Origin of the sequence: Pigmentiphaga sp. YJ18 (assembly GCF_038066655.1) — a bacterium.
In the GTDB taxonomy this organism is placed as follows: Bacteria; Pseudomonadota; Gammaproteobacteria; order Burkholderiales; family Burkholderiaceae_B; genus Pigmentiphaga.
Genome location: NZ_JBBUKU010000002.1, coordinates 1,117,970 through 1,173,992, shown reverse-complemented (window position 1 = coordinate 1,173,992; position 56,023 = coordinate 1,117,970). Strand labels below are relative to the sequence as shown.

At 68.5% G+C, this 56,023-nt stretch carries 51 protein-coding genes (2 of these 51 cut by a window edge); 28 read left to right on the top strand and 23 right to left on the bottom strand.

The window, feature by feature from the left end; all coding sequences use genetic code 11:
* The 7 genes in view from WKR98_RS19295 to WKR98_RS19265 are tightly spaced (at most 37 nt apart) and all read left to right on the top strand, a layout consistent with a single transcriptional unit that may run on beyond the window.
* On the top strand, positions 1-1,647 hold the 3' portion of the coding sequence (locus WKR98_RS19295; protein ID WP_341434423.1) for a xanthine dehydrogenase family protein molybdopterin-binding subunit. The gene continues 726 nt to the left of window position 1, outside the view; only the last 1,647 of its 2,373 coding nucleotides appear in the window; its start codon lies beyond the left edge, outside the window; the stop codon is at positions 1,645-1,647.
* The gene (locus WKR98_RS19290) at positions 1,644-2,492 is read left to right on the top strand and encodes an FAD binding domain-containing protein (protein WP_341434422.1); all 849 of its coding nucleotides are present in this window, start codon (positions 1,644-1,646) and stop codon (positions 2,490-2,492) included. Before WKR98_RS19295 ends, WKR98_RS19290 begins: the two co-directional genes overlap by 4 nt.
* On the top strand, positions 2,489-2,968 hold the full coding sequence (locus WKR98_RS19285) for a (2Fe-2S)-binding protein (RefSeq protein ID WP_161567790.1): 480 nt from the start codon (positions 2,489-2,491) through the stop codon (positions 2,966-2,968). Before WKR98_RS19290 ends, WKR98_RS19285 begins: the two co-directional genes overlap by 4 nt.
* Positions 2,965-4,059, top strand: coding sequence for a DODA-type extradiol aromatic ring-opening family dioxygenase (locus WKR98_RS19280; protein WP_341434421.1), 1,095 nt, complete (start codon positions 2,965-2,967; stop codon positions 4,057-4,059). Before WKR98_RS19285 ends, WKR98_RS19280 begins: the two co-directional genes overlap by 4 nt.
* 37 nt (positions 4,060-4,096) lie before the next feature.
* Entirely contained in the window at positions 4,097-5,248 is a 1,152-nt protein-coding gene (locus WKR98_RS19275; protein WP_124689122.1) for an FAD-dependent oxidoreductase, read from the top strand.
* A complete protein-coding gene (locus WKR98_RS19270) occupies positions 5,245-5,850 on the top strand; it encodes a CoxG family protein (RefSeq protein WP_124689123.1) in 606 nt (201 codons plus the stop codon). Before WKR98_RS19275 ends, WKR98_RS19270 begins: the two co-directional genes overlap by 4 nt.
* Before the next feature lie 5 nt (positions 5,851-5,855).
* Positions 5,856-7,400, top strand: coding sequence for a gamma-glutamyltransferase family protein (locus WKR98_RS19265; protein ID WP_341434420.1), 1,545 nt, complete (start codon positions 5,856-5,858; stop codon positions 7,398-7,400).
* 6 nt (positions 7,401-7,406) lie between these two features.
* On the opposite strand, the gene xth is transcribed toward WKR98_RS19265, so the two are convergent.
* The 4 genes from xth to WKR98_RS19245 form a co-directional block, all read right to left on the bottom strand.
* Positions 7,407-8,186 (bottom strand): exodeoxyribonuclease III, encoded by a 780-nt coding sequence (gene xth / locus WKR98_RS19260; RefSeq protein ID WP_124689125.1) that lies wholly within the window; start codon positions 8,184-8,186, stop codon positions 7,407-7,409.
* Positions 8,187-8,253: 67 nt separating this feature from the next.
* Positions 8,254-8,709 (bottom strand): azurin, encoded by a 456-nt coding sequence (gene azu / locus WKR98_RS19255; RefSeq protein ID WP_341434419.1) that lies wholly within the window; start codon positions 8,707-8,709, stop codon positions 8,254-8,256.
* An 11-nt stretch (positions 8,710-8,720) separates the two neighbouring features.
* Positions 8,721-9,917 (bottom strand): NnrS family protein, encoded by a 1,197-nt coding sequence (locus tag WKR98_RS19250; protein ID WP_341434418.1) that lies wholly within the window; start codon positions 9,915-9,917, stop codon positions 8,721-8,723.
* A 97-nt stretch (positions 9,918-10,014) separates the two neighbouring features.
* Positions 10,015-11,049, bottom strand: coding sequence for a helix-turn-helix transcriptional regulator (locus tag WKR98_RS19245; protein ID WP_124689128.1), 1,035 nt, complete (start codon positions 11,047-11,049; stop codon positions 10,015-10,017).
* A gap of 209 nt (positions 11,050-11,258) precedes the next feature.
* Between WKR98_RS19245 and WKR98_RS19240 the strand changes: the two genes are divergently transcribed.
* The 4 genes from WKR98_RS19240 (at position 11,259) to WKR98_RS19225 (ending at position 15,177) form a co-directional block, all read left to right on the top strand.
* On the top strand, positions 11,259-13,280 hold the full coding sequence (locus WKR98_RS19240) for a hypothetical protein (protein ID WP_341434417.1): 2,022 nt from the start codon (positions 11,259-11,261) through the stop codon (positions 13,278-13,280).
* 144 nt (positions 13,281-13,424) lie between these two features.
* A complete protein-coding gene (locus WKR98_RS19235) occupies positions 13,425-14,018 on the top strand; it encodes a hypothetical protein (protein WP_341434416.1) in 594 nt (197 codons plus the stop codon).
* Positions 14,015-14,599, top strand: coding sequence for a hypothetical protein (locus WKR98_RS19230; protein ID WP_341434415.1), 585 nt, complete (start codon positions 14,015-14,017; stop codon positions 14,597-14,599). The genes WKR98_RS19235 and WKR98_RS19230 overlap by 4 nt, the downstream gene beginning before the upstream one ends.
* A complete protein-coding gene (locus tag WKR98_RS19225) occupies positions 14,596-15,177 on the top strand; it encodes a hypothetical protein (protein ID WP_341434414.1) in 582 nt (193 codons plus the stop codon). The genes WKR98_RS19230 and WKR98_RS19225 overlap by 4 nt, the downstream gene beginning before the upstream one ends.
* 10 nt (positions 15,178-15,187) lie before the next feature.
* Here the strand turns inward: WKR98_RS19225 and WKR98_RS19220 are convergent, their stop codons facing one another.
* A complete protein-coding gene (locus WKR98_RS19220; RefSeq protein WP_341434413.1) occupies positions 15,188-16,480 on the bottom strand; it encodes a hypothetical protein in 1,293 nt (430 codons plus the stop codon).
* Between the two features lie 172 nt (positions 16,481-16,652).
* On the opposite strand from WKR98_RS19220, the gene WKR98_RS19215 reads away from it, so the two are divergent.
* On the top strand, positions 16,653-17,006 hold the full coding sequence (locus tag WKR98_RS19215) for a cupin domain-containing protein (protein WP_124689133.1): 354 nt from the start codon (positions 16,653-16,655) through the stop codon (positions 17,004-17,006).
* Between the two features lie 20 nt (positions 17,007-17,026).
* Positions 17,027-17,521 carry a DUF6306 domain-containing protein gene (locus WKR98_RS19210; RefSeq protein ID WP_341434412.1) on the top strand — a complete coding sequence of 165 codons (495 nt, stop codon included), beginning with the start codon at positions 17,027-17,029 and terminating at the stop codon, positions 17,519-17,521.
* Between the two features lie 1,071 nt (positions 17,522-18,592).
* Here the strand turns inward: WKR98_RS19210 and WKR98_RS19205 are convergent.
* Genes WKR98_RS19205 through WKR98_RS19190 form a run of 4 tightly spaced genes read right to left on the bottom strand, consistent with a single transcriptional unit; the run spans position 18,593 to position 22,523 of the window.
* A complete protein-coding gene (locus WKR98_RS19205) occupies positions 18,593-19,414 on the bottom strand; it encodes an amidohydrolase family protein (protein ID WP_341434411.1) in 822 nt (273 codons plus the stop codon).
* Between the two features lie 2 nt (positions 19,415-19,416).
* Complete coding sequence (locus WKR98_RS19200) at positions 19,417-20,478, bottom strand: isocitrate/isopropylmalate dehydrogenase family protein (protein WP_124689135.1); 1,062 nt, start codon at positions 20,476-20,478, stop codon at positions 19,417-19,419.
* Positions 20,479-20,515: 37 nt separating this feature from the next.
* Positions 20,516-21,508, bottom strand: a complete 993-nt coding sequence (locus tag WKR98_RS19195; RefSeq protein WP_341434410.1) for a Bug family tripartite tricarboxylate transporter substrate binding protein — start codon at positions 21,506-21,508, stop codon at positions 20,516-20,518.
* Positions 21,509-21,545: 37 nt separating this feature from the next.
* Positions 21,546-22,523 carry a tripartite tricarboxylate transporter substrate binding protein gene (locus tag WKR98_RS19190; RefSeq protein WP_124689137.1) on the bottom strand — a complete coding sequence of 326 codons (978 nt, stop codon included), beginning with the start codon at positions 22,521-22,523 and terminating at the stop codon, positions 21,546-21,548.
* Between the two features lie 114 nt (positions 22,524-22,637).
* On the opposite strand from WKR98_RS19190, the gene WKR98_RS19185 reads away from it, so the two are divergent.
* Positions 22,638-23,594: a LysR family transcriptional regulator gene (locus tag WKR98_RS19185; RefSeq protein ID WP_124689138.1), complete on the top strand. Its 957-nt coding sequence runs from the start codon at positions 22,638-22,640 to the stop codon at positions 23,592-23,594.
* Positions 23,591-25,630 carry an ATP-dependent zinc metalloprotease FtsH gene (gene ftsH, locus WKR98_RS19180; protein WP_124689139.1) on the top strand — a complete coding sequence of 680 codons (2,040 nt, stop codon included), beginning with the start codon at positions 23,591-23,593 and terminating at the stop codon, positions 25,628-25,630. Before WKR98_RS19185 ends, ftsH begins: the two co-directional genes overlap by 4 nt.
* Positions 25,631-25,661: 31 nt before the next feature.
* Here ftsH and WKR98_RS19175 read toward each other — a convergent pair whose 3' ends face one another.
* The 4 genes from WKR98_RS19175 to WKR98_RS19160 form a co-directional block, all read right to left on the bottom strand.
* Complete coding sequence (locus WKR98_RS19175) at positions 25,662-26,630, bottom strand: Bug family tripartite tricarboxylate transporter substrate binding protein (protein ID WP_124689140.1); 969 nt, start codon at positions 26,628-26,630, stop codon at positions 25,662-25,664.
* Positions 26,627-26,980, bottom strand: a complete 354-nt coding sequence (locus tag WKR98_RS19170) for an AtuA-related protein (protein ID WP_341434409.1) — start codon at positions 26,978-26,980, stop codon at positions 26,627-26,629. Before WKR98_RS19170 ends, WKR98_RS19175 begins: the two co-directional genes overlap by 4 nt.
* Positions 26,977-28,362: an acyclic terpene utilization AtuA family protein gene (locus WKR98_RS19165; RefSeq protein ID WP_341434408.1), complete on the bottom strand. Its 1,386-nt coding sequence runs from the start codon at positions 28,360-28,362 to the stop codon at positions 26,977-26,979. Before WKR98_RS19165 ends, WKR98_RS19170 begins: the two co-directional genes overlap by 4 nt.
* Positions 28,363-28,484: 122 nt before the next feature.
* Positions 28,485-29,441 carry a LysR family transcriptional regulator gene (locus WKR98_RS19160; protein WP_238160376.1) on the bottom strand — a complete coding sequence of 319 codons (957 nt, stop codon included), beginning with the start codon at positions 29,439-29,441 and terminating at the stop codon, positions 28,485-28,487.
* A gap of 107 nt (positions 29,442-29,548) precedes the next feature.
* Here WKR98_RS19160 and WKR98_RS19155 point away from each other — a divergent pair, with 107 nt between their 5' ends.
* The 9 genes from WKR98_RS19155 to WKR98_RS19115 all read left to right on the top strand — a co-directional run bounded on the left by WKR98_RS19155 (position 29,549) and on the right by WKR98_RS19115 (position 41,019).
* Positions 29,549-31,822 carry a DUF6351 family protein gene (locus WKR98_RS19155; RefSeq protein WP_341434407.1) on the top strand — a complete coding sequence of 758 codons (2,274 nt, stop codon included), beginning with the start codon at positions 29,549-29,551 and terminating at the stop codon, positions 31,820-31,822.
* A gap of 96 nt (positions 31,823-31,918) precedes the next feature.
* Positions 31,919-34,339, top strand: coding sequence for a heavy metal translocating P-type ATPase (locus tag WKR98_RS19150; protein ID WP_341434406.1), 2,421 nt, complete (start codon positions 31,919-31,921; stop codon positions 34,337-34,339).
* 92 nt (positions 34,340-34,431) lie between these two features.
* On the top strand, positions 34,432-36,141 hold the full coding sequence (locus tag WKR98_RS19145) for a copper resistance system multicopper oxidase (protein ID WP_341434405.1): 1,710 nt from the start codon (positions 34,432-34,434) through the stop codon (positions 36,139-36,141).
* 10 nt (positions 36,142-36,151) lie between these two features.
* Positions 36,152-37,093, top strand: coding sequence for a copper resistance protein B (locus tag WKR98_RS19140; protein ID WP_341434404.1), 942 nt, complete (start codon positions 36,152-36,154; stop codon positions 37,091-37,093).
* A 41-nt stretch (positions 37,094-37,134) separates the two neighbouring features.
* The gene (copC, locus tag WKR98_RS19135) at positions 37,135-37,518 is read left to right on the top strand and encodes a copper homeostasis periplasmic binding protein CopC (protein WP_124689146.1); all 384 of its coding nucleotides are present in this window, start codon (positions 37,135-37,137) and stop codon (positions 37,516-37,518) included.
* Positions 37,519-37,521: 3 nt separating this feature from the next.
* Positions 37,522-38,451 (top strand): copper homeostasis membrane protein CopD, encoded by a 930-nt coding sequence (gene copD, locus WKR98_RS19130; RefSeq protein ID WP_341434403.1) that lies wholly within the window; start codon positions 37,522-37,524, stop codon positions 38,449-38,451.
* Between the two features lie 15 nt (positions 38,452-38,466).
* Positions 38,467-38,931, top strand: coding sequence for a DUF411 domain-containing protein (locus WKR98_RS19125; RefSeq protein ID WP_341434489.1), 465 nt, complete (start codon positions 38,467-38,469; stop codon positions 38,929-38,931).
* A gap of 19 nt (positions 38,932-38,950) precedes the next feature.
* Positions 38,951-39,637 carry a heavy metal response regulator transcription factor gene (locus tag WKR98_RS19120; RefSeq protein ID WP_341434402.1) on the top strand — a complete coding sequence of 229 codons (687 nt, stop codon included), beginning with the start codon at positions 38,951-38,953 and terminating at the stop codon, positions 39,635-39,637.
* On the top strand, positions 39,637-41,019 hold the full coding sequence (locus WKR98_RS19115; protein ID WP_341434401.1) for a heavy metal sensor histidine kinase: 1,383 nt from the start codon (positions 39,637-39,639) through the stop codon (positions 41,017-41,019). The genes WKR98_RS19120 and WKR98_RS19115 overlap by 1 nt, the downstream gene beginning before the upstream one ends.
* Positions 41,020-41,073: 54 nt before the next feature.
* Here the strand turns inward: WKR98_RS19115 and WKR98_RS19110 are convergent, their stop codons facing one another.
* The 4 genes from WKR98_RS19110 to WKR98_RS19095 form a co-directional block, all read right to left on the bottom strand.
* Positions 41,074-41,439, bottom strand: coding sequence for a hypothetical protein (locus WKR98_RS19110; RefSeq protein ID WP_124689150.1), 366 nt, complete (start codon positions 41,437-41,439; stop codon positions 41,074-41,076).
* Between the two features lie 124 nt (positions 41,440-41,563).
* Positions 41,564-42,541, bottom strand: coding sequence for a Gfo/Idh/MocA family oxidoreductase (locus tag WKR98_RS19105; RefSeq protein ID WP_341434400.1), 978 nt, complete (start codon positions 42,539-42,541; stop codon positions 41,564-41,566).
* Positions 42,542-42,634: 93 nt separating this feature from the next.
* Positions 42,635-43,531, bottom strand: coding sequence for a ChaN family lipoprotein (locus WKR98_RS19100; RefSeq protein WP_341434399.1), 897 nt, complete (start codon positions 43,529-43,531; stop codon positions 42,635-42,637).
* Entirely contained in the window at positions 43,528-44,559 is a 1,032-nt protein-coding gene (locus WKR98_RS19095; RefSeq protein ID WP_124689152.1) for a hemin-degrading factor, read from the bottom strand. The genes WKR98_RS19100 and WKR98_RS19095 overlap by 4 nt, the downstream gene beginning before the upstream one ends.
* A gap of 157 nt (positions 44,560-44,716) precedes the next feature.
* Between WKR98_RS19095 and ilvD the strand changes: the two genes are divergently transcribed.
* Positions 44,717-46,606: a dihydroxy-acid dehydratase gene (gene ilvD, locus WKR98_RS19090; RefSeq protein WP_341434398.1), complete on the top strand. Its 1,890-nt coding sequence runs from the start codon at positions 44,717-44,719 to the stop codon at positions 46,604-46,606.
* A 90-nt stretch (positions 46,607-46,696) separates the two neighbouring features.
* Here the strand turns inward: ilvD and WKR98_RS19085 are convergent, their stop codons facing one another.
* On the bottom strand, positions 46,697-47,101 hold the full coding sequence (locus WKR98_RS19085; protein ID WP_341434397.1) for a helix-turn-helix domain-containing protein: 405 nt from the start codon (positions 47,099-47,101) through the stop codon (positions 46,697-46,699).
* Between the two features lie 150 nt (positions 47,102-47,251).
* On the opposite strand from WKR98_RS19085, the gene WKR98_RS19080 reads away from it, so the two are divergent.
* Positions 47,252-47,578, top strand: coding sequence for a hypothetical protein (locus tag WKR98_RS19080; protein WP_341434396.1), 327 nt, complete (start codon positions 47,252-47,254; stop codon positions 47,576-47,578).
* Here WKR98_RS19080 and WKR98_RS19075 read toward each other — a convergent pair.
* Together WKR98_RS19075 and folD are read right to left on the bottom strand one after the other, a co-directional pair.
* On the bottom strand, positions 47,548-49,692 hold the full coding sequence (locus WKR98_RS19075; protein WP_341434395.1) for a M3 family metallopeptidase: 2,145 nt from the start codon (positions 49,690-49,692) through the stop codon (positions 47,548-47,550). The two genes, WKR98_RS19080 and WKR98_RS19075, sit on opposite strands and share 31 nt — an antisense overlap.
* Before the next feature lie 206 nt (positions 49,693-49,898).
* Positions 49,899-50,744: a bifunctional methylenetetrahydrofolate dehydrogenase/methenyltetrahydrofolate cyclohydrolase FolD gene (folD, locus tag WKR98_RS19070; RefSeq protein ID WP_341434394.1), complete on the bottom strand. Its 846-nt coding sequence runs from the start codon at positions 50,742-50,744 to the stop codon at positions 49,899-49,901.
* A 116-nt stretch (positions 50,745-50,860) separates the two neighbouring features.
* Here folD and WKR98_RS19065 point away from each other — a divergent pair, with 116 nt between their 5' ends.
* Positions 50,861-51,151: an addiction module antidote protein gene (locus tag WKR98_RS19065; protein WP_341434393.1), complete on the top strand. Its 291-nt coding sequence runs from the start codon at positions 50,861-50,863 to the stop codon at positions 51,149-51,151.
* Between the two features lie 9 nt (positions 51,152-51,160).
* Here the strand turns inward: WKR98_RS19065 and WKR98_RS19060 are convergent, their stop codons facing one another.
* From WKR98_RS19060 to WKR98_RS19050, 3 genes are read right to left on the bottom strand one after another with little or no spacing between them, the layout of a single operon-like run.
* Positions 51,161-51,814 (bottom strand): FMN-binding negative transcriptional regulator, encoded by a 654-nt coding sequence (locus WKR98_RS19060; protein ID WP_341434392.1) that lies wholly within the window; start codon positions 51,812-51,814, stop codon positions 51,161-51,163.
* Positions 51,815-51,839: 25 nt separating this feature from the next.
* Complete coding sequence (locus WKR98_RS19055; protein ID WP_124689160.1) at positions 51,840-52,463, bottom strand: response regulator transcription factor; 624 nt, start codon at positions 52,461-52,463, stop codon at positions 51,840-51,842.
* Positions 52,463-54,841, bottom strand: a complete 2,379-nt coding sequence (locus WKR98_RS19050; RefSeq protein WP_124689161.1) for a PAS domain S-box protein — start codon at positions 54,839-54,841, stop codon at positions 52,463-52,465. Before WKR98_RS19050 ends, WKR98_RS19055 begins: the two co-directional genes overlap by 1 nt.
* 270 nt (positions 54,842-55,111) lie before the next feature.
* On the opposite strand from WKR98_RS19050, the gene aceE reads away from it, so the two are divergent.
* A protein-coding gene (aceE, locus tag WKR98_RS19045) for a pyruvate dehydrogenase (acetyl-transferring), homodimeric type (protein ID WP_341434391.1) crosses the window boundary here: on the top strand, positions 55,112-56,023 show its 5' portion. It continues 1,803 nt past the right edge of the window; 912 of the gene's 2,715 nt are visible here — the first part of the coding sequence; it begins with the start codon at positions 55,112-55,114; the stop codon falls past the right edge of the window.

Here is a 56,023-nt window from a genome sequence, read left to right as displayed (position 1 = left end):
GCCGACATCCGCGTGGTGGTGCCGGACGTGGGCGGCGGCTTCGGCTCCAAGAGCAATCTTTATCCCGAGGAAGTGCTGGTGACCGCGCTGGCCTGGAAGCTGCGGCGACCGGTGCGCTGGATCGAGGACCGCTACGAGCATTTCGTCGCCAGCAACCATAGCCGCCAGCACGAGCAGCGCATCACCGCCTATTTCGACGACACGGGCAGGATCCACGCGCTGGACGCGCTGGTGGTGGTGGATGCCGGCGCCTATTCGGCCAAGACCTCCACCGGGGCGATCGAGGCCAACATGGCCACCAACGTCATGCTCGGGCCCTACGACATCCGCAACTATCGCTTCGAGGCCGTCAGCATCCACACCAACAAGAGCCCCCTGGGGCCTTACCGTGGCGTGGGCCGGCCGGGCGGCTGCTTCGCGATGGAGCGCATCATCGAGGAGGTCGCCCGCGAACTGGGCGCCGACCCGCTGGACGTGCGCCGGGCCAACCTGATCTCGCCGGCGCAGATGCCCTACGTGTCGGCCACCGGACTGGCCTACGACTCGGGCAACTACCGTGAGGTCGTCGATGCCGCCGGGCGCTTCGTGGCCGAGAACTGGCCCGCCGCGCGGCAGGCCGATGACGGCGGCCGGGTGGGCGTGGGCTATGCGATGCTGGTCGAGCAGGCCGCGCACGGCGCCGAGGAATGGCGCCGCCGGGGCTCGCCGCTGATCTACGGCCACGAGTCGGCGCGCGCCACGCTGAACATGGACGGCACGCTGGTCATCGAGGTCGGCACGCTGTCGCACGGGCAGGGGCATTTCACCAGCCTGGCGCAGATCGCGGCCGAGATCACCACGCTGCCGGTCTCGGCGATACGGATACGCCAGGGCGATACGTCGGCGGCGCCGTACGGCCTGGGCTCGGTCGCCTCGCGGTCCATCGTGATGGCGGGCGGGGCGGTGGCCATGGCCTGCCGGGACATCGTCGGCAAGGCGCGCGCCATCCACGCCGTGCTGCACGAGACGGACGACGCGCAGATCGAGGTGCGCGACGGCGCCTGCATCTCGCCGCAGGGCACCATGTCCTTCGGCGACCTGGCCCGGGTCGCCTACGTGGGCGTGAGCAAGCTGCCGCGCTCCATTTCCCCCGGCTTCTCGTTCCAGGCCGACTACCGGCCCGGCGTCGAGACCGGAACGTTTTCCTACACGCTGCATGCCGCGCGCGTCAGCGTCGACCCGGACACCGGCTTTGTCAGGATCCTGGACTACCTGGTCGTGGAGGATTGCGGCACCGTGGTCAACCCCCTGATCCTGGACGGCCAGATACGCGGCGGCGTCGCGCAAGGCATCGGCCAGGCCCTGTATGAAGAAATGATCTACGACAGCAATGGCCAGCCGCAGACCGTGACCTTCGGCGACTACGCCGTGCCCAGCGCGGTCGAGGTTCCGCCGATTTCCATCCTGCACTTCAGCACCCCGTCGCCCCATTCCGAGTTCGGCATGAAAGGCATGGGGGAAGGAGGCGCCGTGGCGCCGCCCGCGGCCATCGCCAATGCCGTGCGCGACGCGCTGGCGGAGCTGGGCGTGGACGTGTGCCGTACGCCCATCACGCCCGACTACCTGCTGCGCCAGCTGCACGAAGCCGGGCAGGGAGGTGCGCGATGAAGCTGCCGCCTTTCGCGCTGCACGTGCCGCGCACGCTGGACGAGGCGCTGGCGCTGCGCGCCGCCCTGGGCAGCGATGCCAAGGTCCTGGCCGGCGGGCAGAGCCTATTGCCCATGATGCGCTACCGCATGCTGCGCCCCTACGCGCTGATCGATATCACCCGGGTGGAATCACTCGCGCGCCTGGATACCGCGCCGGCCGTGCGCATGGGCGCGGCCGTCACCCATGCCGACGTCGAGCGGTGCGAGCGGGCCGGTGCGCTGTTCGACCTGCTGCGGGCGCATGCCGCCGAAATCGCCTTCCTGCCGGTGCGCAGCCGGGGCACGGTGGTCGGCAGCCTGGTCCACGCCGATCCGGCGGGAGACTGGCCGCTGCTGCTGACCGCGCTCGACGCCACGGTGGAGCTGGCCAGCCTGCGGGGACGGCGCGCCGTCGCGCTGCGCGATTTCATCCGCGGCGCCATGGACAGCGACGTGCAGGTGGACGAGATCGCGCTGGCGGCCACGCTGCCCGAGCGGGCATCGGGCCTCGTCCGGTGGGGGCGGTGCAAGCTCATGCACCGGGCCGGCGAATTCGCCTCGGCCAGCGCATTGGCCCTGCAGGGGGCCGACGGCCAGTGGGCATGCTGGCTGGGCGCGATCGATCCCGGTCCGCTGGCGCTGCCGGCCACGGCGGCGCGGCTGCCGGCCGCCGGGGGCTTGCTGCCCGCCAGGCGCGACATCGCGGCCTCGGCCCTGGACGAGATCCTGGCCGCCCGGCCCCACGTCGATCCGCTGGCGGCATCCCGCCACGCGCAGGCGATGGCCCGGGCGGCCGAACAGGCATGGCAAGGAGTTGCTGCATGAACATCACATTGACCGTGAACGGCCGCGAGACCGGACTCGAGGTCGAACCCTCCGCGGTACTGGCCGACGTGCTGCGCGAGCAGTGCCGGCAGACCTCCGTGCACCTGGGCTGCGAGCACGGCGTATGCGGCGCCTGCAACGTCATCGTCGACGGCAAGGTGGTGCGTGCCTGCCTGACCCTGGCGGGCTCGGTGGACGGCTCCTCGGTGACGACGCTGGAAGGGCTGTGCGACGCCAAGGCCGACCGGCTGCGCCGGGCCTTCAGCGAGTACCACGCCCTGCAATGCGGCTTCTGCACGCCGGGCATGGTCGTGAGCGGGTACGACATCGTGCGCCGCGGCCAGTTGCGTGACGAGCCGGCGATCCGCCAGTGCCTGTCCGGCAACATCTGCCGCTGCACGGGCTATCACGGCATCGTCGCGGCCGTTGTCGAAGTGGCCAACGAAGAACGACCCACTACCGAGGTGCAAGCGTGAAATCCTCCAACCCTTACGGCATCGTCGGCGCGGCCATCGTGCCGCACGCGCCGCAGTTCCTTTCCCTGCCCGAGAGCGAGGACCTCGAGCAGGTCGCCCGCGTGCGCCGCTCGCTGGAAACGATAGGCGAGCGGCTGCGGGCGCTCGAGCCCGATTGCATCGTCATGGTGTCCAACGACCACGGCGACCACTTCGTCACCCACGGCGTGCCGCCGTTCTGCGTGCATGTGGCCCACGAGGCCGACGGCATGCACAAGCATCGCGGCATGTGGGCCATCGACGGCGACACCGGCTACGCCCTGGTCCCGGAAATGGAGCGGGCCGGCTTCGACCTGGCGTTCACGATGAACGCCAAGCTGCAGACGGCCTTCACCATTCCCTACGAATTCATGGGCTTCGGGCGCGACGTGCCGCTGGTGGCCCTGTTCGTCAATGCCTACGTGCCGCCCCAGCCCGGCGGGCGCCGCTGCTACGCCTTCGGCGCCGCCCTGCAGACCGCCTTGCAGCGCCTGGGCAAGCGGGCGCTGCTGATCGCCAGCGGCGGCCTGTCCCACTACCCGGGCACGGTGCACTATCCGCATCCCGACCTGGAGACGGACCAGCGCATCTTCGCCGAGATCCAGGCCGGCCACCTGACGCACCTGCTGAGCTACGACGACTGGGAACTGGACCGCACCGGCAATGTCGAGCTGCGCGCGCCGCTGATCCTGGCCGGGGCGCTGGGCGAGAACCGGCCGCCGTTCACGGCGCTGCTGGAACCGTCGTGGCATCACATCTATGCGTCGGCGGGATGGGACCTGACCGAACCCGCGCCGGCGCGCGACCCGCTGCGGTATCCCGCGATGCCGCCGGCACGCGCCAGGCTGGCCGAGGCGGTCCTGACCCTGCGCACGCGGGCCGAGGCGGCGGAGCGTTTCCTGGACGATCCCGCGGCCTTCTGCCAGCCGTTCGCCCTGGCGGACGACGAGCGCGAGGCGCTGTGCGCCATGCAATGGGAGGTCCTGCGCGACCGGTTCAGCATCCATGCCTTGCTGACCTCGGGCGCGGCCATGCAGATCAGCCTGGCCGCCAAGCGCCGCCAGGCCGGATAGAGATTCTTCGCTTCATCATTTTCTTCGGATATCGGGTATGAAACGCAAAGTAGAAATCGCCGGAGGCGGCATCGCCGGCCTGAGCGCCGGCGCGCTGTTCGCGCGCCGTGGCTGGGAAGTCAACGTCCACGAGCAGGGATCCGAGATCCGTGAGGTGGGGGCGGGCATCTATATCAAGAACAACAGCCTGGAAGTGCTGGAGAAGCTGGGCGTGCTGGACCGCATCCGCGGCCAGGGCACGGTGCTCGAACGCGCGCAGATCCAGTTCGCCGACGGTACGGTCAAGCAGGAACGGCCGCTGCGGGACAAGTCGCGCGTCCATACCTTCGCCCGGCAGGTGCTGATCGAGGGCCTGCGCGACGCGGCGCTGGAAGCCGGCGTGAACATCGTGACCGGCTCGCGCGTGACCGGCGCGCTGCCCGGCAAGGGCCTTCTGACCGCCGACGGCGGGCTGCATGAAGCCGACCTCGTCATCGCGGCCGACGGCGTGCATTCGGCGGTGCGCAACTCGCAGAAAATGGGAGGGGGGTTCACGGAACTGCCGACCATCATCAACCGCTACCTGATCGAGGGCCGCGCCTTCACGCCCCAGCCCAAGACGGTGGAGCACTGGTCCGGCAACCGGCGCATAGGCGTGACGCCGTCGGGGCCCGGCCACACCTATGTCTACATGGTCGCGCCGGCCTGGGATGCCACGGCGGCGCGCTTTCCCATCGATGTCGAGGACTGGAGCCGGCGCTTTCCCAAGATCGCCGACCTGATGGCGGTGCTGCATCGGGCCGAGGGCACGCAATACCATTACGGCCTGGTCAAGTGCCCGAAGTGGAGCGTCGGCAACATCGCCATCCTGGGCGACGCCGCCCATGGTTTGCCGCCGACCCTGGGGCAGGGGGCGGGGCTGACCTTGATGAACGCCTACGCGCTGGCGCACCTGGTGGCGGACGCCGACGACGTTGCTTCGGCGGTGGCCGCCTGGGAGCAGCGCGTGCGCTTCATCAGCGACCGCACGCAGGCCTGGGCCGTGCGCTATGACTGGTTCACGCGCCAGTGGCCGACCTCGCTGGACTTCGCGCGTCCGCTGGTGGCCTGGAGCTTCGGCCAGTTCAAGTGCCTGAACGAACGCATGCGCGTGGCCGACCGCGGCCTGGCGCAGGCGGGCATAGACATGATGGGAGAGGTGCGGCCATGATCATAGACGGCACCAAGACGCTGGCGGCGCCGCGCGGCCGGGTCTGGGAGGCGCTGGACGACCTGGATTTCCTGCGCCGCACGATTCCCGATTGCCGCGCCATCAGCCGCACCGACGACGGCGGCTACCGGGCCACGATCTCGGCGGGCGTGGGGCCCATACGCGCCAACTTCGACGTGGCCTTCGCCCGCGCGGTCCAGGCGCAGCAGGAGCGCTTCACGCTGACGGGCCAGGGCTCGGCCGGCGTGGCCGGCGCCGCCACCGGCAGCGTGGCCGTGACGCTGGAGGACATCGCCGGCGGCACCTTGCTGGGCTACCGCGCCGAGACCGAGGTGACCGGCAAGGTCGCGCAACTGGGCGCGCGGATGATAGACGGCGCGGCGCGCAAGTTCTCGGAACAGTTCTTCGCCAACGTGCAGCGCGAATTGTCGGGGGCGGGGGCCCAGGCCGCCGCCCCCGCATCCGGGTTCGCTGCCCCGGCTGTGCCTGCGCCCGCGCCATCCGCCTCGCCGGCGGCGGGACGCTGGCAAGGCTGGTGGCTGCCCATCGCCTGCGCAGTGGGCTGCTTCGTCGGCACCTTCTGCGCCAACCTGCTGCGATGACCCGCATGGCCAGGCCCGCTTCCCGCGCCGCCGCATTCGGCCGGCGCCGCGCCGTCGTCACCGGCCATCACCTGGCCAGCCAGAGCGCGCTGGATACCTTGCGGGCCGGCGGCTCGCTGGTCGATGCGATGATCTCGGCCTCGGCCGTCATGGCGGTGGCGCTGCCGCACGCGACCTCGCTGGGCGGCTGCGGCATGATGCTGTATTACGACGCGGCCTCGGGCACGATCCAGGCCTTGAACGGCACGGGCCGGGCGCCCGGCCTGGCCCGGCCGGATGCCTTCGGCGACGGCGGCATCGGTCCGCGCGGGCCGTCGACCTGGGTGGTGCCCGGGCTCGTGCGCCTGTGGGACCAGGCGCACCGGCGCCACGGGCGCCTGCCCTGGGCCTTGCTGCTGGAGGACGCCGTGCGCCACGCGGCGGACGGCATAGGGTGCTCCAGCGAGATCCATCGCAACCTCGGGAGCGCCAAGCCGGCGGTGGTCCGCCAGCCTGGCTTCGACGCCCTGTTCGCGCCCGGGGGCCGGCCGCTGGCGGCGGGGGACCTGCTGCGCCAGCCCGCCCTGGCCGACACCTTGAAGCGCATCGCGCGCGATGGCGCCGACGCTTTCTACGAAGGGCCCATTGCCCGCAGCCTGGACGCCTTCGCGCGGGAGCAGGGCGGCCTGCTGCGCCTGGACGACATGCTGGCGCAGCGGGCCGACTGGGCGCGGCCGGTCAGCCTGTCCGTACGGGACCGGCACGTTCACGTCATGCCGCCGAACTCGCTGGGCGTGCTGATGCTGGCCCAACTGGAGGCGCTGGCGCCGTACCTGGACGAGCCCGAAGGCCAACGGGCCTATGCGCAGATCCAGATCGCCCGGCTATGCCTGGAAACCTTCCAGCGCAAGGTGGCCGATCCGGCCGCGCCGTGGCCCGCGACCCTGGATCCGGAACGGGTCGCGCGGCGCCTGGCCCGCGTGGCGGAGGCGACGCCTTCGGGCGCGCGGGATCCCGGCGACACCGCCGGCATCGTGCTGGCGGACGACCAGGGCAACGCGCTGGCCATGCTGCAAAGCGTGTTCCAGCCTTTCGGCAGCGGCTGCGTGGATGCGCAAACCGGCATCCTGATGAACAACCGCCTGATCGAGTTCGATCTCGATCCGGCCAGCCCCAACGTGCTGGGGCCGGGCAAGCGGCCGGTCCACACCCTGAATCCCTACATCGTGATGGAAGGGGGCCGGCCGGCCATGCTGGGCGTGTCGCCGGGCGGCGTGAGCCAGACCACGACCGGCGTACAGGTGATCGCTCATGCCTGCTTCGAGGACATGCCGCTGGCCGAGGCCATCGACGCGCCGCGCTGGAGCATCACGCGCGGCGGCGACATCCTGCTCGAACCCGGTTTCCAGGAGGGCGTGGCGCGGCGGCTGCGCGAGGCCGGCGTGCCGGTGGAGGAGGATTCCCTGCACGAGTTCTATTTCGGGTCGGCCAAGGCCATCCGCATGCGTCCGGATGGCACCCTGGAAGCGGCGGCCGACCTGCGCCGCCAGGCCTGCGCGCTGGCGGATTGAGCGCCGCTAGATTTCCAGCGTCGCCATCACCGGCGCGTGGTCCGACGGCTGTTCGTTCTTGCGGATCTCGCGCTCGATCACGCACTCGCTGCACACGGCCTTCAAGGTGTCGGACAGCAGGATGTGGTCGATGCGCAGGCCGGCATTGCGGCGGAACCCCAGTTGCCGGTAGTCCCACCAACTGAAGGACTTGGGCGGCTGCTCGAACAGCCGGAAGGCGTCGTGCAGGCCCACGTCCAGCAGCGAGCGGAACGCGGCGCGCTCGGGTTCGGACACCAGCACGCTGCCTTCCCACTTGACCGGGTCGTGCACGTCGCGATCGTCGGGCGCGACGTTGTAGTCGCCCAGCACCGCCAGGCGCGGATAGCGGCCCAGTTCCTCTTGCAGGCCGTCGCGGAAGGCGGCGAACCATTTCAGCTTGTAGTCGTACTTGTCGCTGCCCACCGACTGCCCGTTGGGGCAATAGGCGCTGATCACGCGCACCTCGCCCGCGGGCGTGTCCAGCGTGGCGGCGATCACGCGCTGCTGGGGGTCCTCGAAGCCGTCGATGTTCTTGGTCACGTCCCGGACCGGCTGGCGGCTCAGGATGGCCACGCCGTTGTAGGTCTTCTGGCCGGTGAACGCCGCGTGATAGCCGATTTCCTCGAAGGCGCCGACGGGAAACTTGTCGTCGGTCAGCTTGAGTTCCTGCAGGCACAGCGCGTCGACCGGCGTGGCCTGCAGGTAGGCGATGACCTGGGGCAGGCGCACGTTCAGGGAGTTTATGTTCCAGGTAGCGAGTTTCATGGGGGTACTGGGAATGCCGTCAATTAACCAATCATTCCCGCATGCTACCAAGCAAACCCCCTGGCGCCTATTTCGTCACCGCCACCGTCCCCTTCATCAGCGCCGCATGCCCCGGGAACGAGCAGAAGAACGCATAGTTTTCCCCCGCCTTGAGCTTGCTCGTGTCGAAGGTGACGGAGTCGGTTTCCCCGCCGCCTATCACCTTCGTGTGCGCGATCACGCGCGTATCGCCCGGCTTGAGGTAATTCTTCTCCAGCCCGGCGGGGATGCCGTCGGCCGCGATGCCTTGCACATCCGAGGCCTTGCTCAATACCCAGTTGTGTCCCATCGAGGCCTTGGGCAGCTTGCCCGGGTGCGTGAGCTTGACCGTGAACTGCTTGCAGCTTTGCGGCACCTCGATGCTGGTCTTGTCGAATTTCATGGTATCGTTGCCCGCGATCTCCACGTTGCAGGTGGCGGCGAAGGCGGGGCCGGCCAGCGTGGCGGCCAGCAGCAGGGCCGGGGTGGTGTGCAGGATCTTCATCAGGTTCTCCTTCAGGAACGTTGGTCGAAACGCGGGCGGATCAGCAGCGGGAAGAAGCGCCACAGGTACAGCGCGAACCCCAGGATCCAGGCGGCCGCCGATGCGTGCAGGACGCCCATGGCCCAGGCCGTGGGCAGCAGCGCGGCCAGGCGCAGCGCGGCCGCCGCGATCACTAGCGCATAGGCCGCCACCATGCTGCGGTCGGTGCGCAGCGGACGCCCCAGGTGGCCCAGCGCCGTGCGGGTGACCATGCCGATGATCAGCACGGCGAAGCCCGCCGCGCCGATGACGTGCGCCGGCCAGGCCAGGCGCGGGACCCAGCCCGCCGCGTGCGCCGCGGCCACCAGCAGGCCGATGCCCAGCGCGGCGTAGCCCACGTACAGGATCCACAGCAGCGGCACGCGCCGTACCGCCCAGGGGCGCCATGCCAGCAGTTGCCAGCAGGTCAGCACGCCGGTGGCAGCAAGAGCCAGGCCCGCCCCTGGCATCCAGTCCGCCAGCAGGAGCGGGATCGCCAGCACGCCCGCGCCGAGCTGCCATTGGCCGCTGCGGGTATGCATGGGGATGTCCAGGCCGGCCACGGCGCGCATCGCGAAGAAGGGGATCACGCGCCGCGCCACCAGCAGCGCGATCACCGCCATGCACAGCAGCCCGAGGTTGAAGCGCGCCAGCAACAGGGCGTAGTCGCCTTGCAGGACCGTATGGAGGTAGAGGACGTTCGCCGCGCCCAATCCAAGGATGAGTACGGGTATGCCGTAGTTGCGCTTGCTGCGCGCCTGGTAGATGGAGCGTCCCAGGGCCACCGCGGCGGTGGCGAAGAACAAGGTCTCGCCGCATGCGGCAAGCCAGAATCCCGCGGTGTCGGGCACCAGGTAGCCGACCCGCGCCAGTAGCCAGAGGGCCGTCAGCGCCCCCAGGGCCTTGCCGTGCAGCGGATTGATGCCGGTCCAGTTGGCGCCGGCGGTAAGCAGGAAACCCACGGCGATGGTGGCGATGAAGCCCCAGAGCATTTCATGGGCATGCCAGGCCACGCCGCCGAGCGGTCCGGTCAGGGCCTGCGGCGCGTACACCCAGAGCAGGACGGACAAGGCGGCCCACAGGCAGCCCGCCAGGTACAGGGGCCGGAAGCCCAGTTCCAGGAAAGCGCGCCACTGCGGAGGCGGCGGGGTGGGGGGCACCGGTTCTTCGACTTCCAGCAGGATGGCCATGGGCCGGCTCCGTGGGGGATGGACGTCTGGTTTGAAGATATATATTAAATGAATCTTATGGGGGGAACCCCAATACCGCTGACGACGCCGGGGATTTTCAACAGGGATCTTGCGAGCGGGCGCGGGCCGACGCATCGGCGGCCGGACTGCTCCACGTCCGATGGTGCCATTCGGAGGGCAGCAGGCCGAAGCGCAGGCGGAACAGCTTGCTGAAGGCCGATTGGTCCGCGAAGCCGCAGCGCCACGAGAGCGAGCCGATGTGCAGCCTGGGGCTGCGCTCGATCAAGGCCTTGGCGCGTTGCAGGCGGATTTCGCGCAGGGCTCCCATTACCGTTTCGCCCCGGGATGCGAAGGCCGCGTAAAGGCGGGTGCGCGAGCAGCCGGCGCCGCGGGCGACCGCCGCGACGTCGAGGTCGTGTCGGTGGGCCTCGCGTTCCATGAAGCGCAGCGCCGCCGCATGGCGGCCCCCGTTCAGGCCATCTTCCAGGTCGGACTGTTCCTGGTTCGATCCCTGCCGCCCCAGGTTGCGCAGCATCAGCAGCGCGAGCGAACGCGTGCCTTCCAGCAGGCTGGCGTACTCCACGCCGTCGAGCTTCTGCGGCTGGCGTGTCAGCAGGGCCAGATGATTCAACTGGCTGGCCAGGGCGGGCGCCAGCGCGCAGTGTTCCAGCGGGATGGGCACGTTGCCCGGCTCGCGTCCCAGCGCCGCGCGCACCTCGTCGCGGGGCAGGGCCAGGAAGACCTCGCGCGAGCCCTGGCTCCAGCGGTAGTGCCCGATGCGCCAGGGGTCGTACAGGCCCAGGTTGCCCGGTCCGACGCGTTGAGGCTCGCCCGGTGCTGCGTCGCGTATCAGTTCGCCGGCCTGGATCAGTGTGACCACCACCATCTCGGGCGCATGGGCCAGGCGGCGGGACGCCGCCCGCATTTCGTAGGCGGACGAACGCATGGTGCCGAAGATGCAGGTGCTGCTGCGCAAGGTGAGCAGTTCCGCATCGAGTTCGGTACCGGGTGGTGGCGGCAGCATTTCCACCCACTGGTGCGCACGTTCGCGCCAGGCGTCGAAGCGCAGCCCCGGCTCCACGTCGTGGGAAGACAGATGCTCCGGTACGCAAGGAGGCGGGGTGGTCGGCATGACACAAAATGATACACCTGTGGCGCGCAATGCTACATCCGGGACGATTTCCCGGTACTCGGGACGCTTGCCCCAAACATGCCTGCCTCGCAAAAGAGGCCTTTCTCTAACATCTGCTCATCCTTCCCATGCGAATGACGCGGCATTGCGAATGTCAGGGCGTCGGTTCGTTTCACGGGCCACGGGACCGGTTTCTCAGGAGCGGCAGTATGAAAACAAAACGATTTGTCATGTCGGCGCTGGCGTTGGCCTCGGGGGCGATGCTGGCCGGTTGCGGGGGAGACGGGGCCAAGAGCGACGGCGGCTCGGGCGCCAGCTACTCGCCCCGCACCTATATGCTGGTGGCCGGGTCCGGACAGTTGTCGGCCGGCGCCGATGGGGCGACCCGGACCCTGACCTTGAAGAACGTCGAATCCGACGTGCTGTGGTACGAAGGCGGCCAAGGCCTGGCGGTGGGCAAGTCTCCGGTCAAGGACTACGCGGGCAGCATCTGGCGGGACGCCTATGGCGGCGTCGACCCCAACGCGACCGTCCAGTTCCAGCTGTCGGGCGGCGGTGCCATGGAAGGTGTGTATGTGGCGCTTTCCCGGCCCGCCTACGACGAGAAAACCGGGACGATGACGTTCCAGGCACAGCTGCAGAACGACACGCTGGACCAGGATGCCGGCGCCGCGCTTGCCTTCGACAATGTCACCGTCAAGGTGCTCAACAACCTGGCGGACGACAAGGAGGTGGCGGAGTACACGCAGTACGCCTCGAAGGCGGCCTTGCAGCCCACCGCCACGGCCGGCCAGTACAAGGTGGTGCTGAGCCAGGCGGGCGCGGACATGTTCCTGGTGGACAACGCTCCGGGCACGTACTCCGAGGCCCGGCCGGTTTCCTATTTCCTGCCGCAGTGGTCCTATGCCTACGGCGAGGCGGCGCCGACCGCCACGCTGTTCGGCACCACGGCCAAGGGGGCCGCCAAGCTGTACGCCATGAAGCTGACCAATCCCGCCTATGACGCGGACACCGACGAGATCAGCTACACGGCGACGCTGCAGGGCTCGAACGCGGGCGCGCTGGAAGCCGTCGACGATGCCGTGCTGAGCATCGCCGCGGGCCGCTTCACGCGCTTCCCCATTCCCGGCAAGGGCACCGCCTACCAGGCTTTCGGACAGGGCTACAACCCTTCGCAGGCCAACGATACCTACATCTATTTCGGCAGCGACATCGCGCGCAAGCAGGCAGGATCGCTGTGGGGCAAGCAGTCCTATCTTTCGCAGAGCTGCGGATCCGATTGCCGCGACGACCTGAAGACCATCAAGGATATGGGGATCAACTTGATCCGGCTCTACGACTGGGATACCCGCAACGACCACAGCCAGTTCCTGGATTATGCGAACAGCCTGAACATCAAGGTCGTCGTGCCGCTCAGCAACTGGATCTCCACGCAGGGCTCGGTCGTCTGGAACAGGGACGTCGGCGCCTATTTCTCCAGCAGGAACTTCGGCAACAAGGCCGGCACCGACTGGCATCCCGCGATCGCTGGGGTGATCATCTCGAACGAGCTCGATTTCAGTGGCTATCCCGGCAACTACAACACCGCCATCGGTCTGGTCGCGCGCTTCATCGAAGAAGCCGACAAGCGGAAGTTCAGCAAGAGCGTGCCGGTCGGCATGCCGGTGACCTTCGTGCCGCGCGGCGAACCTTACCTGGAAGGGAGGAACATGCCGGGCTGGAATCAGTTCAACCGCCTGCTGACCGATCCCAGGACCGCCAAGTACAGGGACCGCCTCATGCTTGCCCCGCAAACCTACAACAACGAGAACTATCTGCTCAGGGACGCGGAAAGCACGGGCCAGGGCTGGATTCCGGCGACGTACAAGCAGTTCGGCGTGCCTATCCTCTTCACCGAGATCGGCTATAGCCGCGCCAAGCCGGACTACACCGCGAACTATGTCCAGCGGCAGTTGAAAGGCGTGCTGGAGTACCAGAAGAGCCATCCCGGCCAGATTCTCGGCGTTGCCCACTTCCAGTTCGATGACAAGGTCTGGAAGCAGACCAGCAACGATACCGATACGGAAGGGGCATTCGGGGCCTTCCACCATGGCGATGTGGTCAGGACGCTCCAGACCGTCAAGGCCGACTACGATTTCACCAACGACGAAGCCAAGACGTTCGGCTCGCTGACCATCGACAAGCTGGTCAAGACTTCCGTCTATGACCCGGTGGTCGAAGCCTACAAATAAGCGGCAGGAACCCGCGCGGCGCTTGTAACGGCCGCGCGGTACGTATCGAAACAATCGCGCAATTTACGCGCGGCGAGCCCGGGAGCTACCATCCCCGCTCGTCCAGCATCGCCGGACCTTCACGCGTGAACTACGGAGGGGCGGGTGCGCGTCGCATTCGGCAAACTCAGGGCTCGTCTGGCCACCGGCATCGGTTCGACCGTCGCGGTCTGCGCCGCGACGGTCTACGGCATCCTGGGCGCCGCGCCGCCGCCGGCCGCGACCGAGTACACGGCCGGCAGCCAGATCGAGGCCGGACAATGGCAGGTGATACCCAGGCGGGCCTGGGTCAGCGAAGAAAAAAAGGTCCTGGGCGTCCGGCTGCAGGAAGGTGAACGGGCGCTGGTGGTCGAGGCCGATCTGAGCAACCGCACGCAAGCCTCCACCCGCGACTACGCGAAGCTGCTGAAACTGCATCCCGTGGGCGGCGTTCCTGTGCCGGATCCCGAGGTGGCGCTGGTACGCGAGGCCCGGCCGCTGCCGCTGCTGCATCCGGGGCTGGCCGAGCGCGTGGCTTTCGTGTGGAAACTGCCGGCCTCGGCCGTGTTGCCCACGAGCCTGGACGCCGATGTCATCGCCAAGACCTACAAGCCCGTCGACAACCTTTACGGCACGCCCGGCTGGTTCAATCCGCGCGTGGTGGGACGAATCACGATGGCGGTCGAGGTGACGGAAAGCGTGGCGGGGTGGGCCTCGTGAGGCGGCCGTTCGCCACCGTGGCCATGGTTGCGTTGGCTGCTGGCGTGCTGTTCGCGATGCAGCGCGGTACGCCGCGCTATCAGGACCTGACCGGACCCATCCCCGCCTACGGGAAGATGGGGAAGGCGGCGTCCACGCGCCTGTTCGACATCCAGGTCGAGCGCGTGGAGTTCGCGCGGCAACTGGTCGGCAAGCGTTTCGGCGGCGAGATACGGCATGAAAGCGCGGGGGTGTGGGCGATCGTCACCGCGCGGATGGCCGCGCGTTCGCGGTCGGTCAACGTCACCCACGCCGTGTGGGAAGGGCCGACGGGACTGCGCTACGAGTTGTCGGACCGCCCGGAGTTCCTGCCGGACCTGCCGCCCCATACGCTCGAGCCAGGCCTGCCGCAGCGTGGCCGCTTCGTCTTCGAGATCCGGCCCGACCAGATCCTGGGCGCCACCTTGCTGGTTTCCGAAGGCCCGTTTCCCCGGCTGGATTCCGAGGCGCACGTCGCGTTGAACGCGCTGCCGGCCGCGGCGGACGGCCTGCCGCCGATTGCCGAGACCTTCGATCTGCAGCAGGCGGGAGGCCGGCCGTGAACGCCCGGGATCCCGCCGTTGCGCGGGACGCTGCGGAGTGCCGATGGCGCCGGCGCAGCCTGTGGCTGCTGGTGATCCTCTTGCCCCTGGCCATGGCGGTGGTCATGCATGACAGCGCGCGAACGTGGTGGAGCGGGCGCGCGCGCATCGCGCGCGAGGTACCCGCGGGCGGCCAGGCCGATCTTGGGGGAGCGAGCTGGCGGCTTCGCGCGTTGCGGATGGCGCCGCTGCCGGCGGGCAAGCGCATACCGGAAAACGCGATGGGCGTGGTGGCCGAATTTGCCGTGCAGGTGCGGGATGCCGACGTGCGCAAGAACTGGGCGGGCTGCGAGATCGCGCTGGAGGACGGCCAAGGGCGGCGCTGGATGCCGACGCGCGTCTTGCCGCTGCCGCGTTCGGAAGCGCGGGAATGCGTGCTGGCCGCGGGATCGGGGCCCAAGGCCGGCGACACCGTGCGCATTCGCCACGCCTTTCTGGTGCCGCGCGATGCCGCCGCGGCCCTGCGCGCCACGGTGGCGCTGGGACCGCAGCGGCCGCGCTACCTGCGTTTTACCCAGCCGCCGACGCTGGTGCAATAGGCGCTGGTTTTCAGGCGGGCCGCTCCCGAGGCGCGGCGCCCGCAGACGCCGACTCGCGCGTGGGCCGCGCGAACGCGGTTTCCAGGATCGCCGCCAGAAAGCAGATGCGCAGCGGTTCGATCAGCAGCCCCGTGGATGAATCGCGGAACGGGCTGCCCAGCAGCAGCGTCAACCCGTGCGCCCAGAGTTGCCAGGTGTCCAGGTCGTGGGGGCCGATCAGCCGCGTCGCGCCTATCCACAGCCAGGCGCTGCCCCAGTCGATCAGCCGGTAGCCGACGATGAGCGTGATCAGCAGCAGTACGCCCGAGTTCAGCGTCAGGCGGATGCCGTTGGCGACTGGCAGGTAGCGTGAACGGTAGCCGCCGATGAAGTGGGCGGCGAAGTCGCGCAGGAATTTCGGTATTGCCCGGTAGCGTTCACCGAAGCGTTCGATGCGGCGGTTGATACGCATCAGTTCGGTATCGTCGCGCACGTCGTAACCGTAGACCAGCGCCGTCATGACCAGCCAGACCACCGGCAGCAAGGCGTAGAAGAACAGGTTCGCCAGCAGTTTGCCGGGCGTCTCGGCAAGCGCTTCCACCGGCACCATCGCCGCCGCCTGCGCATTCGCCAGCGGCGTGGCCAGGGCGTTCAGGAGCGAGGCCAGGTAGTCCCGGATGCCCAGACCGGTGACCCAGGTCCAGACGTCGTCCTTCCAGCGGCTGATGACGTACAGGCCGATCAGGATCCAGTTCGTCTCGCAGATCACCATGACGACCTGCCACGCCGGCCGTCCGGTGGCGTCGCGGCGCCGCTTGGCCAGCTTGCGCACCAGCCACGACACCGCGACCGAGACGAACAGCCAGCGCGAATCCAGGGCGTCCAGGATATTGCCATGCGTGCCGAACGGGTCCAGGGACAGCGCCAGGCGCGAGTACTGCCGCACGGTGTCGCCCAGGAAACCCCACGCGGCGTAGTAGGCGAAGAAGGGCAGCAGGGCTACCGTGATGGCCGATGCCAGCCGGTCGGGGCCGCCGGTGGCCGGCGAGGCCTGGCCACGCGCGGCGTCCTGGGCGGCGCGCACGGCGGGCAGGCCGGGCAGCAGCACCTGGAACATCAGCACCGTTACGATCAGGTGCGCCAGCGCCACCAGCGTCAGCACGGCCAGCCCCGCCAGGTGGTTGGCGAAGCCGGTATGCACGGCCAGCCGCAGCAGCAGCTCGTTCGCCAGCACGCCGGCAAGCACCAGGCACATCAGTTGCGGCCAGAAGCGCAGCCACAGGCGGAAGGTCAATGCGAAGGGCGAGGCGATCGATTCCGTCATCCCGGCTTCCCATGGGTAGCACGCGGGCGATGCTAGCAAGCAAGGCGCGCGCGTGCTGTATCTTTTTCCTTCGGAATGCGACCGCCGCCGTACTGGCGTATAACGTCAGGTGCGACAAGGCAATGCGCTCGGCCTGGAGACTGGAGCGCCCACAGGTTCAGTCGGTGCGATCATGGCCCTCAGACACGCAAGTCCCCTGGAAGCGATCGACCTGCATGCCAGCGACGAACAGCGGGGAACCCACGCCAGCAGCAGTCTGCTCCGCACGGACGGCTTGCAGCTCATGCAGCTGGTGCTCCCGGCGGGACACGAACTGCCGCAGCACCACGTGCCCGGCGAACTGACCATCCAGTGCCTGGCGGGCGAAGCCGTCGTCACCACGCCGCACGGCACCTGTGGACTGCGTCCCGGCCAACTGGTCGCGCTGCTCGGCCAGGAGCCGCACGCGGTGCGGGCGCTGGCCGATACGACGCTGCTGGTCACGCTGGTGCGCAAGCCCGGCGATGCGGGCCCCGGTGCCGCCTGACCCATCATTCTGGAGAAATCATGCAGCCCAAATCCGATCGCGCATCGCCGGTGTGCTACGCCGAGCAGGCCGATGCCGCGTACATGGGCCAGCTTCCGCGCGAGGAACTGCTGGCGGCGCTGGAGGAATTGCTGGAGGCCGAGCGGGCGGGTGCGCGGGTGGCCGAGGAAACCGTGGCGCAATTGCAGGATCCGGCCGAGCGCGCGCTGATGGAGGACATCCGGCGGGACGAAGTGAAATGGTGTGCCATGCTGATCGCCGCCATCAAGTCGCTGGACGCCAAGCCCGGCTCGCGTACCGGCGCCTTCCACGGCAAGGCCATGGCCATCGCCGACCTGCCCGCGCGGATGGCCTTCCTGAATCGGGGCCAGGCCTGGGTGGTCAGGAAGCTGGAAGCGCTGGTGCCCAAGGTCAAGGAGGCCGGCATCCAGGACGATCTGCTGGCCATGCTGGTGGCGCATCGCGAGAATATCGATCGCGTCGAGGTCCGGCTGGCCGCGGCGGGCAAGCCCTGAAGATCGCCGTCTACGCCATCTGCCGCGACGAAGCCGGTTTCGCCGACCGCTTCATGGCGTCCTGTGCGAGCGCCGACATGGTCGTGGTCGCGGACACGGGATCGACCGACGGTGGCATCGAGCGCCTGGAGGCGCTGGGCGCGTGCGTGCATCGCTTGTCCATCGAGCCCTGGCGCTTCGACGATGCCCGCAACGCCGCGCTGGCGCTGGTGCCGGGGGATGTGGACGTGTGCGTGTCGCTGGACCTGGACGAGATCCTGAGCCCGGGCTGGCGGCCGGCCCTGGAGGCGGCCTGGGTGTCGGGCACCACACGCGCGCACTACGATTTCGTGTCTGCCTTCCATGCGGACGGCAGCCCGGCGATACGCTTCCTGAACAACCGCATCCACGCCCGTCACGGCTACCGGTGGCGCCACGCCTGCCATGAAGGCATCTATCCCGACCGCATCGCCGAGCAAGGCGTGCTCGTGCCCGGCATGCGCGTCGAGCACCATCCCGATCGCGCCAAGCCGCGCGGCTCCTACCTGCCGCTGCTGGCCGCCGCGGCGGCCGAGGAACCCCACGACCCGCGCATGGCGCACTACCATGCGCGCGAGCTGTTCCACGCCGGTCGCCACCAGGACGCGGCGCGCGAGTTCGAGCGCTACCTGGCCCTGCCGGGCAACCTTTTCCGGCCCGAGCGGTCGGCCAGCATGCTGTACCTGGCCAAGTGCGAGATGGTCCAGGGGCGCGATGGCCTGGACTGGACGCTGCGCGCCGCGGCCGAATGCCCGGAGCGCCGCGAGCCCTGGGTCACGCTGGCCGACATCCGCTACCGGCGCGGTGAATGGGCCGAGTGCCGGGCGGCGGCGATCCGGGGGCTGTCGCTGGCGGGCGAACCCGACGGCTACATGAACGATCCGGTGTGCCATGGCGCGCTGCCGCACGATCTTGCGGCCATCGCCAGCTGGCGGCTGGGCCGCCGCGGCGAGGCGCTGGCGCATGCCCGGGAAGCCCTGAGGAGGGCTCCCGGCGACGAGCGGCTGCGCGCGAATGTGGACGTGATCCGCCAGGCCCTGCGGGGCGGCGGCGTCAGCGCCAATACAGCCGGTCGGGATTGTCCGCCAGGACAGCCTGACGCAGTTCGGGCGTCGGCAGCCAGCGCGCCAGATCGTCCAGCAGGCGGCCCGGGCCGATCGGGCGATACGGACTGACTTCGTGCGCCGCCTTGCCGGGCGCGCGGGCGGTGTGCGGCCAGTCGCTGCCCCATAGCAGGGCGGACGGGACTTCCCGGCACAGTGCCTGGGCCCAGCGGGCGGCGTCTTCGGGGGCCGCCAGCCGATAGGGCGCGGACAGTTTCAGGTGGACCCGCCCCGAGCGCAGCAGGCCGGCCAGGGCCGCGGCGGCCTCGGGCGACCAGGGCGCCATGGCGAAATGGTCCAGGACCACGGGGCAGGGCAGCGCGGCCAGCCGGGGCGCCAGCGCCGCGATCACGCCATGGGCGGCATACAGCTGCACATGCCAGTCCAGATCGGCCACTTGCGCGGCGACGGCGGCAAGCGCCCGTTCCGCGGCGCCGATGTCGTGCAGGCCGGCGCTTTCCAGGTTGACGCGCACACCCCGCACGCCGCCGGCATGCAGCGCCTGCAGCTGCGCGGAGGTGAAGCCGTCATCGATCACCGCGATCCCGCGGGCCCGTCCATCCATGTCCGCCAAGGCGTCGAGCAGGCAGCGGTTATCGGTGCCGTAGACGCTGGGCTGCACGATGACCACGCGCGCCATGCCGGTTTGTTCCAGGTGGCGGCGCAACTGGGCGGCCGAGGCCGGGCCCGGCGTGTAGTGGCGATCCGCGACCATGGGATAGGACGCGGCGGCGCCGATCACGTGGGTATGGCAATCGCACGCCAGGTCCACGTCTAGGCCTCCAGCAGCCGCTTGGCGAAGGCGCGGCCGGTCGCGGCGGTGCCCAGGTTGCCGCCCACGTCGCGCGTGGATTCCCCGGCTTCGACGACAATGGCGGCGGTGCGCGCGATGGCATCGGCCGCGGCGACGTAGGCGGGCTGGTTCGTGCGGCGGCCGTGCCAGTCCAGCAACTGGCCGGCCGACAGGATCAGCGAGAACGGGTTGGCGATGTCCTGGTCGGCGATGTCGGGCGCCGAGCCGTGCGCGGCCTGGCCCATCGCGTAGCGCGCGCCCATGTTGAGCGAACCGCCCAGTCCCAGGCTGCCGGACAGTTCGGCGGTCAGGTCCGACAGGATGTCGCCGAACATGTTGGTGGTGACGATGACGTCGAAACGCTGCGGGGCGCGGACCACGTGCGCCATCATCGCATCGACGATGAAGTCGTCCACGGTCACGTCGGGAAAGTCCCGGGCGGCCTTGTGGCATTCGTCGATGAACATGCCGTCGCCGATCTTGAGCACATTGGCCTTGTGGACGATGCTGACGTGTTTGCGGCGGGCGCGCGCCAGCTCGAAGGCGGCGCGGGCGATGCGGGCGCAGCACAGGCGCGTGATGCGGCGCAGCGACACCACCACGTCCTCGGTGATCAGCATCTCGCTGCCGCCCGAGGCGATGTTGCGGTCGGCGTAGAAACCCTCGGTGTTCTCGCGCACGACCACGAGGTCGAAGGCATCGACCTTGTGCGGCACGCCCTGCCAGGTGCGCGACGGGCGGATGTTGGCGTACAGGTCGAGTTCCTTGCGGAAGAACATCGACGGATTGATCTCGCCCTTGCTTTCGTCCTTGAAGTCGAAGGTCGCCATCGGGCCGAGCATCAGGCCGTCGGCGGCGCGAACCTTGTCCAGCAGCGCCTGGGTGACCGTGGCGCCGTGGCGCCGCAGGCTGTCGTGGCCCGCGACGTCGTGTTCCAGCGCAAGCTCGAAACCGAAGCGCTGCGACGCCGCGCGCAGCACCTCGACGGTCGCGGCCATGGTCTCGGGGCCGATGCCGTCGCCGGGAAGTACGATGATTTTCATGATGTTCCAGCCAGGAAGGAAAGAGGGGATAGGTTGGTCAGTCGATGCGTGCCTGGGTGCTCTTGACCAGGGCCGCGTATTTGTCCATTTCCGCGCGCACGAATTTGCCGAAGCGCTCGGGCGTCATCGGATCGACCGCGCTGCCTTCCGCTTCGAAGCGGCCGCGCAGCTCGGGTTTCTGGACGATGCGGTTGATGTGTCCGGCCAGCAGTTCGACGATCGCGGACTTTGTTGCGGCCGGCGCGAAATAGCCGCCCCACAGGCTGAACTCGAAGCCGGGCAGGGTTTGCGCGACGGTCGGCACGCCGGCCAGCGCCGCGACCGGCTCCAGCGACGAGACGGCCAGCGCGCGCACCCGTCCGCCCTGGATGTGCGGCATGATCGACGAGGCGCTGGCGAAGAAGCACTGCACCTGTCCGCCGATGAGGTCCGAGATCGCCTGGCCCGCGCCCTTGTACGGAATGTGGGTCATGTCGGCCTTCGAGCGGGCGGCCATCGCCGCGGCCGCCAGGTGACCGGGCGTGGCGGTGCCCGAGGACGCGTAGGCGACGCTGCCGGGCTTGTCGCGCGCCGCCCGCAGCAGCGCCTCGACGCTGCCGTAGGGGGAGTTCTGCGGCACGGCGAGCACCAGCGGCGCGTTGCCGACCAGGGCGATCGCGCGCAGGTCCTTGAGCGTGTCGTAGCCGGGGCTCTTCATGGCGAAGCCGTTGATGGCGATTTCGCCGGTCTGGCCCAGCAGCAGCGTGTGACCGTCGGGATCGGCGCGCACGACCTGCCGGGTGCCCAGCGCGCCGCTGGCGCCGGGCCGGTTCTCGACGATGACCGATTGTCCCAGCGCCTGCCCCAGGTCCTGGGACAGCAGGCGGGCGAACACGTCGCCCTGGCCGCCCGGGGCGTAGGGCACGATGACCGTGACGGGCTTGGTCGGATAGGAGCCGGCGGCGCGGCCGGCGCCGCTGGCCGCCAGCATGGCGGTGGCCGCGCCGAGCCGGGCGAAGTCGCGGCGGGACAAGGCGGAAATAGCAGTCATGGAAAAAGTCTCGTGGTGATCTTCTTGGCCGGCGCGGTCATTGCAGTTGCATGCCGGGTTTGGCGACGACGCCGCGCCACAGCGCCAGTTCCTTGCGCAGTTCCTCGCCGAAGGCGGCGGGGCTGAGCGCCAGCGGCGTCGCGCCTTCATGGCGCAGCCGTTCCTGCACGGGCGCGGCCGAAGCGGCGGCGATCACCGCCTTGTTCAGCGCCTGCACCACGGCGGGCTTTGTTGCGGCGGGCGCCAGCACGCCCCACCAGGTGGTCACGTCATAGCCTTTTACCCCCGCCTCGGCCAGGGTGGGAACCTCGGGAAACAGGGCCGAGCGCTTGTCGCTGGTCACGGCCAGCAGGTTCAGCTTGTTTTCCTTGATGTGCGGCAGGATGGTCGGCACCGTCGCGAAGAACACGTCCACGCGTCCGGCCAGCAGTTCCATGCTGGCGGGGGCGCTGCCCTTGAACGGCACGTGGGTCATGGCCGCCCCGGTCTGCTGGCGGAACAGTTCGCCGGCCAGGTGGTTGATGCTGCCCGGGCCGGCCGAGCAGAAATTCAGGCCCTCGGCGCGGCCGCGCGCGGCGGCCAGCAACTGCGGCACCGTGGTGGCGCCGAGCTGCTTGCTGGTCACCAGCAGCAGGGGGCCGCGGCCGATCATGGCAACCGGGGCGAAGTCGCGCTCCGGATCGTACGGCAGCTTGGGCTCGAAGGCGGCGTTGGTGGCGAAGGTGGAGGTCGCGAACAACACGGTGTAGCCGTCGGGCCGCGCCTTGGCGACCGCGTTGGCGCCCAGGGAGCCGCCGCCTCCGCCGCGGTTTTCCACCACCACGGGCTGGCGCAGCTGATCGCTCATCTGCTTGGCGATGTCGCGGGCGATGCTGTCGGTGCCGCCGCCGGCGGCGAAGGGGACAACCAGCGTGATCGGGCGCTGGGGCCAGGCCTCGTCGGCCCGGGCTGCGGTGGATGCCAGTGCGCCGGCCGTCGCGGCTGCGCCGGCCAGGAGTATGAAGCGTCGCTTCATGGAAGTGCCTCCGAAAATGTTCTGCAAGGCACTCATCGGTGCCTTGCCGGCATCGTCATCCATCCCGTTCCTGCTGTAAATTGCAAAAATCCTTTCAATTGATACGGTAATCGTATGAATTTCGATCTGTCGGACCTGCGAGCCTTCGTGACGGTGGCGCAGCTGGCCAGCTTCCGCGCCGCGGCGCAGGCCCTGCACGTGTCCCAGCCGGCGCTGTCGCGCCGGGTCGACAAGCTGGAACAGGCGCTGGGCATGCGGCTGTTCGAGCGCAGTACCCGCAAGGTCGAACTCAACGCCATGGGCCGGTCGTTCCTGCCGCGCGCCCAGCACGTGCTGTCCGAACTCGAGGGCGCGCTGCTGGGCATGACCGAATTGTCGGAACGCATACGCGGACTGGTCACGGTGGCATGCATCCCGTCGGCCGTGGACAACTTCGTCGCGCGGGCCGCCAGCATTTTCCACGCCCGTTTTCCGCGCATCCGGCTGCGGGTGCTGGACCAGCCGGCGCCCGACGTGCTGTTGTCGGTCTCGCGCTCGGACGCCGATTTCGGCATCAGCTACCTTGGCACGCGCGAACCCGACCTGGAGTTCGAGGAACTGGCGAGCGAGCCTTTCGTCCTGGCCTGCCGGCCGGATCATCCGCTGGCCCGGCGCCGGCGCGTGCGCTGGAAGGAACTGGCCGACGTGGAATGCATCGGGCTGGCCGCCGGCGGCGGCAACCGCCTGCTGATCGACCAGGGGCTGGCCCATCTGGCCGCGCGCCCCAAATGGATAGGTGAAGTGCTGCACGTGCCGGCGCTGCTCAGCCTGATCCAGGCCGGGGTGGGCGTGGGCGCGGTGCCCAAGCACGCGTTGTCCGGTTCGGCGGGCCAGGGCCTGGCCAGCGTGGACCTGGTCGAGCCCGTGCTGGGGCGGCAGGTCGGCCTGATCTGGCGCCGTGGACAGCCGGCCGCGCCCGCGGTGCAGGCCTTTCGCGACGTGATCGTTGCCCAGGCGCGCGCACGCAGGGAAAACCGTACCGGAGGAGTATGCTTGGCGGCAGCCGATCGACACAGGGAGGGGACGCCATGAAGTGGCCGAGCCAGCAAGAGCCGAAGAAACCCGCGAACAGCGCCGCAGGCAAGGGCGGACGGCCCGACGGCCGCGGCGCGGGCGGCCAGATGTCCATGCCGCCGCGCCGGATGTGGCTGATCTTCCTGGCGGTACTGCTGGTCAACTACTTCCTGGCGCGCTACCTGTCGGGCGGCGGCGCCGACGCGCCCATCACCGTGCCGTACACGGTCTTCAAGGAAGAGGTGGCCAAGGGCAACGTCACCGCCATCTACAGCCAGGGCGAGCGCATCGAAGGCCGCTTCGTCAAGGCCGTCACCTGGCCCACGGCCGCCGCCGAGGCGCCGGCCAAGGCCGGCGCGCGGGCTCAGCAGCCGCGCACGTCCACGACCTTCGAAAGCACGCTGCCGGTATTCGTGGGGCCGGGCTTCGAGCAATTCCTGATCGAGCACAAGGTGGAGATCAGCGCCGAGCCCATCCAGAGCGGCAACTGGCTGACCACGCTGATCTTCGGTTTCGGGCCGGCCATCTTCATCATCGCGTTCTACGTCTGGCTGTACCGGCGCGCCGCGCGGCAGGGCGGCATGGGCGGCAGCATGTTCGGGCTGGGCAAGAGCAAGGCGCGCCGCTACGACCTGGAGGGCGGCGAAAAAGTCACCTTCGAGGACGTGGCCGGCATCGACGAGGCCGAGAACGAACTGGTCGAGGTGGTCGACTTCCTGAAGAACCCGGCCAAGTACACGCGCCTGGGCGGCTCGGCCCCCAAGGGCGTGCTGCTGGTGGGGGCGCCGGGTACCGGCAAGACGCTGCTGGCCAAGGCCGTGGCGGGCGAGGCCGGCGTGCCGTTCTTCTCCATGAGCGCGGCCGAGTTCGTCGAGATGATCGTGGGCGTGGGCGCGGCGCGGGTGCGTGACCTGTTCAAGCAGGCGCGCGAGCAGGGGCCGTCCATCATCTTCATCGACGAGATCGACTCCATCGGCCGCGCGCGCGGCCAGGTCGCGATAGGCGGCTCCAGCGAGCAGGAACAGACCCTGAACCAGATCCTGACCGAGATGGACGGGTTCTCGGGGCGCGAGGGCGTCATCGTGCTGGCCGCCACCAACCAGCCCGACGTACTGGACAAGGCCTTGCTGCGGCCGGGCCGCTTCGACCGGCGCGTGGTGGTCAACCTGCCGGACAAGAACGGCCGCGAGGCCATCCTGAAGGTCCATACGCGCAAGACACCGCTGGCCGGAGACGTGGACCTGCCGGAGCTGGCCTCGACCACGCCGGGCCTGTCGGGCGCCGACCTGAAGAACCTGGTGAACGAGGCGGCCCTGCTGGCGGCCCGCCGCGACCAGGACCAGGTGCACAAGAAGGACTTCAACGATGCGCTCGAGAAGATCGTGCTGGGCCCCGAGCGGCCGCTGATCCTGAGCCACGCGGACCGCGAACGGATCGCCTACCACGAGGGCGGCCACGCCATCCTGGGGCTGCTGGTGCCGGGCGCCGACCCGGTGCACCGGGTCACCATCGTGCCGCGCGGCCAGGCCCTGGGCGTGACCTACCAGCGTCCGCAAACCGACCGCTACAACTATCCCGAAGCCTATCTGCTGGCGCGCATCGTGGGCATGCTGGGCGGCAGGGCGGCCGAGGAAGTGGTCTACGGCACCCGCACCACCGGCGCCGAGAGCGACATCGAGCAGGCGTCGAACCTGGCGCGCAACATGGTCATGCGCTGGGGCATGAGCGACCGGCTCGGCATGGTGCAACTGGCGCCGCGCCAGAACCCCTATCTGGGCGGCGCGGGCAGCAGCCTGCCATACAGCGAGGAAACGGCCCGCGCCGTGGACGACGAGGTGCAGAAAATCATCCACGGCTGCCACGATCGCGCGCTGGGCCTGCTGCGCGAGCATCGCGGCCAGCTGGACGCGCTGGTGCGGGCGCTGCTGGAGCGCGAGACGCTGGACGAGAAAGAGATCCTGGAGGCGACGGGCCTGCCGCCCGCGCCGCGGCTCAACGAGCTGCCCGAAGGGATCCGGCCGCGGGACGACGAGGACAAGCTGCCGCTGTTGTAAAGGCGGCAGCCGAGTCCGACGCGCGCGTGCATCACTCCTTCTGGATGCCCGCCTTGGCGATGATCTGCGCCCACTTCTGCGATTCGGCGGCCTGGAAGCGGCGCAGTTCGTCGGGCGTGCTGGTCACCCGCTCGGTGCCGGTAGGGCCGTAGAACTTCGCCGCCGTCGGCGTCTTGGCCGCGGTCACCAGCAACTGGTTCAGGCGGTTCACGATCGCCTCGGACGTGCCGGCGGGCACGTAGGCCGCGAACCAGTAGGTCGACTCGTAGCCGGGCACGCCCGATTCCGCGATGGTCGGCACGTCGGGCGCGAGCGGGCTGCGCGTGGAGGTTGTGACGCCGAGCGCTTTCAGGTTGCCGCTCTTGACCTGGGGCAGGCCGGTCGTCATGTCGGTCCACATGACCTGGATCTGCCCGCCCAGCAGGTCGGTGATGCCCATGGGGTTGCTGCGGTAGGGCACCGACACGATTTCCGTGCCCGTCAATTGCTTGAAGAGTTCTCCGGCCACCCGGCTGGACGAGCTTCCGAAGCCGAACGATAGCTTGCCGGCCTGGGCCTTCGCCAGCGCGATGAACTCCTTCACGTCCTTGACGGGCAGGCTGGGCGGCACGACCATGATCTGCCCGCCTTTGCCGAGCAGCGTCACCGGTTCGAAGTCCTTGACGGGGTCGTAGGGCAGTTTCTTGAACAGGTGCTCGTTGGCCGCATGGGTGGTGTTGGTCGTGATCAGCACCGTGTAGCCGTCATTCTTGGCGCGGGCCACGGCCTGGGCGCCGATGAAGGAGTTGGCGCCCGGCTTGTTCTCGATCACCACCGGCTGTCCGCTTGCTTCCGAAACGGCCTGGCCGAGCGCCCGCGCGATCTGGTCGGTGGCGCTGGCGGCGGCGAAGGGTACGACGAAGGTGATGGGTTTGTCGGGAAAGGCCTGGGCGCTCGTGCCCCAGGCGCCCAGTAGCGCGAGGCCGAGCGTGGCAAGGTGCCGGCGGCGATGGGTGTTCATGATGTCTCCTCCTTATTGTCGATGGAAATGGGAAGCGTCAATAGCAGGCTGGAAAGCGTCTTCCCGTGCGTGTCGAGGTTCAGCGAATCGTTGACGCCGCCGTCGAGCACATCGTCCAGCACGAAGTTCATGGCCGCCAGGCGCGGCAGCAGGTAGCGCTTGACCTGAGTGGGCGAGCGCGAAGCGAAGAGGCGGGCCACGCGGGCCTCGGTGACCTGCTCGACCAGCAGCGGCCAGTGGGCGGGATCGTAGGCGATGACGCTGATGGAGGCGCGATTGCCTTTGTCGCCGGTGCGGGCGTGGGCCAGTCTGTGCAGGGGAAGGGTGCGGGGGGGCGTGGTGCTCGTCATGCGGCGAACTCCCAGGTCGGTGCCAGCCACTCGCGCGGCACCAGGCATGAACCGCTGGCCAGCCTGGGCGTGACGGTCGTGCGTACGCCGCCGCCGCCGGCCGGCCCGCAGGTGTAGAGCGCCAGCACTTCGCGCGCGACGCGCTCGGCATCCCGCCGTGAAGCCGCCGCCGCGGCGATGCGCAGCCTCAGGTCTTGCGCCGGGGATGCCAGGACGTCTGCAGCCGCCGTCCAGCGGCCGTTGTCGTCGCCGAACACGCTGGCAACGCCGATGAAATCGGCGCGCATCTTCAAGTCACCCAGGCCCAGCGCCTGCAGGCGCTTGCACACGACGTCGGCCGCCAGCGCGGCGCGCGCCGCCGCATTGGGGCCGGCATAGGAGATTTCTCCTTCCGCCAGCCACGGGCCCTCGTAGCAAAGCGTGGCCTTGAGGGTGGCGGGCCGCGCGTGGCCCCGCACGCCGGTGATTTCCACCCGGTCGGCGCCGATCTCGCGCACCTCGGCCTTGGTGATGTCGGCCACCACGTCGGGCGTCAGATAGGCGCCGGGGTCGTGGATCTCGTACAGCAATTGCTCGACGACGGTCCGGCGATCCACGCAGCCGCCGGTGTGCGCGGCCTTCGTGACGACGAAGCGTCCGTCCTCGTGCATCTCGATGATGGGAAAACCGAGTTCGGCCAGATCGGGCACGTCCTTGAAGCCGGGATCGGCGAAATAGCCGCCGCATACCTGTCCGCCGCATTCGAGGATGTGTCCGGCCATGGTGCCCGCGGCCAGACGATCCCAATCGTCTTCGGGCCAGTCGAAATGGGCGAGCATGGGGCCGAGCGCCAGCGCGGGATCCGCGACCCTGCCGGTCACCACCACCTGCGCGCCGGCTCGCAGCGCCGCGGCGATTTCACGGGCGCCCAGGTAGGCGTTCGCGCTGACCAGGGGGCGTTCGATCGAAGATTGATCGAGCAGCGCGCGCATCTGGTCGGCGGTAAGCGCCGTCAGCAGATCGTCGCCGTTGACGATGGCCACGCGCAGCGCGGGCAGGCCAAGGGATGAGGCCAGCCGTTGCAGTTGCCGCGCCGCGCCGCGGGGGTTGGCCGCGCCGAAGTTGCCGATGATGGGGATGCCGCCGCGTACGCAATCGGCCAGGACGGGGGCAACGAAATGCTCAAGGGAAGGCTCCCAGCCCGAGTCCGGGTCCTGCCTGCGCTGCAATTGCGCCAGCGCCAGGGTGCGTTCGGCCAGAGTCTCGAAAATCAGGGCGCGAGGGCCGTCGTGCGCAAGCAGGGTACGGACCACGGGGACGGCGGCATCCCAGCGGTCTCCGGAAAAACCCGCGCCGGCGCCGATGTGCAGGCTCGGCGCGGCGGATGTAGAAGATGAATGCATGCACACCCGGTCATGGTCGTGGAGGCGGGTCCGGATCGGGACCCGAGGATGAGCGACACGATAGGGGCGCCTGGAGTATTCCGTGAAATGGATTATTTGGGATGAATGATGGAAAAAATCGATTACCGGCTCCGCACCCGCGCGGGCGCCGCCGCGCGCCGGCTTCCCCGCTTTTCCCCGGGCTGCGGCCGGCGTTGCATCATGAAAGCAAGCAGCGCCTGGGCGCCTATGGACAGGCTGCGGTCGCGGCGCCGGATGACGAAGACCTCGCGCGTCAGCCCCGGCGTCTCGACCGGCAGCGCGGTCAGGTCGTCGCTGTCGAAGTGGAACAGCGTCAACGCCGGCACGACGGTGATCCCCAGGCCGGCCCGCACCATGCCGGCCACCGTGCTCAACTGGTCCAGCTCCATCATGCCGTTCATCTTGGCCGGATGGATGGCCGCCTCGATGTGCTGGCGCACGCTGCTGTCCTGGGCCAGGTGGATGAAGGGCTCGCCGCTGAGCGCCGGGAGCGTGAGCCGCCGCCGGCGCGACAAGGGGTGGTCCTTGCGGCAGACGAGGTAGAAGCCGTCGCGGCAGAACGGGTCCGCCTGCAGGTCCGGCCCGACGGAGCGCATCGAGGCCAGGGCGAAGTCGGCCCGGCCGCTGCGCACGAATTCTATGCAGCTTTCGGACAGGACGTCCGCGACGTCCACCTGGATGCCTGGGTATTCCTGGTGGAACGCCGCCAGCACTCCGGGCATCCAGCCGGCCGCGAGCGAGGGCAGCGCGGCGACGCCGGCGCGGCCGCGCCGGCCGGTGGCGTGCTCGCCCAGGTCCTCGAGCGCGTCGCGCAGGCTGGCCAGCACGCGCGTGGCGCCTCCCAGGAACAACCGGCCTTCGGGCGTCAATTCGACGCGGCGCGTGTCGCGATCGAACAGCCGGACGCCAAGCGAGTCTTCCAGCGTGCGGATCAGGCTGCTGAATGCCGACTGGGACAAATGACATTGCTCGGCGGCGCGCGTGAAGTTCCTGTGCTCGGCCAGGGCCGTGAATGCGCGGACCTGGCGTGTGGAGAGATTCAGATCGGTTATCTGCATATTCGATCACTCCATCAAAAAAAAGCGATGCCCTCGATGATTGGCAAATCTTACTATCCGGTCGCTGTGGGTGACACAAGAACGCTAACGATGATGAGGAGACTCCAATGAAAAGGGCATCATTTGCGCTGACCGGCATGTCGCTGGCGGCGGTGCTGGCGGGTTGCGGCGGTGGCGACGGGGGAACGTCGGGCGATGGCGGCCCCACGGCGCCAGGCGAGCCGAGCCTGCAGGTTTCCGTGCTGGGGAACCGCGCCGACCTCGTGTCCGGCGGGCAGGCGCTGGTCGAAGTCAAGGTTCCCGAGGGTTCCTCCACGCGCTTCGAACAGATCCGCATGCTGCTCAATGGCAGCGATGTGACCAGCGCATTCGCCGTGCGCGAGAACGGCCGCTACATGGGGCGGGTGGAGGGGCTGGCCGAGGGGGACAATACCCTGGTGGCGCGGACGGACGACGGCGCCACGGCGCATCTCGCGATCAACAACCATCCGAATGGCGGGCCGGTCATCTCCGGCGCCCAGGTCGGTTCTTGGGAATGCACCACCAAGGTCGCGGTGCCGACGCCGACCAACCCCGACCTGGGCGATCCGCTCGACGAGCAGTGCAATATCGCCGCGCCCGTGTTCCGCTACCAGTACCGGACCACGGCCGGGCGGTTCGCCGTCTACGATCCCGCCCATCCCCCGGCCTCGTCGGAGATCGCCAGCGCCACCACCGACGAAGGCAAGACCGTGCCCTACATCGTCCGCATCGAGCGCGGCGTGGTCAACCGCGGCAAGTACGACATCGCCTACCTGGCCAACCCGGCCGACCCGCTCAAGGGCTGGACGCCGTATGCCCGTCCTGCGTCCTGGAACGGCAAGCTGCACTGGAAGTTCGGGTCGGGTTGCGAATACAGCCGCACCCAGGGCAATCCGGGCAGCGTGCTGGACGACGTGGCCCTGAGCCGGGGCTTCATGGTGGCATCGTCCGAGATGACCCAGTACGGCACGCATTGCAATGACATCACGTCGGCCGAAACGGTGATCATGCTCAAGGAATACATCACCGAGAACTACGGCGAGATCCGCTACACCATGGCCGACGGCGACTCCGGCGGCGCGCACCAGCAGCATCTGCATGCCTCGAACTATCCCGGCCTGCTGCAGGGGCTGCTTCCCGGGCAAGGGTGGCAGGACACCTGGACGACCGGCAGGGAGTTCGCCGACTGCGGGCTGCTCAAGCGGTTCTACGACGCGCGCAAGACCGCCGGGTTTCCGTTCACCATCATGGAAAAGGCCCACGTCAACGGCCATGTCTACGATCAGGTGTGCGAAGGGCCGGCCAACACCAACATGGCTTCACGCACGCCGTTCTATCTCGATCCCACCGTGGGCGGCGCGGGCTGCGGGACGCACTGGAACGTCTGGTCGCCCGGCAATACCACCGGCATCCGCTGCACGCTGCAGGATTTCAACATCGCGGTGTTCGGTCCACGGGATGCGACCGGCTATGCCAAGACCCCGATCGACAACATCGGCATCCTGTACGGCCTGCGGGCGGTCAACAGCGGCCAGATATCGCCCGAGCAGTTCGTGATGCTGAACGAACAGGTGGGCGGCTACGACATCAACGGCCAATGGCAGCCCGCGCGGATGGCGGCCGATCCCGGCGCGGCGGAAATCGCGCACCGGTCTGGCCGGGTCGTGCACGGCCAGCGCCTGGGCGAGGTGGCCATCATCCAGTCCATCAGCTTCAACGTGCGGGAGGAGCACTACGATTTCCGCGGCTACGTGATCCGCAACCGCATCCTGCGCGAACACGGCGACTACGCGAACCACGTCATCTGGCGCTACAAGTCCACGCCGCCCGACTACGCCGCGCGCCGCTTCGACGCGATGAACGAATGGCTGGGCAAGATCGAGGCCGATACTTCCGGCAAGACGCTGCGCGAGAAGATCATCGCCAACAAGCCGGCCATCGCGGTGGACGCGTGCTGGCGGGCCGACGCGGCCACGTGGAGCACCGATCCCGACTACTGCAACACCGGCGCCGATCCGACCTCGGCCTCGAGCGTGGCCGGTTCGGGCGCGGCGGCGGTCTACAGTCCCGGCGTGGATGAGTGGCCGGTGTTCCGCGATACCCGCGTCGCGGCGGGAGAAGGGCTGGCCAGCGACATCATGAAGTGCGCGCTCAAGCCGCTGGCGCGGGCCGATTTCGCGGTGGCCTTCAGCGGTGGGCAGTGGACGCGCCTGCAGGCGGTGTTTCCGCTGGGCGTATGCGACTACAGCAAGCCGGGCGCCGGCCAGGCCGTTCCCGAGCCCTGGCAGAGCTTCATGGACGGGCCTGGCGGCAAGCCCCTGGGGCCGGTACCGGCGTCGGCGGCGGGCGAGGGGGCCTGAACCGGCCCGGTTACCGGCCCCGGATCCGGCGCTTGACTTTGCCATCATGGGAAGCTTGATACTGCGAAGCATTACCCCCAGTATCGCGAGGAAACCATGAGTGCACAGTCAACGCCGGCAGCGGCCGGCCCGGGCGATGCCCCGGTAAGCTGGACCCTGCCCATCGAGGGCATGACCTGCGCCTCGTGCGTCGGCCGGGTCGAGCGTGCCCTGTCGCAGGTGCCCGGCGTGCGGCGCGCGAGCGTCAACCTGGCCACCGAGACGGCCGAGGTCGAGGCCGATGCCCCGGTGCAGGCCGCCACGCTGCGCGCGGCGGTCGAGAAGGCCGGTTATGAGATCCCCGCCGGATCGGTGGACCTGAGCATAGGCGGAATGACTTGCGCCTCGTGCGTGTCGCGGGTGGAGAAGGCCCTGGCCCGGGTGCCGGGCGTGGCCGGCGCCGAGGTCAATCTCGCTACCGAGACCGCCCGGGTCTCGCTGGTCTCCAAGGTCGATCCGGCGGTGCTGATCGGCGCGGTGGAGAAGGCCGGCTACGAGGCGCGCCTTGCCGCGCAGTCCGCGCCCGTCGCCGACGCGGCCACCGCGGGCTTGCCGACGTGGTGGCCGATCGCCCTGGCGGGGGCGCTTTCCCTGCCGCTGGTCGTGCCCATGCTGCTGATGCCTTTCGGCATCCATTGGATGCCCAACGGCTGGGTGCAATGGGCGCTGGCGACGCCGGTGCAGTTCTGGCTGGGCGCGCGTTTCTACCGCGGTGCCTGGAAGGCCTTGAAAGCACGCACCGGCAACATGGACCTGCTGGTGGCGCTGGGTACCAGCGCCGCCTACGGCCTGAGCGTCTATCAACTGCTGCGCCATGGCGCCCATGGGGCCACGCATCTGTATTTCGAGGCCTCGGCGGTGGTGATCACGCTGGTCCTGCTGGGCAAGTGGCTGGAAACCCGCGCCAAGCGGCAGACCACCGAGGCGATCCGCGCCCTGAACGCCCTGCGGCCCGAGGTGGCCCGCGTGCGGCGCGAGGGCGGCGAGGTCGAGGTGCCGGTCGCGTCCGTGCACCCTGGCGACCTCGTCGTGGTGCGCCCGGGCGAGCGCGTGCCGGTGGATGGCGAAGTGGTCGAGGGCGCCAGCCAGATCGACGAATCGCTCATCACTGGCGAAAGCCTGCCGGTGGACAAGCAGCACGGCGACCGCGTCACGGGCGGCTCGGTCAACGCGGAAGGCCTGCTGGTGGTCCGCACCACCGCCGTCGGCGCGGAGTCCATGCTGGCCCGCATCGTGCGGCTGGTCGAGTCGGCGCAGGCCAAGAAGGCGCCCATCCAGCGCCTGGTAGACCGTGTCAGCGAGGTGTTCGTGCCGGTGATCGTGGCCATCGCCGCCGTGACCCTGCTGGCCTGGGGCGGCGCGACCGGCGATTGGGAGCTGGCCATCCTGAATGCGGTGGCGGTCCTGGTCATAGCCTGCCCGTGCGCGCTGGGACTGGCCACGCCCACGGCCATCATGGCCGGCACCGGCGTGGCGGCCCGCCATGGCATCCTGATCAAGGACGCGGAGGCGCTGGAAGTGGCGCACAACGTCAAGGTCGTGGCGTTCGACAAGACCGGCACGCTGACCGAAGGCAAGCCCGAACTGGTCGCCGCCGAACCGGCGCAGGGCGAGCGCCGCGACCTGCTGGCCGCCAGCGCGGCCCTGCAGGCGGGCAGCGAACATCCGCTGGCGCGCGCCGTCATGGCCGAGGCGCGCCGCGAGGGCATCACCGTGCCGGCCGCCACCCAGGCGCGGGCGGTGGCGGGGCGCGGCATGGCGGCGTCGGTGGACGACCGCGAGCTGCGGCTGGGCAGCGGCCGCTACATGCAGGAGCTGGGGGTCGAGATCGGTCCGCTGGCGCAGCGCGCCGCGGCGCTCCAGGGCGAAGGCCGCACCGTGTCGTGGGTGGCGAGCGTGAGCGGCCAGCCCGTGCTGCTGGGGCTGCTGGCCTTCGGCGATACGCTCAAGCCGACGTCCGAGGCGGCGCTGCAATCGCTGCGCGAACAAGGCATACGCAGCGTGCTGCTGACCGGCGACAACGCCGGCGCGGCGCGCGCCATCGGCCAGGCGCTGGGCGTGGACGACGTGCGCGCGGAAGTGCTGCCCGAGCACAAGGCCGAAACCATTGCCGCGCTGCGGGCCGAAGGCCACGTGGTGGCGATGGTGGGCGACGGCATCAACGACGCGCCGGCGCTGGCGGCCGCCGACGTGGGGATCGCGATGTCGACCGGTACCGACGTGGCCATGCATGCCGCGGGCGTCACGCTGATGCGCGGCGATCCCGCCCTGGTCGGGGACGCGATCGACATTTCCCGGCGCACCTACGCCAAGATCCGCCAGAACCTGTTCTGGGCCTTCATCTACAACGTGGTTGGCGTGCCGCTGGCGGCCCTGGGCCTGCTCAGCCCGGTGCTGGCCGGGGCGGCGATGGCGCTGAGCAGCGTCAGCGTGGTCTCCAACGCCTTGCTGCTGCGGCGCTGGAAGGGCCGTGCCTGAAGCCAACATTACACAAACGTAATCTTCGGGTCAGGCTGGGGTGGGGGGCCGCTGGCTAGAGTGGCGGCCTGACCGGATTCATCGGATATCGCATGCACATCAAGACTTCAAGGCGGACCTTCGTCACCGCCCTGGCCGCGGGCGGCGCACTGGGCGCGCTGGGACTCTGGCGCAAGCCCGTATGGGCGGCCATCGGGCCGGGCGCCCCCCACGTGCTGACCGGCACCGAGTTCGACCTGCAGATCGGCGAAACGTCGGTGAATTTCACCGGGAGCGCCCGCACCGCAATGACCGTGAACGGCGGCATACCGGGGCCGCTGCTGCGCTGGCGCGAAGGCGACACTGTCACCTTGCGCGTGCGCAACAAGCTGAAGGCGTCCACCTCCATCCACTGGCACGGCATCCTGCTGCCCGCCAACATGGACGGGGTGCCCGGGCTGAGCTTCGAAGGCATCGCGCCCGACGGCATGTACGTCTACACCTTCAAGGTGCGCCAGAACGGCACCTACTGGTACCACAGCCATTCGGGATTCCAGGAGCAGTCGGGCGTCTACGGACCGCTGATCATCGACGCCAGGGAGCCGGAACCGTTCGCCTACGACCGCGAATACGTCGTGATGCTGTCGGACTGGACCGACGAGGATCCGGCGCGGCTCATGCGCACGCTGAAGAAGCAGTCCGACTACTACAACTTCCACAAGCGCACCGTTGGCGATTTCTTCCGTGACGTCCGGGAAAAGGGCTGGTCGGCCACGATCGCGGACAGGAAGATGTGGGCCGAAATGCGGATGAATCCGACCGACATCGCCGACGTCAGCGGGTACACCTATACCTATCTGTTGAACGGGCAGGCGCCGGACGGCGGCTGGACAGGGCTGTTCAAGCCGGGCGAGCGCATCCGCCTGCGCTTCATCAACGGCTCGGCCATGACCTATTTCGACGTGCGCATTCCCGGCCTGAAGATGACCGTGGTGGCGGCCGACGGGCAGCACGTCAAGCCCGTCGCGGTGGACGAGTTCCGCATCGCCGTGGCGGAGACCTACGACGTGATCGTCGAGCCTGCCGCGGACGAGGCCTACACCATCTTCGCGCAGTCCATGGACCGCACCGGGTATGCGCGCGGTACGCTGGCCGTGCGCGAAGGCGCGCAGGCGCCGGTTCCCGCCCTGGATCCCAGGCCGATTCTGGCCATGGAGGACATGGGCATGGACCATGGCGGCATGGCGGGGATGGATCATGGCAGCATGGCCGGCATGGATCATGGCGCCATGTCCGGCATGCAGTCCCATCCCGCCTCGGAAGCGGGCAACCCCCTGGTGGACATGCAGACGATGACTCCCACGCCCAAGCTGGACGACCCCGGCATGGGCCTGCGCGACAACGGTCGCCGCGTGCTGGCCTATGCCGACCTGCGCAGTACCTTCGAGGACCCCGACGGACGCGCGCCGGGCCGGACGATAGAGCTGCACCTGACCGGCCACATGGAGAAATTCGCCTGGTCGTTCGACGGCATCAAGTTCTCGGATTCGCAACCCGTGGTGCTGAAGTACGGCGAGCGGGTCAGGATCGTGCTCGTGAACGACACCATGATGACCCATCCCATCCACCTGCATGGGCTATGGAGCGATCTCGAAGACGAGAACGGCAATTTCATTGTCCGCAAGCACACCATCGACATGCCGCCGGGGTCGCGGCGCAGCTATCGCGTGACCGCCGACGCCCTGGGGCGTTGGGCCTATCACTGCCACCTCCTGTATCACATGGAAGCCGGCATGTTCCGTGAAGTCCGGGTGGAAGAATAAGGGGCCGGCCATGATTTTTTCGATTCATCGCAACGCGCCGGCATTGGCCGCCGCGCTCATCGGCCTGACTCTGGCTGGCACGTCGACCGCGCGGGCCCAGATGCAAGGGATGGACCATTCGCACATGGACCACTCCCGGATGCAGGGCATGGACCACTCGACCATGCAGAACATGGATCACGCTCCCATGCAAAGCATGGACCAGGCGCCGATGCAGGGCATGGAGGCCGCGCCCACGGAAAGCCGCACGCCCATTCCCAAGCTGACCGATGCCGACCGCCAGGCCGCCGCCTTCGATACGGCGGGCCACGCCGTGCACGACAAGGGCATCAATTCCCTGTTCCTGGTGGACCGGCTGGAATGGCAGGACGCCCGCGGCGGCAATGCGCTGAACTGGGATTTCAAGGGCTGGATAGGCGGCGACATCGACCGCCTGTGGCTCAGTTCGGAAGGCGAGCGCTCGGGAGGCAAGCTTCACGAGGCCGAGGTCCAGGCCTTGTGGGGCCGCGCCATCAGCCCCTGGTGGGACGTCGTGGGTGGGGTGCGCCACGACTTCAAGCCGGGTTCGTCGCAAACCTGGGCCGCGTTCGGCCTGCAGGGAATGGCGCTCTACAACTTCGAGGCCTCCGCCATGGTCTTCGCCGGCGAGAACGGGCAGACCGCCGCGCGCCTGAAGGGCGAGTACGACATCCTCTTCACGAACCGGCTCATCCTGCAGCCCGCCGCCGAGGTCAACTTCTTCGGGAAGAACGACCATGGTCGGGGCATCGGGTCCGGCCTGTCGAGTACCGAAGTGGGCGTCCGCCTGCGATACGAGATCCGCCGCGAATTCGCCCCTTACCTAGGCGTGACCTGGAACCGGACCTACGGGACCACCGCGGACTATGCCCGGTCGCACGGAGAACGCCGCAGCGACACCCGGTTCGTGGTCGGCGTGCGCATGTGGTTCTGATTCCCCTTCATTCTTCTTTTTCATCCGTTTCAAGGTCCATCATGTCCAACGCTCGCACCGCCCTGAACGCCGCCGTCCTGACGGCCGGGCTGCTTGCCGCCACCGCGGCCCAGGCCCATCCCGAACTATTGTCCTCGACCCCCGAGGCCAAGGCCGAGACCACGGCGCCCGCCAGGATAGAACTGCGCTTCTCCGAGGCGCTGGTCACCCAGTTCTCGGGCGCCAGGCTGCTCATGACGGGCATGGCCGGCATGACCCATGCGCCCATGCCGGTCGAAGCCCGGGTCTCGGGCGACGCCGATCCCAAGACGATGCTGATCACCCCGGCCAAGCCCCTGGCGGCCGGCACCTATCGGGTGGAGTGGCGGGCCGTCTCGTCGGATACGCACCCCATCACCGGCAATTTCTCGTTCAGCGTGAAGTAGGCGATGGCCGACGGACTGGGCGTTGCCGTCCGCTTCGCGCTGTACCTGGACCTGGCGCTGCTTTGCGGCGTGCCGCTATTCCTGCTGCACAGCTTTCAAAGAGAATGGGAAGACGGCCAACCCGGCCTGGGCTTCGGCGCCTGGCCGGCCGCCGCCGCGGGCTTCGGCGTCCTGCTTGCGGCGCTGAGCCTGGCCTTGCTTGCCCAGTCCATGAGCGGCGCCGAATCTCTCATGGCACTGCGATTTCCCATACTCGCCATGGTGGTCGGCGGCACGCACGCGGGGCTGGCCGCGGCGATACGGATAGGCGCGCTATTGCTGGCCCTGTGGTGTGCCCTGAGAATGAGGCACCGGCGCGTCGCGGGCTTGCGGGCCGTTGCCGGGTGGGCCTTCGTCGCGCTTGCCAGCCTGGCCTGGGGCGGGCATGGCGCGATGGACGACGGCGTGCGGGGCTATGTGCACTTGTGGGCCGACGTCGTCCACTTGCTCGCGGCGGCCGGCTGGGTGGGCGCGTTGGCCGTTTTCGCGAGGATGTCCTGGTCGTCCACGGATGCCCCGGACAGGCAGGTTCGCCTGCTGAGCCGGGGGCTGGCGGGCTTCGCCGGCCTGGGCACCGCCATCGTCGCGGCCTTGACGCTCACGGGGGTGGCCAACTACGGGTTCATCGTCGGTCCGACCGTGGACGGCCTGCTGTCCAGCCCCTACGGCCTGCTTTTTTTGGGCAAACTGGGGCTGTTCGCCACGATGCTGGGCCTGGCGGCCGCGAACCGGTTCCGCCTTGCCCCCAGGCTGGAGGCGGCGATCGCCGCGGAGCGCCCCGGCGCCGCCCTGGCCCTGCTGCGCCGGAGCGTGGCGCTGGAGGCCGGTGCGGCGACCGCCATTCTGTTGTTGGTGGCGTGGCTGGGTACGCTCGGCCCGCCCACCGGATCTTGAAGGAAACCACGCATGATGCACAAACACGCAAGCCTGTCGCGCCGTACGCTCCTGATCGGGGCGGCCTTGCTTCCACTGGGCGCCTGGGCGCAGAAGACGAATACCGTGGAGGTCTGGAAGACACCCACTTGCGGATGCTGCAAGGATTGGATCAAGCACCTGCGGGACAACGGATTCCAGGTGGTCGCCCACGACGTCGACGATCCCTCCGTGGAGCGGCACCGCCTGGGCATCCCGGACGACAAGGGCTCGTGCCATGCGGCGGTGGTGGACGGCTATGCGCTGGAGGGGCATGTGCCGGCGAAGGAAATCAAGCGGCTGCTGCGCGAACGTCCGTCGGCCATCGGCCTGGCCGTACCGGGCATGCCCCTGGGATCGCCGGGCATGGACGGGCCTGAGTACGGCGGCCGCAAATCCGCCTACGACGTCCTGCTCGTGCGGGCCGGCGGGCGGTCCAGCGTCTACCAGGCCTATCGCTGATCCGTAACGGGGCGCCGCCATGAAACTACTGGTCGTGGAAGACGAGGCCAAGACCGGAGAATATCTCCGGCAGGGGCTGACCGAGGCCGGCTTCGTGGTCGACCTGGCGGACAACGGCCTGGACGGCCAGTACCGGGCGTTGAGCGAATCCTACGACCTGATCGTGCTGGACGTGATGCTGCCCGACGTGGACGGCTGGCGCATCCTGCAGACCCTGCGCGCCGTCGAGAACAACGTGCCCGTCCTGTTCCTGACCGCGCGCGACAGCGTGGCCGACCGCGTCAAGGGCCTGGAGCTGGGCGCGGATGACTACCTGGTCAAGCCCTTCGCCTTCTCCGAACTGCTGGCCCGCGTGCGGACCCTGCTGCGCCGGGGCAGCGGACAGATCGCCACCGACCGCATCCAGGTCGGCGACCTGGTGCTGGATCTCGTCCGCCGCCGGGCCACGCGCGCCGGCCGGCGCATCAACCTGACGAGCAAGGAGTTCGCGCTGCTGGAACTGTTCGTGCGCCGGCGCGGCGAGGTGCTGCCGCGTTCGCTGATCGCCTCCCAGGTCTGGGACATGAACTTCGACAGCGACACCAACGTCATCGACGTCGCCGTCCGGCGGCTGCGCGCCAAGATCGACGACGCGTTCGATGCCAAGCTGATCCAGACCGTGCGGGGCATGGGCTACGTTTTCGAAGAACCCGAGGACATAGGCTGATGCGTCCGTTTTCCCTGACCGCGCGGCTGACGACTTTCTTCTCGCTGTCGTCGGCCGCCGTGCTGCTGGGACTGGGGGCCTTGATCGCCATCTCGATGGACCAGCACTTCGCGTACGAGGATTTCGCCGTGCTCGAGGAGAAGGCGAACCTGGTCCGCAAGATTGCCCGGGATGCCGCGCCCGCCGAGATGCCGGCGCGCCTGGGCGCGGCGCTCCAGAACCATCCCGGGCTGGTGGCCTTGGTCCGGACGGAGCAGGGAAGCAGCCTGTATGCCACGGAAGGCTTCGTGTTCCAGCAGGCCTTGAGCGCGGCGCAGGCCTTGCCGGCCGGGAAGGAGGCGTTCACCTGGCGCCAGGACGGCGCCGAGTACCGGGGCCTGCGCGCCACGGTGGGCGGGGCGGGGGGCGAGATGCTGGTCATCGTCGGGCTGGCGACCGAGATCCACGCGCACTTCATGCACGGCTTCCTCCATTCCCTGGTGCTGTACGTGCTGCTGTCCGCGCTCGTAAGCGGCGTATTCGGCTGGTGGGCGGCCCGCAGCGGGCTGGCGCCGCTGCGCACGATGGCCGCCCGGGCCCGTGCCGTGACCGCGCAGAAGCTGGACGAGCGCATGCCCGTGGATGCCGTGCCGCGGGAGATGGCCGACCTGGCTGTGACCTTGAACGCCATGCTGGCGCGGCTGCAGGATGATTTCCGCCGGCTGTCGGAGTTTTCGTCCGACCTGGCCCACGATCTGCGCACGCCGCTGACGAACCTGCTGACGCAGACCCACGTGGTGCTCGCGCAGCCCCGCGAGGCCGGGAAGTATCGCGAGATCCTCGCGTCCAACGAAGAGGAGTTGCAGCGCCTGTCGCGCATGGTGTCCGACATGCTGTACCTGGCGAAGATGGAGCATGGCATCACCTTGCCCGACGCCGGCGTCATTGCCGTGCAGGACGAGGTCCGCGCCTTGTTCGAGTTCTACGAGGCCCTGGCCGAGGACAAGGCCGTGGCCTTGCGGTTGACGGGCCGGGGCAGGATCATGGGCGACCGGCTGATGCTGCGGCGCGCCCTGAGCAATCTGCTGTCGAACGCCTTGCGCCATACTCCGCCGGGCGGGGCCATAGACGTGGTGGTCGCCAGCGACGCCAAGGCCGTCACGATCGCGGTCGAGAACGATGGCAAGGAAATCCCGGCAGAACTGATCCCCTCGCTGTTCGACCGTTTCTTTCGCGGCGACAAGTCCAGGGCCCGGCCCGACTCGGAAAGCTCGGGCCTGGGGTTGTCGATCACGCGCGCCATCATGGTGGCGCACGGCGGCGACATCACCGCCAGCTCGGTTTCCGGCCGGACCCGGTTCACGCTGGTCTTTCCGGCCAAGGACTCGTCGCAAGCAGGGTGACCACGACGGCCCGGCCAAGGACAGGACCGCTTGTCCGTGGCCGGGCCGCCGTGCTTACCGGCGGTAGTTGCTGGGGGGTAGGGACCATTCGCCGTTCTCGAACACCCAGCCGTCGTAGGCGATGAACTTGTTGTTGCCTCCGGGCGTGGCGTCCCGCGCCTTGGGAGCGGCGCTGTTGCCCTTCATGGACCCGTGGTGGGGCAGCGTATCCGTGTGGACCACCCGGCCGTCCTTCATGGCGTAGGCGTGGTCCTGGCGGACCCATTCGCCGTTGACGAAGGCCCAGCCGTCCGCGCTGGCCAGCAGCGCGGGAGCGGCGGTTCGCGGTGCGGCGCTGGATATATCCGGACCCGCGGCGTAGGCCGGGGAGGCGCCGCCCGCCAGGGCCGCGACGAGGATGACCATTTTGCCGTTCAACATGTCGATCTCCAAAAGTACCGTGCGCCGCAGGGGGCGCCCGGTTGGCTGTGCGTGGGTTTGCACAGGAGCCTTCACTTTAGGAGTCCGGCACGGACAGCAAGATGGCCGGCGAATTACATGTCGGTCATCTCGTGGCGGTGGGTTCGCCCCGCATGACGCGGTCGATGCCGTCCAGCGCCCGCATCGCAGGCAGCACCGAGGCGATGTCGCAGCGGCTGGGCCGGCCTTCGCGCAGCGCGGCGATGAACTCGGCGTCCTGGGCCTCGAAGGCGGGCTGCGCGCCGGGCATCTCCACGATCTTGCCGTCGCTGTCGCTCAGTTCGTCGCGGAAGGCGCGGTAGGTGTCCTGTTCGCCGATGTAGCGGTAGAAGCCGCCAAAGGGCCCCTTGTTGTTGAACGACATGGCCATGGTCAGCAGCGTGCCGCGCTTGCGCGAACGCATGGCCACCGTGACGTCCATGGGGATGCCCAGTTCGGGATGGTCGGGGCCGCGCTGGCCCCAGACGTCGAACTCCGATTCGTCCAGCAGCCAGCAGAACAGGTCCACGGTGTGGCAGGCGTGGTGCCAGAGCAGGCTGTCGACCCAGGTGCGCGGCTCGCCGAACATGTTCAGGTTGTTGCGGCGGAAGAAATAGGTTTCGCAGACCAGGTGGTGCAGCGTGAAATCGCCGCTCTGGATGCGTTCGCGCAGGGTGGTGTGCGGTGGCGCGAAGCGGCGGCTGTGCGCGACCATCATGGGAACGCCGGTTTCGGCCTGCACGCGCGCCAGGCGCTCGGTGTCGGCCAGGGTCAGCGCGGCGGGAATCTCGATCAGCATGGGCTTGCCCAGGCGGGCGGCCAGCTCGGCGTGTTCGGCATGCAGGCCGGAGGGCGTGGCCAGCACCACCGCGTCCACGTCGGGACGGGCCAGTGCGGCGGCCAGGTCGTCGCCGCAATCGGGAATGCCGTATTGCGCCGCCAACTGGCGGCCGCGCGCCATGTCGGCCGCTGCCAGGGCCACGATCTTCACGCCCGGCATGGCGGCGAAGATGCGCGCGTGGGTCGAGCCCATGGCGCCTTCGCCGGCGATGCAGAGACGGATGGGGGACGAGGGGGCAGACATGGGACGCGGTCTCCGTGATGAGGGCGCGCGGCCGAGGGCCGCGCCCATTGTTCGAGGGGATCCCGCTATTCTAGGCGGCGCTCCCGCGCCGGACTAGCGGCCGGGTACCTGGAACGCCTTGCAAGGGTCTTCGCGCGGTGCAGGCGGGATCACAATGTCGCGGTCGTAGGCGCCGGGCGTGGCGGGCCGCTCGGTATAGCCCACCGACAGGATGGTGCCGGGCTTGAGCCAGCGCGGCACGCCGATGTCGCGGCGGATATGGCCGTTGCCGGCCAGCAGGACGACAGGCCGCCGGGCGGAAGCCCCGGGCACGCGCGCGGCACCGGCGATCGCGCCGGCCATCACGGCATCGCGCGCGAGCTGGGCCATGGCCATGCCGCCCAGCATGGACGGGGGCAGGGCGCCGCAATGGGCCTCGGCCACTTCCTTGCGCTGCGCCGCCAGCAGGTCGGGCGGGGGCGAGAGCAGGCCGAGCCGGCGCACTTCATGGGTATCGAACAAGGCACCGGGACCTTGCTTCATGACGGTGCCGGCATCGGCGCGCGACAGGTTGGCTGCGACCACGGGCAGCTTCTCGCGCAGCGCCAGGTCCAGCACGGGGCGGTAGTGGGCCCAATCCCAGCCCGTCTTGGCCGGAGCCGCGGCCTGGATCACGCAGTCGGCGGTCGTACAGGTGCGCAGGGCCCGGTCCAGGTCGGCCTGCCGTTCGCGGTCGAACTGCTCCATCGCGATGGCCGGCCGCCAGCCCGCGCGCACCGCGCGCGTCAGCGCCTGCAGGCGCAGGCGATGGCCCTGGGCGTTGTCATGGACCTCGCCCAGCAGCACGACCTCGTGGCGCGGCAGCTCGGCCGCCAGCGAGGCGACGGCGGCGTCGCGGCTGCCGGGCAGCCACGAGCAGCCGGCCAGCAGCAGGGCCGCGGCGGCGGCCAGCGGCAGGCCGGACGTGGCGCCAGGGCCGCGCCGCATCGGCGTCCAGGCGCCGGCCCTCATGCCGCGGGCCGGGGCGTGCCCGGCGCGATGGCGGCCAGTCCGTCGGCCAGCGCGGTCCACGCCGCCAGCTCGGGCTTGCCGGGCTTGCGTTCGCCGAAGAACTGCACGATCAGCGAGCCCTCGGCGTCATAGCATTCCAGCGAGGTCACGATGCCGTCCACGGTAGGCTTGCGCACCAGCCAGGCCTCGGTGAACAAGTCCATGCGCAGGTGCAGGTTGAAGCCCGGGTCCAGCACGTTCAGCCAGGGGCCCATGGGCGCGATGCGGTGGACCGGCCCGGTGTGGATCTGCACGCATCCGGCATTGCCCACGAACACCATGATGGACAGGCCCGATCCGGCGGCCGAGTTCAGCACGGCATCCACGGCGCCGACGCCCACCTGCTGCGCGAACTCGGGCGGCGCCAGCCGCAGCGCCTGCGTGCGTTCGACGCCATGCCGCCGCAGCAGGCCGAAGAATTCATGGGTGTCGCGCAGTTCGCGCCATTCCTGGCGGAAGGCCTCGACGTCGACGTCCTGGTCGGCCTTGCGCTCGGTTGCGGGCCGCGGCTCCGGCGTGACGGCCTGCGCGCGGTCGGCCTGCGCCGCCAGCAGGGCCTCGAACGCGGCGCGGTCAGTGCCCTCGACCACGTAGATCTTGTGCACCGCTTCGCCCTGCTGGTCGAACACCTGCAGGCTGGGGCGCTCGCCGGCCACGGCGTAGGCGTGCCGCCACTGCGACAGGAACAGGCGCAGGTCGATTTCGGGGTTCAGGGCCAGCCCCATCCTGCCTTCGATCTGGACGTGGTCGTAGACCCCGGTCTTCTCGTGGACGGCGGCCTCGTTGCGGGTCAGCGCCAGCAGCGGCCCGGCCGCCTTCAGTCCGCCCAGCAACGCGCTCCAGTCGGGCTTGAGCCGGGTCGCGGACGGGTCGGCGGCGACGAGTTCGCCTTCGCTGGCGCCGATGCGGGCGGCCGCGTCGCGCATGCGCAGCTTGGGCTGCTCGGCCTTGAGGGCCAGGTAACGTTGCCAGAGGAGGGGTGCTGTCATGCCGGAAACCTTGAATGCGAAGGGGAAGGGTTCGTAATGATAATGATTTTTATTAATTGGCGTAAGCCATGCATCCGGATGCATCGATAGCGCGGGGCGGGCAGGCCCTTTCCGCCCTATACTAGAGTGTTTCGTCATTCTCTTTGCGAGTCCCGCCATGCCGCAATACCGTTCCCATACCTCCACCCATGGTCGCAACATGGCCGGGGCACGTGCGCTCTGGCGCGCGACCGGCATGAAGGACGGCGATTTCGGCAAGCCCATCGTCGCGGTCGTCAATTCGTTCACCCAGTTCGTGCCCGGCCACGTGCACCTGAAGGACCTGGGCCAGATGGTCGCCCGCGAAATCGAGGCCGCCGGTGGCGTCGCCAAGGAATTCAACACCATCGCCGTGGACGACGGCATCGCCATGGGGCACGGCGGCATGCTGTATTCGCTGCCCTCGCGCGAACTGATCGCCGATTCGGTCGAATACATGGTGAACGCCCATTGCGCCGACGCCATGGTCTGCATCTCCAACTGCGACAAGATCACCCCGGGGATGCTGATGGCCGCCATGCGGCTCAACATCCCGGCCGTGTTCGTGTCGGGCGGCCCGATGGAAGCGGGCAAGGTCATCGAGGCCTATCACCCCGCCCAGGACGTGAACGGCCAGAAGATCATCAAGGTGGACCTGATCGACGCCATGATCAAGGCCGGCGACCCCAGCGTGTCGGACGAGGACGTCGAGAACTACGAGCGTTCGGCCTGTCCCACGTGCGGCTCGTGCTCGGGCATGTTCACCGCCAACTCCATGAACTGCCTGACCGAGGCCCTGGGCCTGTCGCTGCCGGGCAACGGCACGCTGGTGGCCACCCACGCCGACCGCAAGGATCTGTTCCTGCGCGCCGGCCGCGTGGCGGTCGAGCTGTGCCGCCGCTACTACGAACAGGAAGACGCCTCGGTCCTGCCGCGCAACGTCGCCACCAAGGCGGCGTTCACCAACGCGATGGCGCTGGACGTGTCCATGGGCGGCTCCACCAACACCGTGCTGCACCTGCTGGCCGCGGCGCAGGAGGGCGGCGTGGACTTCACGATGAGCGACATCGATCGCATCTCGCGCCACGTGCCCTGCCTGTGCAAGGTCGCGCCCGCCACGCAGCAGTACCACATCGAAGACGTGCACCGCGCGGGCGGCATCATGTCCATCCTGGCCGAACTCGACCGTGCGGGCCTGCTGGATACCTCGGTGTCCACCGTGCATAGCAAGACCCTGGGCGAGGCCATCGCCGCGCACGACGTCAAGACGAACGCCGACGAATCCGTCCACGCCTTCTTCCGCGCCGCGCCCGGCGGCGTGCCCACGCAGACGGCCTTCAGCCAGGACAAGCGCTTCGACAAGCTGGACCTGGACCGCGCAGCCGGCTGCATCCGCGACAAGGCCCATGCCTATTCGCAGGACGGCGGCCTGGCCGTGCTGTACGGCAACGTGGCCGAGAAGGGCTGCATCGTCAAGACCGCGGGCGTCGATGAAAGCATCCTGAAGTTCACCGGCAAGGCGCGCATCTTCGAAAGCCAGGAAGACGCCGTGGACGGCATCCTGGGCGACACGGTGCATGCCGGCGACGTGGTCATCATCCGTTACGAAGGACCCAAGGGCGGTCCGGGCATGCAGGAAATGCTCTATCCGACCTCGTACATCAAGTCCAAGGGTCTGGGCAAGGCTTGCGCGCTGTTGACCGACGGCCGCTTCTCGGGCGGATCCTCGGGCCTCGTGATCGGCCATGCCTCGCCCGAGGCGGCCGAGGGCGGTGCCATCGGACTCGTGGAAGAAGGCGACATTATCGAGATCGACATCCCCAACCGCGGCATCAACCTGCGCGTGGATGCCGCCGAGCTGGCCAGGCGCCGCGAAGCGATGGAGGCGCGCGGCGACAGGGCCTGGCAGCCGGTCGACCGCCAGCGTGTCGTGTCGCAGGCCTTGCAGGCCTACGGCCTGATGGCCACCTCGGCTGATCGTGGCGCCGTGCGCGACATCTCGCAGTTGAAACCCCCCCGTACGCGCTGACGCGCGCTCCCCTTTGGGGGGTAGTGGCAAGAAAAACGGCCTCGCTTTCCTGGAAAGCAAGGCCGTTTTGTTTTCTGGCGCAATGGCCGGTCAAGGCGAGAGGGGCGGTCCTTCCTTGGAAGGGTTGGCCTGTTCTTCCTTTTCCACACGGTTCAGCAGCTTGGCGAATTCGATCACCAGCCTGCGGCTGCGCGCGTCCAGCGTGGCGAAGCTGCGGCGCAGGGCGCGTGTGTCGTCGGCGTAGGGAAGCTCGTCGCCGTCACGCAGTTCCGAGGTGGCGGGAAGCACGCGGACGTTCTCGACCAGGGCATAAAGATCGGTCACGCCCACGTTCATGGCCCGGGCGATGTTCTCCAGACGCACGATGGACGGCTTCTGCTTGCCGGTTTCGATGCGGGAAAGATTGCCGGCATCGGTCCCGACCTCCATGGCGACGGCCTCGAGCTTGAGCCCGAGTTTCTCGCGCGTGTATCGGATCGCCGAACCTATGTCCATGGCGTGATTGTCCGAATGCCTTGCTCAGCACGCAAAGCGTGGTGCGCAAATTATTCGTGTATATTTTGCGTAAAAAGCAAAAACGAATAATTGCACTAGGCGGGAGAAGCGTTAGCGACACTCTCCTGAAGCGACGGGGGATTGCGTGCCATGCAAAAACACCAAGGCGTGACGGAACTGCTGGTACTCAGCGGGATCGACCAGGACGGCCACATCGCGTGGATCTTCGTACCGCGCGGTTGGAACATCGCCGCGCTGGAACAGCTGTTTCCCTTCTCGGGCCATGCCCATGCGCGGCGACGCCATGTGCTGATCGCGGTGCCGATCGCCCGCGAGCTGGCGCAGCGGTACGGGACCCGGCCCTTGCTCGAGTTCCCGGACACGCCGTCGCTGCACAGTCTTCTTTCCGAAGGCCTCGCGGCGGTGAAGCTGCTGATCGCGCGGGATCAGGACACGGCGTCGGCCATGCCGCTGTGACGCAGCAGGGCCTCGATGCTGGGCTCTCGTCCGCGGAAGGCGCGGAACGACTCGATCGCGGGCCGGCTGCCGCCTACTTGCAGGATCTCCCGCAAGAAACGTTCCCCCACCTCGGGCCTTAGCGTGTCCTCGGTGGCGGCATCCTCGAAAGCCGCGTAGGCGTCCGCCGACAACACTTCGGCCCACTTGTAGCTGTAGTAGCCGGCCGAGTAGCCGCCGGCGAAGATGTGGCTGAAGGTGTTGATCCAGCGCGAGACTTGCGGCTGGGGCAGGACGTGCATGCGATCGTTCACCGCGCGCGACAGGGCCAGCACGCTTTGCGGGCCGTCCGGATCGTAGTCCGTGTGCAGGTGCATGTCGGTGGCGGCCAGCACGACCTGGCGCAGCGTCATCAGGCCGCCCTGGAAGTTCTTGGCGGCCACCATCTTGTCGTACAGGGTACGTGGCAGGGGGGCGCCGGTTTCCGCGTGCGCGGTCATCTGCTCCAGCACCGCCCATTCCCAGCAGAAGTTCTCCATGAACTGGCTGGGCAGCTCGACCGCATCCCACTCCACGCCGTTGATGCCCGACACGCCCAGGTCTTCCATCTGCGTAAGCATGTGGTGCAGGCCGTGGCCGCATTCGTGGAACAGGGTGATGACCTCGTCGTGCGTGAACAGCGAGGGCTTGCCGCCGCTGGGCGGCGTGAAATTGCAGACCAGATAGGCCACCGGCGTCTGCAGTTGGCCACCGGGACGGCGATAGCGGGTGCGGGCGTCGTCCATCCATGCGCCGCCGCGCTTGCCGTCGCGCGCGTACAGGTCCAGGTAGAACTGGGCGAGCAGGGTGCCGGCGGCCGATTCGACGCGGAAGAAACGCACGTCCGGGTGCCAGGCCGGGGCGCTGTCGGGGCGGATGCGGACCGAGAACAGCGTCTCGATCACCTTGAACAGGCCCGCCAGCACCTTGGGCTCGGGGAAGTATTGCTTGACCTCGTTTTCCGAGAAGGCATAGCGCGCCTGGCGCAGCTTCTCGGACGCGTAGGCGATGTCCCAGGGTTCGAGTTCGCCCAGGCCCAGTTCGGCGGCGGCGAATTCCCGCAGCTCGCGCAGGTCGCGCTCGGCATAGGGGTGCGCGCGCTCGGCCAGCTCGGCCAGGAACTTCTGCACCTGCTCGGGAGTGTCGGCCATCTTGGGCACCAGCGACACCTCGCCGTAGTTGGCATAGCCCAGCAGGCCGGCTTCTTCGCGGCGCAGGCGCAGCAGGTCCAGCATGATGGCCGTGTTGTCCCACTCGGCCTGGCCCTGCCCGTACTCGGGGCCCAGTTCCGAGGCGCGTGTCACGTGCGCCTTGTACATGGTTTCGCGCAGCGCGCGATTGTCGGCGTATTGCAGCACCGGGAAATACGAGGGGAAGTGCAGGGTGAATTTCCAGGCCGGCGTGTCGTCCCGGGCCTCGCCTTCCTTGGCCGGCGCCTTCCTGGCGGCCTCGCGCGCCGCTTCCTTCACGTCGTCGGGCAGGCCGGCCAGTTCGGCCTCGTCGCGCACGATCAGCGCGTAGGTATTGGTGGCATCCAGCACGTGGTCGGAGAAGGCCTTGGACTGCGTGGCCTGCTGCTCCTGGATCTCGGCGAAGCGCGGCTTGGCGGCCTCGGGCAGTTCGGCGCCGCCCAGGCGAAAGCCCCGCAGCTCGTTCTCGATCAGCTTCTTGCGGGCCGGCGTCTGGTGCTGGAATTCCTTGCCCGCCGCCAGCTTCTTGTAGCGTTCGTACAGCGCCTGATTCTGGCCCAGGCCGGCCCAGAACTCGGTCACGCGCGGCAGGTTCTCGCCGTAGGCGGCACGCAGCTCCGGCGTGTCGGCCACCGAGTTCAGGTGCCCGACCACGCTCCAGGCCCGCGACAGCCCTTCGGTGCCTTCATCCAGCGTCTCGACCACGCTTTGCCAGGTGGCCGGCGCATCCGCCGCCTGGTCGGCCTCCAGCTTGTCCACCGCCTGCTGCGCCCGCTCCATCAGGGCCGTGATCGCGGGGGTGATGTGCTCCGGGCGGATGGCATCGAACGGAGCCAGGCCCGACAGGTCCATGAGCGGATTGCCGGCCAGGGGGGAAGAAGAGGGGAGGTCGGACGCTTGCGCCATGGAGAAACTCCTGAATGCTGACTGTGCCCCATAGATGGGGGCGAAACAAGGAAAATCCAGGGGGAAGTGCCCCCCTTACACGCTTCGCGCGTCCCCCAGGGGGCGGCACTGGCGGACCGGCGGAGCCGGATCCGCTGTGCCCATGCAACGAATAGGCGCTGGGGGCTCTGTGCTTATCTTCGTCCCTGGGGGGCGGCGCGCAGGGCTCATGCCCTCTGGGCGGATTCCAGCGTGTTGGCCAGCAGCATGGTGATGGTCATGGGACCGACGCCGCCCGGCACCGGCGTGATCCAGCCGGCCACTTCCGAGACGCTGGCGAAGTCCACGTCGCCGCACAGTTTGCCTTCGTCGTCGCGGTTGATGCCCACGTCGATCACCACCGCGCCGGGCTTGACCATGTCGCCGGTCAGCGTGTTGCGGCGGCCCACGGCGGCCACCACCACGTCGGCCTGGCGGGTGTGGTAGGCAAGGTCGGGCGTGCCGCTGTGGCACACCGTGACCGTGGCGTTGGCCTGCAACAGCAGCAGCGCCATCGGCTTGCCCACGGTATTGCTGCGGCCGATCACCACGGCATGCTTGCCGCGCAGGTCGTAGCCGGTGCTTTCGATCAGCTTCATGCAGCCGTAGGGCGTGCACGGACGGAAACCGTCCAGTCCGGTCATCAGTTCGCCGGCGCTGAGCACCGAGTAGCCGTCCACGTCCTTGCGGGGGGAGATGGCCTCGATCACCTTGTGCGGGTCGATGTGCCCGGGCAGGGGCATCTGCACCAGGATGCCGTGGATGGCGGGGTCATGGTTGAGCAGGTCGATGCGGGCCAGCAGGTCGGCCTCGGTCATCGTGGCCTCGTATTTTTCCAGCACCGAATGGAAGCCCGCGTCGTGGCACGCCTTGACCTTGTTGCGCACGTACACGTGCGAGGCCGGATCCTCGCCCACCAGGATCACCGCCAGGCCGGGACGCGTGCCCTGGCGCGTGAGCTCGGCGGCGCGCTGGGCGATGTCGGAGCGGATCTGCTTGGAGAGTTCGTTGCCGTTGATGAGGCGTGCGGGCATGGCGGTGTGAAGGCGAAGAGGGGTGGAGGAACGAGGGCGCGGGCGCCTGGGGCATTTTAGCGCACGGGGGAGGGGCGGGCGTTGCGAGGCATTCCTGTCTCGCAACGAATAGGCAGATGCCGTTGCCGGAGGCAGCATGCGAAAACTTCGCCGTCGAGTATCTGAAAGCGGCGTTGGAAAAAATGGAGGGCTCCCGGCACCGGGCTGTGGGCTTGCTGGCATTGCGCGATGTGGCTGAGGCCTATGGTGGCCTGGCGGCCGTCGCACGGTCGGCGGGCATCACGCGCGAGGCTCTCTACAGGGCCTTGTCGCCCAACGGCAATCCCACGTTGAACACCCTCATAGCTGTTCTGGATGCGGTGGGGATGCGTCTTTCGGCGTCGCCTGCGCGGGCCTTGTCCAGATAGCCACTCGTCCTAGTCTGCCGGCGAGGCTTTTTCCGCCGCCGTCATCACCGCCGCCACGGCCCTGTCCCCGTCCCGCCCGGACGCGTCCAGGCCCGCCACCACGCCCCGCCGGTCGGCCTCGTTGCGGTTCTGGCTCATCTTCCACTTGGCCTGCAGACGCGCGATGGGCATTTCCAGCCCGACGATGGCCGACAGCCTTTCTTCCAGGAAGGCGGGCGGCGCGTCGCTCATCTTCCACGGGGCGTCGCGTCCCTGCTCGAACATGCGCGTCAGCCGGCCCACCACGCCCGCCACCCAGCGCGGATCGTCATGCACGATGATCCGTCCATGGGCGTGCACGACGGCGTAGTTGTAGGTGGGCACGACTTCGTGGGTCGTGCGCTTGGTTTCGTACAGGCTGGGCGATACGTAGGCGCTGGGGCCCTGGAAGACCGCCAGGCTCTCGGCCTGGGAATCCGCCAGTTCCCGCCAGACCGGATTGGCTCGCGCCACGTGGCACAGCAGGGTGCCGTGCGGACCGCGGTCGGGGTCGAGGATGAAGGGCAGGTGATTGGCATCCAGCCCCTGCGGTCCCGCCGCAACCAGCATGCCGAGCGGACAGGTGCGTATCAGGTCGCGGATCCTGTCCGTGTCGGTCTGCTCGAAATGCGGCGGCAAATACATAGTTGGCTGGGTATCGGGCGGCGGGTTACCCCTGCGGCCGATGGTGCAGGGCGACCTTCATGAGATCCGCCACGGTCGTGACCTGCAGCTTTTCCATGATGTTGGCGCGATGCGCCTCGACGGTCTTGATGCTGATGCCCAGGTCGTCGGCGATCTGCTTGTTCAGGCGCCCGGCCACGATGCGTTCCAGCACCTGTTGCTCGCGCACGGTCAGCCGGGCCAGCAGGGCCTCGTGGCCGCGCCGGGTGGCTTCGTCGGCCGCGCGCGAATGGGCCTGTTCCAGCATGTTGGCGATGATCTGGCGCAGGTCCGCTTCGTTGAAGGGTTTTTCCAGGAAATCCACCGCGCCTTTCTTCATGGTGGAGACCGCCATGGGCACGTCGCCATGGCCGGTGATGAAGACGATGGGCAGGGTGGATTTGCGGGCGAGCAGTTGTTCCTGGAGCTCGAGCCCGGTCATGCCCGGCATCCGCACGTCGGCGATCAGCACGCCGATCACCTCGGGGTCGTACTCGGCCAGGAAACGTTCCGAACTCTCGTAGGCCCGTACCCGGTAACCGTTGGCTTCGAGCAGCCATCGGAGAGAATCTCGCACGGCTTCGTCGTCGTCGACTATGAAGACCGTGCTGGATTGGGGCGTATTGCTCATCAGGTAAGCTCCTTGGGTGCGGATTCCAGTTTGGGCGCCGGTCCGGTCGGCAGGATCGGGCGTACCCACGGAAGCGTGAACTTGAAGATCGTGCCTCCGGCGGGGTTGGCTTCGGCCCACAGCCGGCCGTGGTGGAATTCGATGATCGTGCGGCAGATGTTCAGGCCCATGCCCATGCCTTCCGACTTGGTGCTGTAGAAAGGCTCGAACAGCCGTTCGGGATCGGCCAGCCCATGGCCGGTATCGGTGACTGCCACTTCTACCATGTCCTCGCGCACGTTTGCTTCCACCAGCAGTTCCCGCCCGTCTGATTCCTGCATGGCCTCCAGGCCGTTTTTCATCAAGTTCAGGGCCACCTGTTCGATCAGGATGGGATCGGCAAGAACGTCCGGCAACTGTTCGGGTATTTTTTGAATGATATCGATCCGCCGGGTCCGGGACTCGATCCCGGCAAAACCGACCGCATTATCCACGATCGTGGACAGGCTTACCCGCTGGCGCTTGGGCTCGCTCCGTTTCACGAATTCGCGTATGCGGCGGATGATCATACCTGCACGCTGGGCCTGTGCGGTGGTTTTTTCCAGGGCCGGAAGCAATTTGGCCGGGTCGGTATCGCCGGCGCGCACCAGCGCCACCACGCCCATGCTGTAGTTGTTGATGGCCGTCAGCGGCTGGTTCAGCTCGTGCGCCAGCGACGAGGCCATTTCGCCCATGGTGATCAGGCGGCTGGTGAGCTGGATCTTCTCCTGCTGGGCGCGGGAGGCTTCCTCGGAGGCCCGGCGTTCGGTGATGTCGCGCGCCACCTGCATCCGCACCCGGCGGCCGTCCACCCATTGCAGCATGCGGTGGCGCACCTCGAACCAGCGGTGGGTGGACGAGGAATACACCTCGATTGCTTCATCTGTGAAACGGCCGCGCCGGCCGGCGGACAGTTCGTCGTGCCCGGTGGGCTGCGAGCCCAGCACGCGTCGGTAGGTCTTGTTGGCGAACAGCAGCTCCGAGCCCTTGGGCGTCTCGGCCGTGACCGAGATGGCGTCGTCCAGCCCCTCGAGCACCGTCATGAAGCGTTCGTGGGCCGCCGCCAGGGCCTCGCGGATGCGCTTGGGCTCGGTGATGTCGGTCATGGACGTCATCCAGCCCGTCTGCACGCCGCGCTGGTCGAGCAGGGGCGAGACGTACATCCGCGCGAAGAAGATCGAGCCGTCGCGCCGCTGGGCCTCCATCTCGAAGCCGCTGCTGGGGGCATTGCCCGACAGCAGCATCTCGGTGTTGCGCCACTGGGCGGCGTGGTCGCCCTGGGGCCAGTAGGGGTAGGGCGGGGGCCGGCCCAGCAGGTCGGCCTCGTCCCAGCCCATCATCCGGCAGAAGGCCGGGTTCACATAGGTGATGCGGCCTTCCATGTCCAGCACCCGCATGCCGGTCAGCATGGAGTTTTCCATGGCGCGGCGAAAGGCGGTTTCGGCGATCAGCGCCTGCTCGGCCTGGGAGCGGAAGCGGGTGTGGCGCCACAGGGCGAACAGGCTCCATATGATGACCGCCGACAGCGACACCACCACCCAGACCAGCATGGTCTGCGAGGTGTCGGTTTGCGTGCGGTAGCCGCGCGCGCTCAGCATCATGCCGTTGCCCGGCGGGTCCAGCGGCACTTCATAGGCGTTGATGGCGCCCTTGTCCGCGCGCGACGACGAGGACACCAGCGGCATCTCGTTGCCGTCCAGGATGGACACCTTGTACTTGTGCTGGGTCTCCTGGGGGATCAGGTGCTGCAGGATGGCGTCCACCGAGTACACCGTGGCCAGCGTGCCCAGGAAGCGTTCGTTCTGGAACACCGGCACGTACAGGTCCAGGTAGACCTCGTTGTACTGGCCGCGATAGGGGCGGGAATACGCCGGCCGGTGCTCGTCGCGGGCGATCTCGAAGGCGCGGAAGGCCTCGGGCTCGGCCGCGCCCGGGGCGCTCATGCGGAAGGTCTGGCCGGCGCGACGGTCGGGCGTCGAGATCCAGACGGCCTTGCGGTCGGCGTTGATCCAGGCCACGTGGATGATCTCGGGGTGCTCGACCTGGAGTTCCCGGGCATCGTCCAGGAACCGGCTCTCGGTCATGTTGGTGCGCACCAGGTCGCGCCCCAGCGCCCCCATGCGGTCGCGCGCCGCCAGCATGCGCAGGCGCATCGATTGCTGCGCCCAGTCGACGTCCCGCACCAGCGTGCCGTAGCGCTGCGCGTCGTCGCGGGCGTCCAGCCACCACAGGATGGAGCCCATGACGCAGACGAACAGGCCCAGGGCGATGGCGGGCGTCAGCCAATACCAGCTGCGCCGGCGCAAGCGCCCCAGTTCCTTGAACGGGGCGGGAATATTGGAAGGATGAACGGTAGACATGAAGAAAGTTTACGCACAGTGTGGTGCGTTCGGAGGCCCGCTGTTTTATTGCAGCGCAGAATGCTTTTATCCAGGTTTCGTGTTAGATTTCACATCGTGGTAAATGATATCGTAAAGCGAAATTTTTATTGCCTGGAAGGCGTGCTGCCTTCTAGAATCGCGCCGGAGTTGCGAGGGCCCTAGTTTTACATAGGCGAAGGCCGCCAACAGCGACTAAACCCTTGGATGGCTACGAGCCGTCCGGATGTCACAGAGACTCAGGAGACAGGTATGTCCGCTCTTCCTCAGGTCGGGGCCGGTATAACCGCCGCCAACGACGAAGATACCCTGGAAACCCAAGAATGGCTCGACGCCCTGGAAGCGGTGCTGGATCGCGAAGGTCCTGAGCGCGCGCATTACCTGCTGGAACGCCTGATCGACGTGGCCCGTCGCTCCGGAGCCTACATCCCGTTCTCTCCGAACACCGCCTACGTCAATACCATCCCGCCGCACATGGAGCCGGCGCATCCGGGCACGCTGGACCTGGAAGCCCGCATTCGCTCCTATATTCGCTGGAACGCGATGGCGATGGTGGTCAAGGCCAACCGCCTGCATCCGGCCGATGGCGGCGACCTCGGCGGCCACATCGCCTCGTTCGCCTCGCTGGCGACCATGATCGAAACCGGCCAGAACCACTTCTGGCACGCTGAAACCGAAAACCGCGGCGGCGACCTGGTCTATTTCCAGGGCCATTCCTCGCCCGGCGTCTACGCCCGCGCCTTCCTGGAAGGCCGCCTGTCGGAAGACCAGCTCAACCATTTCCGCCAGGAAGTCGACGGCAAGGGTCTGTCGTCCTACCCGCATCCGAAGCTGATGCCCGATTTCTGGCAATTCCCCACCGTCTCGATGGGCCTCGGCCCCCTGATGGCCATCTACCAGGCCCGTTTCCTGAAATACCTGCACGCTCGCGGCATCGCCGACACCAGCAACCGCAAGGTCTGGGTGTTCTGCGGCGACGGCGAGATGGACGAGCCCGAGTCGCTGGGCGCCATCAGCCTGGCCTCGCGTGAAAACCTCGACAACCTCGTGTTCGTCATCAACTGCAACCTGCAGCGGCTGGACGGCCCGGTCCGCGGCAACGGCAAGATCATCCAGGAACTGGAAGGCGAGTTCCGCGGCAGCGGCTGGAACGTGGTCAAGCTC

Coding starts and splice junctions, on each gene's coding strand:
- WKR98_RS19055 (WP_124689160.1), bottom strand. CDS start 52,463: ATGAGCAATACGCCCCAATCCAGCACGGTCTTCATAGTCGACGACGAC.
- WKR98_RS19215 (WP_124689133.1), top strand. CDS start 16,653: ATGGCCCTCAGACACGCAAGTCCCCTGGAAGCGATCGACCTGCATGCC.
- WKR98_RS19110 (WP_124689150.1), bottom strand. CDS start 41,439: ATGTTGAACGGCAAAATGGTCATCCTCGTCGCGGCCCTGGCGGGCGGC.
- WKR98_RS19060 (WP_341434392.1), bottom strand. CDS start 51,814: ATGTATTTGCCGCCGCATTTCGAGCAGACCGACACGGACAGGATCCGC.
- WKR98_RS19175 (WP_124689140.1), bottom strand. CDS start 26,630: ATGAACACCCATCGCCGCCGGCACCTTGCCACGCTCGGCCTCGCGCTA.
- WKR98_RS19145 (WP_341434405.1), top strand. CDS start 34,432: ATGCACATCAAGACTTCAAGGCGGACCTTCGTCACCGCCCTGGCCGCG.
- WKR98_RS19140 (WP_341434404.1), top strand. CDS start 36,152: ATGATTTTTTCGATTCATCGCAACGCGCCGGCATTGGCCGCCGCGCTC.
- xth (WP_124689125.1), bottom strand. CDS start 8,186: ATGAAACTCGCTACCTGGAACATAAACTCCCTGAACGTGCGCCTGCCC.
- WKR98_RS19100 (WP_341434399.1), bottom strand. CDS start 43,531: ATGAGGGCCGGCGCCTGGACGCCGATGCGGCGCGGCCCTGGCGCCACG.
- folD (WP_341434394.1), bottom strand. CDS start 50,744: ATGCCCGCACGCCTCATCAACGGCAACGAACTCTCCAAGCAGATCCGC.
- WKR98_RS19200 (WP_124689135.1), bottom strand. CDS start 20,478: ATGAAAATCATCGTACTTCCCGGCGACGGCATCGGCCCCGAGACCATG.
- copC (WP_124689146.1), top strand. CDS start 37,135: ATGTCCAACGCTCGCACCGCCCTGAACGCCGCCGTCCTGACGGCCGGG.
- WKR98_RS19270 (WP_124689123.1), top strand. CDS start 5,245: ATGATCATAGACGGCACCAAGACGCTGGCGGCGCCGCGCGGCCGGGTC.
- WKR98_RS19250 (WP_341434418.1), bottom strand. CDS start 9,917: ATGGCCATCCTGCTGGAAGTCGAAGAACCGGTGCCCCCCACCCCGCCG.
- ftsH (WP_124689139.1), top strand. CDS start 23,591: ATGAAGTGGCCGAGCCAGCAAGAGCCGAAGAAACCCGCGAACAGCGCC.
- WKR98_RS19285 (WP_161567790.1), top strand. CDS start 2,489: ATGAACATCACATTGACCGTGAACGGCCGCGAGACCGGACTCGAGGTC.
- WKR98_RS19240 (WP_341434417.1), top strand. CDS start 11,259: ATGAAAACAAAACGATTTGTCATGTCGGCGCTGGCGTTGGCCTCGGGG.
- WKR98_RS19050 (WP_124689161.1), bottom strand. CDS start 54,841: ATGTCTACCGTTCATCCTTCCAATATTCCCGCCCCGTTCAAGGAACTG.
- WKR98_RS19165 (WP_341434408.1), bottom strand. CDS start 28,362: ATGCATTCATCTTCTACATCCGCCGCGCCGAGCCTGCACATCGGCGCC.
- WKR98_RS19155 (WP_341434407.1), top strand. CDS start 29,549: ATGAAAAGGGCATCATTTGCGCTGACCGGCATGTCGCTGGCGGCGGTG.
- WKR98_RS19095 (WP_124689152.1), bottom strand. CDS start 44,559: ATGACAGCACCCCTCCTCTGGCAACGTTACCTGGCCCTCAAGGCCGAG.
- WKR98_RS19105 (WP_341434400.1), bottom strand. CDS start 42,541: ATGTCTGCCCCCTCGTCCCCCATCCGTCTCTGCATCGCCGGCGAAGGC.
- azu (WP_341434419.1), bottom strand. CDS start 8,709: ATGAAGATCCTGCACACCACCCCGGCCCTGCTGCTGGCCGCCACGCTG.
- WKR98_RS19185 (WP_124689138.1), top strand. CDS start 22,638: ATGAATTTCGATCTGTCGGACCTGCGAGCCTTCGTGACGGTGGCGCAG.
- WKR98_RS19245 (WP_124689128.1), bottom strand. CDS start 11,049: ATGCCGACCACCCCGCCTCCTTGCGTACCGGAGCATCTGTCTTCCCAC.
- WKR98_RS19275 (WP_124689122.1), top strand. CDS start 4,097: ATGAAACGCAAAGTAGAAATCGCCGGAGGCGGCATCGCCGGCCTGAGC.
- WKR98_RS19265 (WP_341434420.1), top strand. CDS start 5,856: ATGGCCAGGCCCGCTTCCCGCGCCGCCGCATTCGGCCGGCGCCGCGCC.
- WKR98_RS19220 (WP_341434413.1), bottom strand. CDS start 16,480: ATGACGGAATCGATCGCCTCGCCCTTCGCATTGACCTTCCGCCTGTGG.
- WKR98_RS19160 (WP_238160376.1), bottom strand. CDS start 29,441: ATGCAGATAACCGATCTGAATCTCTCCACACGCCAGGTCCGCGCATTC.
- WKR98_RS19290 (WP_341434422.1), top strand. CDS start 1,644: ATGAAGCTGCCGCCTTTCGCGCTGCACGTGCCGCGCACGCTGGACGAG.
- WKR98_RS19065 (WP_341434393.1), top strand. CDS start 50,861: ATGCCGTTGCCGGAGGCAGCATGCGAAAACTTCGCCGTCGAGTATCTG.
- WKR98_RS19085 (WP_341434397.1), bottom strand. CDS start 47,101: ATGGACATAGGTTCGGCGATCCGATACACGCGCGAGAAACTCGGGCTC.
- WKR98_RS19075 (WP_341434395.1), bottom strand. CDS start 49,692: ATGGCGCAAGCGTCCGACCTCCCCTCTTCTTCCCCCCTGGCCGGCAAT.
- WKR98_RS19150 (WP_341434406.1), top strand. CDS start 31,919: ATGAGTGCACAGTCAACGCCGGCAGCGGCCGGCCCGGGCGATGCCCCG.
- ilvD (WP_341434398.1), top strand. CDS start 44,717: ATGCCGCAATACCGTTCCCATACCTCCACCCATGGTCGCAACATGGCC.
- WKR98_RS19115 (WP_341434401.1), top strand. CDS start 39,637: ATGCGTCCGTTTTCCCTGACCGCGCGGCTGACGACTTTCTTCTCGCTG.
- WKR98_RS19170 (WP_341434409.1), bottom strand. CDS start 26,980: ATGACGAGCACCACGCCCCCCCGCACCCTTCCCCTGCACAGACTGGCC.
- WKR98_RS19080 (WP_341434396.1), top strand. CDS start 47,252: ATGCAAAAACACCAAGGCGTGACGGAACTGCTGGTACTCAGCGGGATC.
- copD (WP_341434403.1), top strand. CDS start 37,522: ATGGCCGACGGACTGGGCGTTGCCGTCCGCTTCGCGCTGTACCTGGAC.
- WKR98_RS19190 (WP_124689137.1), bottom strand. CDS start 22,523: ATGAAGCGACGCTTCATACTCCTGGCCGGCGCAGCCGCGACGGCCGGC.
- WKR98_RS19125 (WP_341434489.1), top strand. CDS start 38,467: ATGCACAAACACGCAAGCCTGTCGCGCCGTACGCTCCTGATCGGGGCG.
- WKR98_RS19210 (WP_341434412.1), top strand. CDS start 17,027: ATGCAGCCCAAATCCGATCGCGCATCGCCGGTGTGCTACGCCGAGCAG.
- WKR98_RS19195 (WP_341434410.1), bottom strand. CDS start 21,508: ATGACTGCTATTTCCGCCTTGTCCCGCCGCGACTTCGCCCGGCTCGGC.
- WKR98_RS19120 (WP_341434402.1), top strand. CDS start 38,951: ATGAAACTACTGGTCGTGGAAGACGAGGCCAAGACCGGAGAATATCTC.